We start from the raw sequence: 57,671 nt of genomic DNA on the forward strand, positions 1-57,671 counted from the left end.
CCTTCTGGTTCAAGTAAGATAGTACCTTGGCTTTGTGATAACTGCCTCACCTGCTCTGCAACTAAAAACCTATGCTCTTCATTGCAAATAAATACTGGCTCATTACAGTTATCGGGTAAACGCAATAACGTGTCTTGTAGCATACTAGTATCATTAACGAGTGGTAAAAATTGCTTAGGAAAAAGTGCGCGAGAAAGAGGCCAAAGTCGGGTGCCGCTACCACCACACATTACAGCAGGAAAGATCCTATGAGAGCTCATATTTATTCCATAAATAAGATGTAATTATCTTGTTATAATAAGCCATGGTGCTAACTATTGAAATAATTAATATTTAATGAAGCGCACGAGCGATTATAGAAGGTAACTTAACCTTTTAAATACTTATTTCGTAAGCGTGTAAGGCTATGCATTAACACAGGGAAGTATCTCCATGCTCATTGTGGGCTTGGAATATCAGTCGTTTTAGTAAATTTTAGTTTTGGGTGGGTTAAATTAAAAGCAATAGTGATTCGTTCGCCAATTCCCGCACGCCAGGAAGGAAACAAAAGAACTTCACCTAACTTAGGAATATTATCTATTTCACGGCTAAATAATATAGGTAAAAAGTGATAATGCTTAGGGTAATTATCTCTGTCGACGAAATATGTATTCCCTTGATAGCTAGTACTTTCAGGCTGACCTAGGCTAACTTAGTAAACCCCTGAAATACCCCCCCTTAGGTAACATGAGTGTACACTTTATTACTCGCCCCAGAAGGGCTAACGTTGGACCAAGCCTCTATCTGCCATTAGCTTGAATCTATATCACCTTCAAGTATCGTTGATTCCAAGATAAATTTTGATGCTTGTTGTTTAACAAATAACATTAAAGACTGAATTTCGCTATTGGATCAAGACTGCATATCTAGTTTAGAATACCACCCTTGCTTATTAGTGCGCACAATTCCAGGACAAACGGCCATGTTATCCCATATAGCTTGCTCTATAGCAATATTTATCTGCTCAGCCTCAAACATTTGACCGCGAATAATGGGGATCGGAAATAACAATTCTATTTGGCTAGCGTTATCTATAGACATAATACTTTATTGCTGATTAAGACCATTCAATTATAGCTATCTTATTACACAAACAATGTTTTTAAGGCAGAAGCTTTTAGACAATTTAGGGTAGTTAGGTAAGCCTAATTCCTTTCGACTTTGAAAATAGCTGTTACTTTCTACTTCATTTTCAATACCGCCATCACCAATAACAATATTTCTATTTTGAGTAACTGAAATACTTTTATGAAGTTCAGGTGCTATAGTTAAAAATTTATTTACACCAATACGCTCTAAATAGATAAGGTTATCAGATAACAGAATAGAATTTTTTTCATGAGTTACTCCTTCAAGACCTAGACCGATTACTTGACCATTTGATGAATTAGGTCCTTGAGCTAAAATAGAAGCTCTAACAACCATTTCCCCGCCGTTAGGCATATCAATCAAACGACTATCTACAGCAGAAAGTGACACGATAATACTCTTATCTATCGTTAATTTTTTTCCTCTGACCTTAATGGCATGTCCTTCACTCTTCGTAGCAATAAACAACGACTGATAAATGAAAAGTTCCGCTTTATTGGTATAAACACCGTGAGCTTGGCCGTTATGCCCTAAACGCTCAAAACGACTATTAAAGATTTTAATGAAACCGGCATTTTTCGATGTTTCTAAAATTCCTTCTTGGCTATTGTGGAAATATACATGATTTAAGGTAAGATCCTTGCCCTCTTGCCTAATACAAGCGCCATTACCGTCTCTAACGCGGATATAACGACACTCTATATTTTCTACCGTTAAATTATCCCCCTGACTTAAAATGTAACCTTTGCTATGGGCTGCTGACTTTTCAAAAATCACATAACCATTACCTTTAATAGTTATATTGTTTTTTTTTATCACTATTGGTATTTGATAAGTACCCTCTGCAATAAGCAGGGTATCACCGTGCTGTAAGCTCTTAACTGCCACTGATAAATCTGTAAATGGCGTTTGATTAACAAACGTTAACCCGGATGTGTCTTTGATTTTTTTTTGCGGTTGCCAAGGTAAAAAGGTTAGCTCTATCTCTTGGGTAACCGTCATAATCCGACCTTGAGTCAAAGCATCATAATCACGATTTTTTTGATATTGGTAATATTTGTTTCTTATTTTATCAACTAACTTATTCAGTAATATTGGTTGCCATAACAAGATAAAAATGAGTAAAACATGCGCCATGCCCCCAGAAAAAAACAAATATTTACCAAGTAACCCCCTCAACGTACGTTACCCCTATCTTTAGTAGGCAAGTTAAGCTTATCTAAACAAAAATCTAAACCGGCATAAGCACCAAGGTAACTGTAAAAGCCTTTATTACCACAAAAATCCTTAACCAAAGTAGCTATTATGTATTTATGTTCTTTAACGCGGCTAGCATCTCGCCAAGAAAAATCACCAATGTCTGGGGCAACAAAATAACCATCTAAATTATCGCTACCCGTGAAAAAATCTCGCGGCACAACAAGGTTATGCTCATCGATAAACCAACCTCCATCGCGTTTTTTAATGCGTCCAGAGATAATGTTATCCGCAATAACCGCAGAGCTTTCTTTAAATCTAACGTCTATTCCTAGGGTGTTATAAAGGATATTATGATGAATTTTACTCTGACTGGCCCTATTAAGATAGATACCAACATCATTAGCACAGTGCATTATGATATTGTTTCGAATAATACCCTTTTCATGCTCAACACTACTTTTATTACGTCTGTCTCCCTGGCTTGAACCACCACCACCAAGAGACAAACCAATGGCCGTATGAGTACCAGGTAAATTAGCTGCGCACATAACTAAATTACGCTCAAAAACCCCATGCTCTGAGCCTCCTTTAAAGAAAGCTGCATAACTCACTTTATTTCCTGCTGATTTTTGTATATCAAAAAAAAAGTTATTACTGACTTGCCAATAATTAGCATGCATTAAGTCAAAAGGGGTTACTGGGTTAATAGTTTTTCTAGCTGTCGTGTTAAAGAAAGTATTCTCTGTAACTTTGCCGTAGTCTGGATAATGTTTACCAATGCCATTGACTTTTATCATGGCATTGAAGTCTTGCATAATATTATTTTTGATAACTGTATGTTGACCTTTACCTACAACATGAAAAGCATGCTCGCACTTTGCATGTTGTTTACAGTTACCAATAATATGTAGATTACTAAACTGCCAGTAAGGTTTATTTACCACAAAGCCTTCACCTCGTAAATAAATCCGAACTTCTCCCAGCCCTGTTGCCATCACTTTAATAGGCCTTATTTTACTGCCACTATTTCCAAGTGAAATACTCGACGACTTTATATAGTAACTTCCCGGTAAGAGCACTACTGTTTCCCCTGCACTTACCACTTTTAACGCTTTAATGAGTTCAGCTGCATTGCTTACATATAAATCGGTAATGTTACTCTTATAAAAATTTTCGCCATTAGCCCCATGCCCAGACCAAGACGATAGATCAATCTGGCGAAAATAATGCTGCTGTATCTGAAAAATTTTCATAACATCTAAAAGAGGTGCAAGCACTTGGTATAGGCTTGGTTGTTTCACTCTTAAATTATCACTCACTTTTTCACTAAATAACGGTAAAGAAAGGCCTAAGGAGTGCACTTGGTAAGCCAGCACACCCACACTTAAGAATAAAATTAAATTCACCACCAGACCCGTTACAATAAAATATTTTGTTAAATAAGAAGGGATAGTTTTCACGTTTAATTTTTATTTCCTTATTAGATTTATTTTTATACTTTAAGTATTAGTTAATGCCAATAGCTTTAGCAGTAGAGAAGATATAATATAGCCACACAAGTAGTTTTTTGATCTAATTGATTATACTAGCATATTTAAAAATAACACCTCATGGAAAGACAATATTTTACGTTAATTAAAAATAAGCTCATGGCACAATTTTCAACACCTGACTATTGTTTATGTAGCCAAGATCATTTTGTAATGAGCTATCATTATCAAAGCAAAAAACTCTCTAGAATATGCAAAATCCCCCCTAATAATCCAAGTTTCCTAGGAAAGATTAAAGATAAAATCAGACGTGGTTCTCTAGCTCGACTTTTATCAAATTCACTTGGTTTAGGCCATGTAGTGCAACTAACTAGCGGCACTATTATCATCATTTATGACAAGATTTATCGTTATGGTTTAGAAGATAACACCGGCGTCGCGCAGGATGTTTTCCGCCTTAAAGAAGAAAATATATACTCGCCATTACGCAATGGTATAGCTATACATCCCTTAACTAATACCGCTTATTTTGGTGAATACATTAACGGTGTAAAAAAGGCGGTTCGCATTATTCGAATCAGTGATGATGGGAAAAAAATAAACGTTTGTTATACCTTCCCGCTTGGTGAAATAAAACATGTTCATGGCATTTTTTGGGATAAATATCGCCACAGATTGTGGATCACCACAGGTGATAACGATAACGAATCACACTTTTATTATACCAATGATGAATTCAATACCGTGCACAAGTATAAAGGCGGAGATCAAAGCTGGCGGGCTGTTTCACTGGTCATTACTGAAAATCATTTGGTTTGGGGCATGGATGCGGGGAAAGATGCCCCTAGTGATGCCATTAATCATATTTATCGTTTAGATTTGACCACAGGCGAGCGTCAGCAAGTAGCAACCATAGGTAACCCAGCTTACCACATGGTGCAGACAGAGTCTGGTGCTATGGTTATGGGTGTAACCTTCGAGCCAGGTAGAAAACAAGCTACCCGTGAAGAAGCCTGTATCTATTACAGTGAAACAGGCAAACACTGGCAGAAATTACTAACTTTGCCTTATCAAGCACAAAACCTAACTGGCCGAAGTCAGTATGCTTATGTATTCCCCCCATCAGGAGTAATTCCTGATAACGAGCTACTATTTACGCCGATTAATATTGAGTACTATGACGCCAAGGCAATGTTAATAAAATTACCAAATAATTTATCATAGTTTTATAAGTTATAGACTTATTTCAATTAAGTAACGATAAAGAGAAATATAGATATAGGTAGTAATAATGAGTGCTGGGTAAATTGAAGGCCATATACTTAAAAGAACAAGCAGGGTTAGCTCTCTTTCTGGCTATGATATTTAAGAGTATTTATTACTCTATCAAGTTGCTGAAAACTCAAGTTTTGCAAAGGTAATTCAAGCAAGCCTGAAGTAACAGAGCCATCAAAAGCCTTGGAGCCTGAGCCATAAACAAATTTAGTGATAATTCCACCTTGCTGTAATTGCGCAGCAAGTTTCTCTGGTACCATTTTTTTGGATTGAATAATCAGGCGAGTTAAATAAAGGTCATCTGTATCGCACTGTACCAATGAATAATCTTTCACATGTTTCATCTTTTTTTGGTAGTGCTTAATTAACCGCTTACTCAGCGCTATTCTGGTAGGCAAGCTTTCAAACTGCGCTAACGCGATATCGGCATCAAGGTTAGATATGCGTGTTACCGGAAAATAAAAGTTACCTATCGCTTTACCCGTAAACTTTACCCTGAGTCTTTGCCAATAATAATCTAACGCTTTAGCGAAGCCTTGCCATTTATAAGCCAATAAAAAATGCCCCAAAGCGGCAACTCTGCCAGCACTTTCCGGCAAATTTTTCTCCATTACAGAAAGTGCTGGCATTAACCTTTTATTATTAATAAAAAGCACACCACCTGATGCTCTAACCCCTGTGACAATGGTTTTGGCTTGAGCAAAACTTAATATACCAACATCTCCAAACGAGCCTAAAGCTTTGCCGTTAAGCTTAATACCAGCCACTTGTGCCGCATCATCAATAAGATACACGCCTTTAGCTTTGACAATAGCTTCTGCTTGAATAATATCGGCAGGTTTGGCGTACATGTGAGGTAAAATAACCGCTAAAGTATTATAATTGCAAAAATGGTCGAGCAATGCCACATCAAGATTTAAATCTGCTTTTACTGGCACATAAACAGGAATCAAACCGCAGTCTTTGATTGTGCTTGGCACACTATCGCAAATGAACTCAGGGATGAGTACTTCTCTTTTTTCTGGTTTATAGCGTTGAAATACCTGTAAAGATAAAACTAAACCCGCACGAGCCGAGTTTAATAAAATTACTTGCGAGTCAGGATATTCCTGTTCTAAACTTAGTTGCAACTTGGGTATTGCTTTACCTTGGCAGACCCTTGCACAGAGTATATTTTTCATTATCGAAAGCCATTCTTTATTGCCCCAGTACGCAACCTCAGGTTTGATGATTTTTCTCATGTCGCTAGCATTAACTTATTTTTAATACGCAGAAACAAGTTATGAAGATAAGGCATAGGATCTTGCCAACGCTTAATAGCAGTATAAGACTTAGCTGATGATGGCTCACTTGGATCGCCCCCATGAGCTAAAGCATTGCCATCAGCTATTTCATCTCGCCAGATAGTAGAACGCAGCTGTAAGGGAAACTCCGGTACTGTTTCTTGTCGGCAATGCCGGTAAACTTGCAATAACAAATTATGACCCGATAAGGTCGCTATTTCATGTTGATAGTCGGTGCGCGCTACGGTGGGTTCTATCATGTAAAAACCTTGCCTTTGACTATCAAATTTATACTCCATACCCAGTAAACCTTGGTAATTAATATGTTGAGCAAAGGTGGTAGTTATTTCACTTAATTCTTGATGCGCTTCAGGAGCGTTGGTACAACTTGCCGTACCACCAATGTTAATGGGCCAGGAACGTAACTTTCGGCCAGTAAAACTGGTCACTAACTGGCTATTTTCATCATAATAGGCCAAACAAAAATAAATATCACTGTCTTTACCGTGCAACCACTCTTGCGCTAGCATATCAGGCATTATTGGCTGAATTTTCTGATATAAGGCGCTGACTTCAGCGATATCGGCAACTTTATAAGCCTTTTTGAATTGTTTGGAATAAGCACGATCTTGATAAAGAGGTTTAAATACACAAGGAAAATTTAAAGCTTGGGCTTGTTCAATATCACTTAACTGCTTAATAACTACCGCTTGAGGAATGGGAGAATGATAATATTCGGCTAACTGCTGAAAAGCACTTTTAGATTGTAAATCAATTATTTGTTGGTGCGAAACCATGGAGAACAGATAATAAGGTTGTAGGCGATCACGGTGTAAACTGACTTGTTCTACTGTTTTTTCTTCACTCAAAAATAGCACAGGTGGTTGAGTAAATGTTTTGCCTAACTGTTCTAGCTCAACAATAATGGCAGGAGATATAGTGTCCGCTACTAAACGTTTCTTGCCGAAACGTGAATGAAATACTGGCAATTTATTATTATCTGCCAATACTAAGCAACATGCATAAGGTGCTAATGAGCGTAAAATCCCCAAAGCATTAGCCGAGCCCCCAACAATAACAACTTCAGTATTTTTCACCTACTCAGCTCCTACGCGATTAAACGGCCAACGGTTAAGTTTACCCGCTGAAACACCCAAATCACTTAAAACCGTGTTCAATAAAACAATGCCGTCTTTTTGAATATATACAATCCAAATAGTATAAGTTAACACACCTAATACGACCTTGATAACTAAGCTAATCAATATACTGACTGAGAATATTGGTAGTAAGAAATACTCTAAGCTAAGTAAGACAACGGCCATGGAAAAACTACCTAAAAGTGGCGTTATCAGTTGGCTCAAATACTCTTTAATGGGTAACTGGTAATGTTTTTTAGCTAATGAAAGTAATATGCTTAGCAAAAAAGGAGATACAAGAACTATACCCATAGCTGCACCGTTAATACCATTTAAATAAACACCAGCAAGTAGACTCAACGGAATTACAACAGCACACAAAGTGGTATATTTTGCAGTAACATTAGCTTTACCGATAGAGATAAAAGCTTGGGTAAGCAAAGGATCTATGGATTTAAAAAAGCCTCTCACACAAAGCAGCTTTAAAGGAATAACCGCGGCTAGCCATTGTTCTCCTAATAAAATAGGCACCAGCTCATCAGCAGTCAATACCATGCCCATTAATACCGGAAAACTGATTAATGAAATACCAGCACTCAACTTTAATAACGCATTATTTAAGGATTTAATATCATCTTGTAATTTAGAGAATAACGGTGAGGCAACTTGGATAATGAGGCTAGTAATGTGTGATATTGGTAAAGACGCAATTGTACCCGCCATACTATATATGCCTGTTTGTGCACCGCCGGCTATACGTCCTAAAATCAATGTTGATGCGTTGGTATATAAGTACCAGGTTAAACGAGAATAAGTGACTGTCAGGCCAAATTTCATCAAAGATAACGCTTCTTTAATACTACCATTTAGGGTCGGGTGCCATCGCGATAACCAGAGTATAGTCAATGTTTTGAATAATTCGCCGATTAAGAAACCGTACACCAAAGACCAGGTTTTATAACCTGACAGAGCAAAAGCAAGTGTCACAACGCAAACTAAAAGAATAGCGAAAAATTCAATACCCGCTATCACTTTAAATTTCATTTCCTTAACAAGTAAAGCATCTGGCACTGTTTTAATAGCGCCTAACATAAATGCTAAGGCAATAACTTGCAAAATAGGGGTAACTTGATCATTATCATAAAAAATAGCGACCGCTGGCGCTGCCAGATAAGTTAAGCCATATAACACCATACTCATAAATATTGCGATATAAAAAACACCAGATAACTGCGCCGTTGTAGTCTCTTTTCGTTGAATAATGGCGCTACCTAAACCAACCTCGTTAAAAAAGCCAACAAAACCTGATACCACCATGGCCATAGCCATTAAGCCATAATCTTCAGGTGATAATATGCGGGCAAGAATTAAGGTATTAGTAAAAGAAATTAGCCTAGCCAAACTTTTACCTGCACCTAAGATTGCTATTCCTTGTACTGTTTTACTCCGGAGACTTTCCATGTTTTTATTTACCGCTCTGTTTGTTATTCATTGTCTCGTTTATGGCCTTCCATCGTGACTCGATATTTTTTCCATTCTGTCTTTCTAAACTTATGTACTAATTTTTTTAGTCCATTACCGAATAGCGCTTTTACAAAACCTTCAAAGTGATATTTTAATAAATATTTGCGTATCATTACGCTAAAAACTTTGCTGAGTTCAGGTAGGTTCTTTTCACGGGCATGACAGCTGAGGTCTTGTATAAAAGGCAGTACTGCTTGACTGGTCAAGGTTAATGATTTTAGTTCGTTAATATCACTTAAATGTTGCAGGCTTTTACTGGTTAACTGGTATATATGCAAGGCCGCTCTTGTTCTTAAGCATTTAGAGCACGTATCACAATTATGCGCAATATTGTTCCAGCAGACTTGAATATTATCTAATACAAACTGATTACTACTAATAAATACAATTTTATCTGATCGTGATACTTCAGCTCCATCATGAACTAACCTTCTATTTTCGATACTCCACAGTGGATCAGTACATGGGTGGGATCCCCAAGGAAACATATCTGTATAAGTAAATGATGAGGGTATATATACTTTTTCAAAACCTAAACTTATTCCTATACCCGCTAGTGTTAAACCATGTTGAAATAGGAAGCTTATTTTACGGCTATTACTAAACTGACGTAAGTTATTATTAATGATGATTGAGTCAATATTAAATTCATTAGCGAACGTTTGTTTCTTTTCAACTAAATTAGACCACTGATCCTGTTTAGATATGGTATCAAAGCCAGCTAACGTAATTAAATGAGTAATTTCTTCTTGGTGTTTACAAAAAGTATAAGAGCTATCGACTCCACCAGAGTAAAAACTACCAACACCTTGGCTAAGGTTAATTGGCGCTTGAATATTACTAACCTGTACTTCCACCTTGCTTAGGTCGCTATTCCAACAGATATAAATATCTTGTAGCTCATCAAGCGATTGTAATAAAGTAGGTGATACCGGAATATTATCATCAAGTTTTATCGGTAAATTACTAATCATTGCCTCAAGTAAACTGGCGGCAATAAATAATTCACCTCTCGCTTCGACTTCAATGTGATTAGGAAAGTCAAACCATAATAGCTCGCCGTCGACTTCAGCTGAGATCCGTTGCTGACCTTCAACACTCGCTTTCATTAAATTACTAATTAATACGCTTGTTCTTTTCATATTATTTATACCTTAAATTTTCTCACGTTTTGACATAAGTCAAATTTCATCTTATAAAAATTTATTTACAGATTATCTTATTAAAAATATTAACCAACTCTTGTGTTTTTTCTTTTCGGCTGTATTGCTCAATATCAGCACTACAATCGATATTATTCTCAAGCATAAATTTTAAACCTGTTGCAATCTCATTAACGCCCCAAACGCTGGTGCCAAATAAAAGGTCCACGACTAAGTCAGCAGTCGCAGAGTTTCTAGGGGTTATTGCTAAAATAGGTCGTTTGGCACTGATGTAGTCATAAATTTTCCCCGGTATTTGTCGATGAAAAATGTCATCTTGAATCAATACTGTAGCGGAGGATTGTTGCATCTCGGCAACAGCACCATCAAATGAAGTAGAAGGTAAAAACTCAACTAACTCGGATATAGCTAACTCAGCAAGTAACGTTTGAAAAGCATCTTTTTTTCCTGGCCTAAAAGTTAAAATGAAATTATCTGGTGATATTACACCTTGTTTTTTCAATAGGGCTAATGCCAAGAATAATTGCTTAGGATCACGACCATTCGCATATAAAGAACCACTATATAATAATTGAAATTTTTCTCGTTTCAGTGGTGTCGACTGAGATAATTCCTCACTTAAATAATAACCATTTTCGATGGTAATAAATTTATTAGGATCTTGATTAGGATAAAGCTCACGATATAACGCTGCGGCTCTATTTGAGGTAAATACAACTTTATCCGCATGCTTGATGATACTTCTTTCCATCCATTTTTTAAGCCAAGCATAACGCTGTGCTGACTGGTCATAACGACACTGTAATGGATCTCTAAAGTCTGCAACCCAAGGTATATTATATTTTTTTTGTAGCTTTCTTGCTATCCAATGTGCGGTTAACACTGGATATGTAGACCAAAGAACATCTGGCTTTTCTTTGTCGATCACCTTGCTAGCTTGCTTAACGGCATCAAAATACCATGGCCAGTATCGGTCAGGTAATGTCATCCACTGAAAATAACGACCTTTAATTGCATATTTTTTTGCCGCATCAGCGCACTTAGCTTTAACAACATATTTTGCAACTTCAGGTAAAATGGTTAACGTATCATCACGGCGTTCATAAATATTGTCAGTGGCGCTGATGATATGTGGTTGCCAAGAGAAACGAGGTAAATACTCCGAAAACCTTAACGTTCTTTGCACCCCAGCACTGCGGCACGGAGGTAGCTCTAACGCCACCATTAAAACATTTTTCATTATGACTCTTTAGTATTTAGTATTTAGTAAAATTTCTACTAAAATTAAGCAGTAGTTACCTGTAGTAAACGACAATGCTCGTTAAAATATTTCTATAAACCTTAATTAATGTAGTCTTCAGAGTTTTAATTATACTGTTAAGGGTTATATTATTTTCTAAGTGAAACAGCACACCCCTAGCTTTTTCCAACATTAAATAAGTATCTAGAAGGTAATTTATTAATAGCCATAAAAACATAATCTGGCTTAGGATTAAGCTCTATAATAATAGGTCCATCAACACCAACAGCCACGTCAAAGCCGGCAAATGTGATATATGGAAAGGCATCTAAGGCTTTACATGCTAATGTTTTTACTTCTTTAAAATATGGTAATGAGGCACCTTCTAGCAATGCATTAGATGTTGGGTGATGTTTAAAGTAGGCTTGAGATGGCTCCATAAATACGCCGGCATCCATTAGCCCTGTATCAATATTAACATTAGCCATAATCCCCCCAGCAGTAGCATTATCTATAATCGCCCCTCCTTGACCCATTCTAAGCGTCATACCCAAACATTTGGTTATTCCGTCTGTTCCCCTGAAAACAAGTACTCGCACTGTATTCACACTCTCTTGGTGAAATTTAGCAAATGAAGGATGCTGCTCTATATAGGCTTCAACAACAACACCTTCTGAGCAAGAATTAATATGGTAGAATTCTTCAGTACGCAATTTCTCTTCAGTATCTATTCTGGTCAAGTATACCTCATCATTTTCCCTAGTAACTTTACAGGCTCTAAAACCAGCGCCGCCAAAACCTTCAACTGGTTTAAAACAAATGATTTTATTAACATGGTCTTTTAATAGTAATGCTAACTCTTGAGGGGTTTTTAATGACTTACCTGAAACATCCAGACCATGCAGAGAATTTAAATGCCCAAGTAAAGGGGATGTGGGTATGCCATAAGTACTTAGTACTGCTTTTTCAATAGCTTTATGCTGAGAAAGCTTTTGATAAGATGGATTGTTTACTTTAAGGATAGCGTTATGGTATTCATGTGCATTAGCAAAACTAAATACAAATGTCCATGAGCTGTTAAGTTTGCCCATTTCGGCCAAATGGTAATATCCAGGACCGATACGACGTACAATTAAAAGAATACATATTTCAAATAATTGCCTATAAAAACTTTTGAACTCTGGCAATCCAGAACGGTTTTTAACTAGCGCTAGCGCCTTACATAATTTTATTAACATTTTTATTCCATACTTATAGCTTTAAATTATTTAAAGCTAGCTAATTTTCTAATAGCTGAACTCAAACCACAAAGCTCTGCTTCAAATTCTATTTGATGTACATCTGCGCCATCTAAAAAACGCGGTATTTGTAATCTATCCGTATCAGAGGTTAGCATCCCAGAAGAAACGGTTGTTGCAGTAACAACACCACACTCTTTTAGCCACGGCAGTTGTGGTAAGTAATACTCGCCACTCGGATAACAGAAATGCTGCAAGGTGTTAATAAGCTCAAGCTGTTGTAAATAATCAATATTTTGACTAACCTCTAGTTTAAACTCTTGCTCGTTTTGTGGAGAACAGTGCCGATGTGTATGTAGTTGAATATCGACATTACTCTGTTGCAGAGCAGTTAACTCCTCAGTATTCAGCGAGCGAAACATTAACTGGCCATTAGAATGTAAATTCACTTGAAGTTGCTTAGCTATATCTAAGAGCACTCGTTGTCTAACTGAAAAGCTAGCTACTCCGTCTATAAGTTGGCAAAGCTCTGTAACTATGCTGACTGTATTTTCTGCGCTAATAACATACTCTTTAGTGATTGAGAGTATTGGCTCGTCAATCACTAATGTTTTACCTGCCGACTTCCAAAGAATATAAGCTAGAGCCACATTAATCACTGCACCTTGCTTTTGCACGTAATAGCTCGTTACATACAACATTAGTGGAAAATTATGTTCCGCTAAAGTATCGCCAACAAGCTCTTTAGTGCCAGCCCAGCCATCATCCATTGTTAGTACCACAAGATTGCCATTATGCTGGTTGTTAACAGCTTCAGATAAGCTAACAATCTTATATGGACTATCCTGCAACCATGCTAGCCTTTTTTTAAAAGATTCTGGGCGCATAAATAGTTTCGGACGAAATAGATACTCATCGTCATAAGCAAAACCGTGATAACACAAGACACAGGTATTACCTTTGTTCAACTTTCGAGCTAGCCAAAAACCACCTAAATACTTGATGATAAAAAGAGCTATTATTTTAATCGCTTTAAGCACGAGCTAGTAAACTCCTTAGTAAATCCCCATAAATTTATAAAGTATAACTTTCTGTCATTAGGATAGAGCAAGTCTGCTTTAATATTGGGATGCAAAAATAACAATAAGAATTCAGCTACAATAGCCATTTTTTTAGTTTTTGTGATGATCGGGTCTTTTAATGAGGACAGCATATAGCCAAAATCTGCTGGTAAGGCATTTCTTACTTGAATATGATTTTCCAATCGAATTGGTGTTTTAGGTGCTAACTTTTCAAAAAAGTAGTCTAGATGAATACAAGGAAAATGAACCCCAGCTAAAATGTCTAAATTTAATGCCGCCCAGTAGCGAGAATTAAGCTCGATAAAGTCAAAAGAATTAGTTGCCTCATGCCATTTATACTCAACCATGGCTGGCCCATTCCACTTGAGGAACTTCAAGCGTTGCACTGCATCCTCATACATTTTTTGCTGCCACCAACTATGTCGTAGAGAAGTTAAGCCACCTGTATGAGGATTTTCATGAGTTGCAACGGCCATAGACTCCGCTAACAATTGTCCATCTTGAAAAAGTAAGTTAACCGTTGCTTTAACGCCTTCACTGCAATCTTGGACAATGGCTTTATTATAAGATTTGAAAATATCTATCACTGCTTGTTTTGCATCAAGCTCAGTTTCAGCCTTAATAATTCTAGCGTCACCTCCTGAATGCGCATAAAAGCCATCACCTTTAATAAATAGTGGATAGTTCCAACTGGCTGTCACAGCCCAATCAACCTCAGCTTCACTAGCAACAACTTGGGTATTAGAAATATTATCGGTTAATGATTTATCGCCACTTGATAAGAATGCATCAAACACATCCACTTTGCATAAACACTGGTAGATAACTTCTTTGCTGCTGCTAATTGGTAACAGGTGTGCAAATTCATCAAAACAATCTTTTATAACTAAGTAAAAGGCTTCACTTGGAATAATCGCCTGTATTTCATGTTCTTTAATGAAAGCTCTTAGCCACTCAAGATAATTTTTATCGTATGGAGGACAAGTCACCGCCATTGTAGTGAAATTTGAACGACATCCAAGCGCACCTGCTTTAGATGATGCAGAAAACACATTATAGCCATGTGATCCTAATGAGCGAATAACAGCAATAGCCCCCATAGAATCTGCTTGAGGCACAAGTACATTGTATTGATTGCGCCAATTTCTTTCGATTATATGTTTATCCATTTACCTATCTCTTTATGAGTTAATCAAAGTTTTCTGCAGTGCCACTATCTATATTATTGGCAGTAGTTTAATGCTAAGCGTAATACGAATTTAAGTTCCGTTTCGTCCCACGGAGTAAAGCGCTTAATTTGAAAGCCATCTGTTTTTTGGTCTTTCAAGACCCCTTTATCTGTGGATAGCGCTGCTAAAAAACCGCATTTTTTAACCATTTCAATATGGGTAACATCAAAATCTTCGCCAAATTTTCCATTCGGATAAGCAAAGTAGTCTATTGGGCTATTAATTATGCCTTCAAGAATATGCTTACTCTGTTTAATTTCCTCTAAAGCAATACCAGCACTCTCTTTCAGAAGAATTGGATGTGTATGCGTATGTGAGCCAATACCCATACCAGCTTTATATAACTCTACAGTTTGCTCTTTTGTTAAAAACTGCTGTGGCATTTCTTTTTGTTGACTTTGTATGACTAATTGCTCAATTAAGGCATCACGCTCAGCAATAGTTTTATACTTTATTCTTGATAGGCAATCAGTTAAACAAGTAATTCTTTCGTTATCGCTTAATAAAGAATAATTTTTATTATCAAAGATGAGCTCTGTCAGCTTTGTTTTCATTATAATAAAAGCAACTTTTTCATCCCATAAATAGCCATTTTCAAAGCCAATAGTACTAATAAAAAACGTTGCTTTAAGGTTATGTTTTTTTAACAATGGAAAAATAATATTATAGCTATCAACGTAGCCATCATCGACCGTAATAGCGACTGAACCACGCGGTAGTATACCTTTAGCTTGCAAAGCCAAACCCTCAGCTAAGTTGATTGGCCTAAGGTAGCGTTTAATCCAGATTAAGTGCAGCTCAAATAGTCTTTCGTCCATAGCAAGTGCATCACCAGTACCTCCCACACGATGGTAAGTTAAAATACTGAGTTTATTTTTGCCAAAACACCAAAGGAAAGAGTCAACTAACGCTTTAATAAATAATGTAATCACTGAACCCTCCTCTGAACTTTATATTCAGTTACACTTGCTTCAAATTGCTCTTTGTTGTTTTTAGCTCGTTTAATTAATTCGCATAAAATATGGCTTAAATCAAAGTAAGGCAAGCTAAGTGTCACACCACCAACACAATAATCAACGAAATAAACTTTCAGCATTACCTAATGACCTAATTCGATGATGAGTGAATATACACAGCTTATTTTGCCCGCTAAAGTTGGTAACAACACTAATAGCAATGTTAAGAATAATATTAATCATTTGCTTTACTTCCTTTAGCATACACACAGGGGGGGGGGGGTATTACTAAACTAGCTATTTTCCTTCTCGCTGGAGTCTCTATCATTTTATAGGTAATGAAAGATAATATTAAAACCGTTAGTACGTAACTCAAGAGCCACCATGGCTCTGCTATATCTGTCTTTAATAGAAATAATTTAAATAAGTCTCTTACTAAAAAATGCACAAGGTAAATGGAATAAGAAATCTCTCCTAACAGCATTAAGGGCTTAGCTCTTAATACGGTGGCTAACTTAGATGAGTATAAATTTAAAAAACCAAACAAACTTAAAGCCATCACGAACGGGGCAAAAACAATTTCACTTATTACACTATAAATAATTAAGCCCATTAATGCAGTTGCTAACAAAAGTAAAAAATAAGAATGCCCTTTGTTCAATGAGTACTTCTGGCTATATTTACAGATTATCCCACCCATTAAAAACTCGATTAAACAACGGAACAACCCTAAGCCCTGAATATTTTCTCCCAAAGAGGTATAACCTAAAAAAGAAAAGCAACAGTAAATAACTACGCATAAAAAAAGAATGAAAAATGGTGCTAAAGAAACTTTCAATTTAGTTAAAATATAAACACAAAAAGGAAAAAGTAAGTAAGCGGCCCATTCTGTGCTAATCGACCATGCAGGGACATTCCATGAAAGAGTGTTACCTAACCCCCAGTTATTAACTAGCAGTAGTTGATATAAATAATTTATCAGTGAATATTTACCCCCGTCAGGCATAGCTTTATCTGTAATAAAGTAAGCTAGAGGAATGATTAAATATGCGACTAAGACAAAAAGATGTAAGGGATAAATTCTTGCTACCCGCTTTATTAGAAAGCTTAAATAGTTTGAGGCTTTAAAGCTGACAAACATCCGTTCATAGTTCAGGGTTATTATAAACCCACTCAAAAGAAAGAAAAAATCAACAGCTAAGTGACCTTTACTAATCCAGACTATAAGCCAACTGGCCATGTAATAATCTAAATATTGAGATATGTGATAAAACACTACCCATATAGCTGCAAGTCCTCTCAAGCTAGTTAAGTAATCGTATTTTATGGCATTATTCATTGGTATATCTTATATTTGAAAGAGAAACGACAAACGCTGTAAGGATATAAAAAATGGGCTGAAATGCAACGCCCACAAAGGCACCACAAACACAGAATAACAATAAAGATTGACTAAGGGCTTTACTAAGACCTAGCTCCCACTGGCAAGTTCTCGTTTTAGCTATTTTTTTTAGTTGTGATAATAATGTTAATATTATAGAAAGATAAATAGCCAAGCCGATAAAGCCATGCTCACCAAGAACTTCAAAATATATACTATGAAAAGCTTTTGCTTTAGCCGCAAAAGATATATTTTGATTATCATGGAACAAGTCTAGTAAGCCAAGATTTGCGAGGTAAGCGTTAAACCCTCCCCCAAAAATATGGCTACTAGCGAACTCAACAGTCCATTTCCATACAACTATTCGACCTAAGGCCGAGCTATCTGCTGAAGAATTTTCTATTGTCCCCATTCGGTTAAACCAAGCTTCTGGTGCAAAAGTGAAAACAATTCCAGCCCCTATAAGCAGTAACATTAAGCCACCGAATTTATGCTTAGATTTAATAAACATAAAATACCCAAAAAGAGCCAAACCAATTAAACCTGTTCTAGCATAGGAGCCAATCACTGTAAAAATTGCAGTACAAATAAGAGCGAAAATAAAAACCTGATAACTTTTTGTACGGCGTAATAATAAGGTATTATTAAAAAAGTGAACCAACAATGGCAAACAAACCACAGCAACCAAAGCAAGAGTACTGCTTTCGGATAAGCCATTGTTATCACCACCAGAAATTAAACGAGCGCCATAACCACCACCACCCAGGGCTGTTTTGGCCCCCGCTGAAATGGTATAGAAAGCAACTGAAAGTAAAAACACCCATATTAGTGCCTCTAAATCTTTATTATTTTTAATGGTAAAAGGGATTAGAGCCATAATAACAATAGTTTTAAAGGCCCAATCCCATTTAGCCCATGCTTGTTCTGGAAAAAGTGAGAATGATGTTGTTAAGGTAATCCAAATTGCAAAAGTGAATAATAAAACAATTACTTTTTTATTCTCAATTGAATTAAGTTTCTTTAAATGGATGATAAAACTTAAGATACATACGATTGCCATCACCATAGAAAGGGGCTTACCAGCCATAAAGCCATAAGCTATTTTTTGAGGCGTAACCAAGTCAATCCACAAATAACCCATTATGGCTATCTGTGGTTTTGCAAACCCCACAATAATGAAAACTAGTAAGGTAAAAAGAATTATCAGATCAGTCATTGTCGTTGTTCTTTCTTTTTTGATCACATAATAATGAGTACACTATATAAAGTATGCCAAAAGTGGATATTACAAATGCTATTTTATCAATCATATTGATTCCTTACGATGTTCCGTTATCACTTTATCCAGTAAGTGATATTGTTTATCACTAATTTTATGCCAACTAGAGTTCTGCGCTAACAGTCTTATACTATTGCTAGTCATGTTTTTACTAAGAACATTATCTAACGCCTGTGCAATACTTTTCGCTGTGCGCTTAATTATTAACTCCCCTACATCAGCGTTATTAATCACCTCAGGGCTACCACCAACATCTGTCGCAACAACAGGAGTACCACAGGCTAATGATTCAAGCAGTACATTCGGCATTCCCTCCCTACTTGATGCTAATACCAACAGATCAGCACAAACATAATACCCTGGCAGCTCACTTTGCTGGATGTTACCAGTAAAGTGAACCCTTGCTGTTAAACCAAGCTGCTGTACTTGTTGCTGTAACTTAGCTTTCATCACTCCATCGCCGACAATAACTAATTTAATTTTAGGTAAAGTGGATAATGCCTCAATAACAAGATGGTGCCCTTTTAACTCAATTAAGTTACCAACGCTGAGAATCAGTTTTTCATCTTGAGATAAAGTAAATGGTAATTGTGGCTTAGGCACCTTGGGGTGAAAAAAATCTAAGTCGACGCCATTTCTTAATACTACTGGCGGCTTAGCCAATGGTGCAAGCTTAACCATTTCATCAGCCAATGCTTGTGAAACAGAGGCACTGGCATCAATATTCATTAATGCCTTTATTATTCGTTTTCTGGCAATTTTATTTTCAGGGATAACATTAATATCACTACCACGTGCCGTGACCATTACGGGAATATTCAATTTTTTACCTATCCAACTAGCAACAACACCATCAGGATAGAAATAATGTGCATCTATTACATCAATAGAAAAACCTTCATCTTGAATTTCAGCAATGCTAGTTAAGCATGTTCTATATAAAAAATGAGGAGTCATATTCATACCTATTTTAGGTATAACTAAATATTTAGGATGGAAAACCTCTATATTGGCGCGAACTTCTTGCTCGATTACTGCACTATATTTCTTATATTCATTAATAGGTAACCAAGCAGGAAAATAAGGCACTGGCGCAAGTACCTTAACCTTGGCTGCGGGGTAACGTTTCACCAACTCTTTCACTCTGTTTTCAATAAAAATGCCATGCCTGTGCTGGATATTATTGGGATAGAGTGTCGTTAAAACGAGAATATTCATTAATTAATTGTTTCTGTTAATTTTTGATAAAGTGGCAAGTAATTGCTGACACTATTTCGCCAATTACGGACATTTTCAACATAATCACGCCCCTTTACTAAGACACTATTACGCTTATATTCATCGGCTAATAAATCAACCATACGCTCGGCAAGCTCGACACTATCACCGGCTTTAAATAAGAAACCTGTTTCATTATCGCTGATTAACTCTTTATGCCCACCAACATCCGATGCAAGTACTGGCTTACCTTGTGCCATAGCTTCAAGGGGTTTTAATGGTGTTACTAAATTGGTTAAGCGCATCGCTTTACGTGGGTATACTAATAGATCGACTAAACTATAATACTTACCAACTTCACTATGAGGTACTCGACCGGTAAATATCACCTTACCTTCTAAACCTAATAAAATAACTTGCTGTTTAAGGTTTTGCTCCTGCGGCCCGCCGCCAACAAGTAATAATCGCGCTTTCGGATTTTTAGCCAATACTGCCGGCATAGCAGCAATAGCTAGGTCTAGACCTTCATAAGCATAAAAAGAACCTAAAAAACCAAGTACATCACAATCCGTTAATTCTAATGCTTTAGCTAAATCGGTATTATTGGCTTTATCTTGTGGTCTAATAACATTGAATTGTTCGATATTTACCGCATTAGCTATAACAGTAAATTTACTTTCCTCGAAGCCTCTACTAATGAGGTCTGCACGTAACCCCTCACAGATAGTAGTCACAGCATTAGCATTCTTAACCACATGAGTTTCCATTTTTCGGGTTAAACGATAACGTAAGTCATCTTCTTTACAGGTGCCATGGTCAACAGCTGCATCTTCCCAGAAAGCACGAATTTCATAAACAACGGGTAAACCTGATTTCCTGCCAGATTTTAAGGCCGCTAAACCATTAAGTGCCGGAGAATGAGCATGAATAAGATCAGGCTTTTCAATTTCAATAACTTCTAGAATCCGCTTAACCATAGGGGCTATGTAAGCCATTTGGTTCAATAGCGGTAGTTTTGACATCAAGCCAGAAATGGGCGCACTACGATAAAACTTAAGCCCGTCAATCTCTTCAATTTCAATTTGGTCATTACCATGTTTGGGACTGGTGACATGGCAGGTTTCAATACCTAATTCATGCTGCTGCTTTAATATGGCGCGGCTTCTAAAGGTATAACCACTATGTAATGGGATTGAATGGTCAAACACGTGTAGTACTTTCATAAATACCCCACCGATGCAGCTTCAGCTTGTTTATAAAAAGATGCAAACATCAATAATGTCCACAGTGGAGCACTATATTCTTTGCGCCCTGACTGATGCTCATCTAACCATTTCTCAATGGTCTTCATATTAAATAAGCCACTACGACGCATTTGCTCACTTAATAATGAATCTCGTAGTTTTTGTCTTAATGGGCCTCTAAACCAATCAGATAATGGCACGCTAAAGCCCATTTTCTTTCGGTAAAGTACCTCGTGTGGCAGATGTGGTTCCATGGCTTTTTTCAAAATATATTTACCACAACCATTTTTAATTTTTAGCGCTGTTGGAATTTTCGCCGTCCACTCAACAAATTTATGATCAAGAAAGGGTACACGCACTTCTAAGCTATGCGCCATGCTCGCGCGGTCAACTTTCGTTAAAATGTCACCGACGAGGTAGGTTTTAATATCTAAGTATTGGATTAGAGATAAAGGGTCATTACCATCAAATTTCTCTTCATGCTGCCTAAAAATTTCTAGGGCTGTGTAGCCATTTAACTTTTGGTATAACTCTTCAGAGAATAAGGCTTTACGCTGTAGATCATTAAGAATCGACACTCCGTGGAAATAGCCCTCGGTGGTATCCATTGCTAAAGACTGAAACGTGGTCTTCGCCCGTAAAAACTGTGGTGCCCAATCAAGCTTAGGATAAAGTTTACCTAAAGTGCCAAATATTGGTTTACGCACTGAATAAGGTAAGATTGCACGTACTTTCTCTTCGTTCATCATTAAGCCGTAACGGCGGTAGCCCGCTAATAACTCATCAGCACCATCGCCCGACAAACACACGGTTACTTGCTCGCGCGCTAATTGGCATACTCGATAGGTTGGCATAGCTGAGCTGTCTGCATAAGGTTCGTCATATAAGCTAGCAAGAATATCAACTAATTCAAAATCATCACTGGAAATTACTTGTTCATGGTGATCGGTCTTATAATCGTTGGCAACCATACGAGCAAATTCAGTTTCGTTATAATCTTTGACATCAAAGCCAATTGAACAGGTTGTTACTGCTTTATTTGATACCAAGCCTGAGTGGTTATCACCTGATGTTTCTTTATATTTTTCATTAGAGAGTTGCGACATCATAGCTACCACCGCACTGGAATCTACGCCGCCGGATAAAAATGAGCCCAATGGCACATCGGCATTCATATGGCTAGCAACAGCGGTTTTAAATTGCTCGACCATTTCTTTGAGGTAGTCTTCTTCGTCCATTTCGACTTGCTGAGCATAACTTACATCCCAATACTGCTCTGTTTTAGGGGCCTTATCACCAACGCTAATACTTAAGGTATAGCCGGGCGGTAGTTTAGCCACTTGTTGATAAATAGTGTGTGGTTCAGCGGCATAGCCTAGCGAAAAATATTGTTCGATAGCTTTTACATCGATTTTTTTATTTAACCCTGGCACCAAAGTAATACTTTTCAGTTCAGAGGCAAAATATAAGGTTCCGGCAATCATTGCATAGAATAATGGTTTTATTCCCAACCGATCACGGGCAATAAATAAACGTTGTTTAGTGTGATGCCAAATAGCAAAGGTAAACATTCCTTGTAATTTTTCAACACACCCTTTACCCCATTGCATATAAGCATGCAAAATCACTTCAGTATCACTGTGGTTATGAAAAATATGACCTAGCGCTTCAAGTTCAATACGTATTTTCTTAAAGTTGTACACTTCACCATTAAAAATAAGCACAATATTGCCATCATCACTTGCCATTGGCTGCTGTCCTGACGACAAATCGATTATAGATAAGCGTCTATGCCCTAACGCCACATGCTCATCAAGGTATTCGCCGCCTTCATCTGGACCACGGTGGAATTGTGCTTGATTCATTTGCGCTAGGAGCCGTTGATCGACTACTGAGCCACTGGTTGAACTATTTGACCTGCCATAGCCTGCTTTAGCCGCTGAAAAATGTATAAAACCTGTGATACCGCACATATCAAATTTGTCCTTTAACGAGTGCTTGATATTGTTCTAGGTAAGCTTGCACCATTTTTTTTTCATTAAACTTTTCCAATATTTTTTTTCGAGCTTGTTCGCCGTGTTTAGCAATTAACTCTGGGTGTTCAATATAGTGTAGTAGTGTTTTAGCAAGCGCTATAGGATTACTTTTTTCCACTAAAAAACCTTCTTGACCATCGGTAATTACCTCTGGCACACCGCCAACACGTGTAGAAACCACAGCTGTTTTGGCCGACATAGCCTCTAAAATAGTCATGGGTATACCTTCTGCTATTGAAGATAAAACAAAAACATCGGTATTGGCTAATATCTGCGCGATATCATCACGAGACCCTAAGAACTCAACTGTATTTAACGCCTTTGCTTGGCAAAACTCAGTTAATTGTTCGCGCTGTTCACCGTCACCGACAATTGCAAGTTGCGGCATTTTGGCGCTACCTATTTGCTCTTGCAATAAGACAAAGGCGCTTAATAAATTTTGGTGATCCTTTACTGGCGTTATACGCGCGACAATAGCAAAGCGTAGCTGCTTGGTGTTTTCTTTGTTAAGCGTTTTTGGCAGGTTAAAACGATCGGTATTGATACCATTTTGAATAAGTAAGGCTTTACGCTGAGATATGCCGACAGTACTTATTAACCATTGATGTAAGTCTTCACTAACACTGACATATCTTTGAATAAAGCCAGACATTAACTTTCGTAAAAAATTATGTTTTTTATTTAAGCCTTGTGGATCGCCAAGGTCACGTCCATGTTCGGCATGGATATGACCTTTAACACCCGCTAACCAGGAAATTGGATGGTACTCAATGGTTGGGAGGTTATAAGTATGTAATATCGCGGGCTTTATTTTTCTTAAAAGCTTAAATAGTTTAAAGTGAATACCAAGGTCACTACCCTGCTTTTTACCTAAACAAAAAACTTCAATATGATTATGTTTAGCTTGGACAAAGTTATTAGCATCCGTTAAAGATATAATGACATGCTGAAATTTTTCACCCTGCATCTGATTAATACAATTAAGCATCACTCGCTCTAAACCGCCGATATCTAAACGATAGATAAGGTGCACTATAACTGGGGTTTTATCCTTATCTAGCATAGCTAACGGTTGCCTCTAGTAGATATTCAAGCGATAACTCAGCAAAAGTCGCCTGCATAAAAGCCTCAGTGAGTGTATCTTCAGCCACAGACACATCGATTTGTCCCGCGAAAGATACAGCTCTAACTTCACTAATATCTGACTGGCGAGTTAAGCTATTCCATGCTTGCATTAATTTGGCTTTATTTTTATTAACCGTATAGAAATCACCAACTTTATATTGATATAAATAACTTCTCGGTTGGCCATTGATATTACGTAGATGTACCAACATTACTGGTTTATTATCAATAAATAACTCTTCAGCGCTCACTACTGTCCACTTTTCATGGTCATGAGTCACATTTCCCCAGGAAATCATCTCGCCTTTAGTTTGTTTATTACCATAAACAGCATGAAAATATTCGACACCTTTGTTATCACTTATTTGAGTTTTATCTAATGCGCCTGCAAAAGAAATCCCCCAAGAAGAGATAAATACTTCATCGTTTTTAACACTGTTTGCTGTAATTGTAGGAATCGATTGTAATAGATAGAAAGTTAACGCAAACAACGGAAAGACTACTGCTGGCTTATACAAATACTCTAAGCTAGCTTTAGTGTTGTTCTTGCTTTTAACTTCACTTGGCTGCGTGAGGGCACTACTTTTCTCTTTATCCGCAAAAAAGCCACCAATCCAAAACATCAGCATAATTATCAAGCCAAAGAACAACCAACCATAAATCAAATGATCTGTGCCCGTGGCATATTCCATATCAGAATAATAGGCAATCGCCACTATGCCGTATGCTCGAAGGCCATTAGCTAAAATAGGTAAAGTTAAAGCAAAAAGAAAAAATATAATTTGTTTATGCGTTTTTTGATAGGTTAAATAACTGTATAAAGCCCCTACTGCCGCTGAAGCGATAAGGTAACGGATACCTGAACAAGCAACAGCAACCTCAAACATCCCAGTCGGTATTTGAATATATAAACCATCAACATAAACAGGTATACCATTTAACCTTAAGAAATAAACAGTAAACCATGCCGTTACATCTTGCAGCCATGGGATAAGGCTCTCACCCATAGGCACGGAAAATAATAAATAGGCTAATGGGAATTTATAATGCCATGCTAGTTTGTTACCAATAAGCAGCCAAAGTAGAAAAATCAGTGAAGTAACCGCAGATAACTGGCTCAAGACATTAATATCTGCAGCATAAGCGAATAAGCCTACAAACAAGGATACGGCCAGTAAAGGCAATGGCAACCAACTCGCTTGCACCTTGCTTTGTAGCAAGTTTTCTTTATCTCGCCATAACAGCCATAAACTAATGGGTAAAATAAAATAGCCATGAGCAAAAGTGTCTGATCTCGACCAAATGGCTTCCATGCCAACTAAAGCATCTTTATAAACAAGCCCCCAGGCAATAATTAATATGAATAATGTTAGTAAAAAACGCTTATCACTCAATTTTATTATTGCACTATCTGCTGCCACTATATTATTAACCCTCATAGGTTATCTTCCCTGTTCGAAAAATAATTTATTAGCGGAGCTAATGTTTGTTGCCAAGTAAAGTGCTCTACGATCCACTGTCTATTCATCAAAAGCCTAGGTTGATTTGTTAAGAGTTTTAAACAGGCTTGTGCGTAGGTATTTTTATCATCTGTGATGATTACCCCTTCAGATTCCTCTGCATTAATACCTTCCATGCCCATACTGGTAACTATAATGGTTTTATTAAGCGACATAGCTTCAAGTACTTTATTTTGAATGCCTCGGGCTATCTGTAATGGGGCAACAACGCCATGAGCCTTGGCAATAAAAGGTCTAATATCATGTACACGCCCGGTAACAACAATACCTTTATTTTTAGCTAAAGCACTAATATCACGACTTGGGCTACCACCAACAATACAAAAGATCGCATCCGGTTTTTGGGCTAAAACTAACGGCCAAACATGTTCTACAAACCACAAAACGGCATCAATATTTGCCCAGTAATCCATGGCCCCGGTAAAACTAATAAAGGGAACCTTAGGAACTAATTTTTCTTCTGAAAAAGACAACTGAGGGTTAAAAAAATTAATATCCACGCCATTAAGTACGCCATGAATTTTTGCTTGCTGTTCGGGGGCTTGCTTTGCTCTAAAGAGTTTTGCCTCATCGTGAGAGACAAACAGGCTATGAGTAAACTGTGCGCATATAGCGCTTTCTTCTTGTGCTAGCAATTTATATTCCCGGTTAAAAAACCACCTAGCTAATCCGGTTTTTTTATTTGCATATTGGCGCCACTTATCTGAGTCGACATCAACAAAATCAATGACTCGTTCTAGTGACTCATATTCATCTCGCTGACAACCCTTTCCTTGAACGTACTGCGCCATAGAAGAAGAGTACATAAAAACTTTTTTAATTTTATGCTGAGCAATACTGCGATTAGTCCATTGCTGCATTCGCTTATCAAAATAATAAGGCAGCGTGATTGGCTTATGGGTAAAAAAACCGCTAAGCGCTTTTATTTTGGCCAGTGTTTTATGCTGATTTAAATGAAGTATTGAGGCACAATATTTATCTAAGCTGGCTAGGTATTGCTTATCAAAAGCATCATCAATGAAACAACCTAAATGAATATCATAACGTTCACTGAGCTTTTTTAAGATATTAAAAGAGCGAATTTTATCGCCTTTATTAGGTGGAAAAGGAATACGGTGACACAGAAATAACAAAGGCTCTTTCGGCGCTGAGCTAGTATCCGGTAGACTGTTCAATGGTGTCACATCACGGCTCATCACTATTACCCTAAAAATTTAGATAAAAACGGCCCAATAAACTGGCTTACTTTAAGTGGTAACTTCCGCCACATTTGAATAAGTAGTTTATATTTAGGGTTGTTCGGGCTTAAGTTAGGTAGCTCTGTGGCATTAACTAAGTAGTAATAGTAATAAAGTAATTTAGGCTTCATACCCCAGTTTTTCTTGTATTTATAGGCACCACTGTCATTTTTACTACGGCCAAAGTCATACCAACGGTAGCCTTTATTGCTGGCATGACACATTAATTGATAATACATAAAGTCGGCACTCTTTAAAGAGCGAGCATTAACCACACCGCCATAATAAAAAGGTAATACTTGCTCATTAAAGTAATAGTTCATTACCGCACTTGATAACTGATTATCTTTATTTTTAATAATCGCAATATCAACTTTATCGCCAAAAACATCCACTAAGTTATTAAAATATTCCCGGCAAAATACAGGAGTGCCTAGGTTTCTATAACTGACTGAGAGTAAAAAATAAAAATCCTCTAGGTAAGCTCCACCGGACTCAATAGTGAAACTCAATTCGTTATTGAGAGAATGGCGAATAACGGCACGTTGCTTCTTCTTTATACTCGCTAATATTTTGTCACTATCCCCGGGAAGCTCACAACCAAACGTACTATGGCCTTGCTTTAATAAAAGCGACGAGTCTTGCTTGTATTGATATCTCAACTCTAAGTAATCAACGGATAATTTTTCAGCTAACTGGCAAGCTTGGTGCTCTAATTGACGCACAAGCTCAGGGGTATCCGCAATAGCACCACCATAGACACAAAAAGGCGTTGAAATCAGCGCGTGACCAAAAAACTTACTTTTCACTTCAACCAAAGGCAAAATACCGCAAATTTTTCCCGCTTGTTCAACATAGAAAAAGTAGCAACCATGATTAAAGCTTTTCGTGATTACTTGTTGCCAACCACTTAAATGAAAAAAACTGCCATATTGGTGATTTTTAACATAGTGATCCCATGATTCAAACTCTGATGGCGTTAATCGTTTAACAACACTGTTATTATTAGCCATTGTATTCAAGTATCCATGCTCTTTATTAGAGCTTATTGGTGGTGTCCCCAACACTGTAAAGCTTGGGTTTAATGCTTAGTTACCTGCCTAAATAGACACTTTTCATGGTGTCCCATTGGTAATCTTCTAACAAGCGTATAACCTTACCTTCCATTCGAGATAGGTTTAAATAATGACGAAGCCTAGACTTAACTGAAACTCCTGGAATACGAGGTTGTTCTGGGTCTATTTCCCATGGATGAAAATAGAAACAGTAAGGTTGTTTCTCGGTATTTATGTACTTATCAATTCTATTTTTTGATAACCAATATGGGTATAGTCGAAAGTATCCCCCCCCTCCGATGCCGATATTTTGCCCCAGAATACTTAAAGTAGGTACGGGGATTTCGATTATTCCTTCTATCCTTTGGTATTTAAACCTTGGCCAATTCGGCACTCCATATAAATCATGCTCGATTGGGTATGTGCTAGAGCTGTACTCAAACCCCAGGTCACTTAAAACCTGATAAGCCCAAGTATTGCTATCGTTAAATGAAAAACTGGGCGCACGATAACCAATGATAGCTTGCCCTGATGCATCTTCGAGCACCTGTTGACTTTTACTTACATCAGCGCGAAATTCATCCACTGTCATGATGGTAGCTCGTTGATGGGAAAAACCGTGGCTAGCTAACTCATGCCCCTGAGCCACTATTGCCTTAATTAAGTTTGGGCAGCGTTCAGCCACCCAACCTAAAGTAAAAAAGGTAGCTTTAGCCTGATGTTTATCAAAAAGCTCTAATAATCTATAAGTATTAGCTTCAACGCGAAGCTCTAAATTGTTCCAGTCATCTCTATTAATAGCTTTTTCAAAAGCCGATACATGAAAGTAATCTTCAACATCAACAGTTAACACCTGTTTCTCTGGTAAGCCATTATTTGCATTAACGCTTTGCATCTGATTAGCGCCCTTTACCAAAGAGTATTACTTCAACCGTTCTAATGAGAATTAATAAATCCAATAGGAAACTGCGATGTTTTATGTAGTAAAGATCATATTTTAATTTTTCGAGTGAGTCCTCTTCAGTTACACCATATGGGTATTTAAGTTGTGCCCAACCAGTTAAACCAGGCTTAACATTATGGCGCTCATTGTAATAAGGAATACTTTTAATTAGGCCTTGCACAAACTGTGGCCTTTCGGGCCTTGGACCGACAAAGCCCATATGGCCATGTAATATATTCCAAATTTGTGGCAATTCATCAATACGGTATTTACGTAAATAAAGACCCACAGTAGTAATACGGTTATCATTTTCACATGCCATTTGGGCACCGTCTTTTTCGGCGTCTAAGCGCATACTGCGAAATTTAAAAATATTAAAGGGTTCACCGTCAAGGCCAACCCGTTCTTGACTATAAAATATTGGTGCATTAAGACCTTCTGACAATTTTATACAAAACACTGTGCACACCATTACCGGCCAGGTTATCAATAATAGAACCAAAGCTAGCACTGCATTAAAAAACCAATCAAAGGTGTTTCGTAAATGATTATTGGAAGCAAAACCATTGGAATAGATAACCCAACTAGGATAAATAAGATTTACGGCTATTTGCCCCGTTTCTCGCTCAATAAAGTCTAATATTTCAGTGATCTCTACACCGCGAATTTTACAAGCAAATAGTTCATCTACCGGTAAATTATTACGGCGCTCATCATTGGCAACAACAATTTCATCAATTCCATGAGCCAAGGCATAGTCAACTAACGAGCCTTCAATACTCAACTGTGTTTCATGTTGAATACCACCGGGTGAATCCCCATTCATAATAATAAAACTGTGTACGGTAAAGTCCTGTCTATCGACATCACGTCTCATACGTTTTTCAATAATTGATGCTCGCTCGCCAGAGCCCATAATCAAAATCTTTCGTTTACCTAAACCAAAAAAATCTACTTTAAAGGTGAAATAGCGAAAGCAACTAATGACGGTAACACTGATAAAAGAAGCTATAACTAATAGCTCAATAGGAAGAAAATAAGGCCCAAATAAAAGGTTAATAATTGCGGCGGCAACAAAAGCTACCGATACACACACCAGCATACGACGGAAAATACCGCGGAAACTTTCTCTTAACTTGGAATTGTATAAGCCTAATGCCAAAGCACTGAGCTGATTTAGTAGCGCAAAAATAACCGCATAAATAAATAAATAAGAAAAAGGAATGGCTTTCAATTCAAATATTTTTAGTCGTTCATTTAGGTACACAGTTAGCAGTAATGCGCCAACAAAAATAATTTGTTCTATAACAATTAAAGATTTACTACCTGCGGATAAATCACGGAAAGCTGAACTATACATAATGAAATAAGCTTCCTTTAATTTAATAAGCTTGATTGAGTAAAAACACCTATTAATCTTTAATAAGTAATATCCTTAAAGTTAGCTAGTTATTTGCAGCTGTCAATTGACATTGTTAAAAGAAGATATAATACCTACACTTAAGCTTCATTCTTCAAATCAAACAGTATTCTTAATGGGTGTAAATTATGGATAACCACTTTGCCAACAAATTAAAGGTTGGATTACTGCTACTAACAGCCCTACTCTCAGCTTGTAGTTCGAATAATACTTTACCCAGTGCAACCCTACATCCATCCAATACAGCTAATATAAATTCGTACAAATATTTGATCGGCTCAGGTGATGTACTTAATATTTTTGTCTGGCGAAATCCAGAAGTGTCCGGCTCCTTTGTAGTTCGCCCTGATGGCATGATTACTACCTCTTTGGTTGAAGATATAAAAGTAAGTGGTAAAACTCCTACCGAGTTAGCCCGTTCAATTGAAGAAATTTTAGCTACTTATTTACGTGATCCTATCGTCACGGTTACTGTCGCTAACTTTGTTGGTCCTTTCAGCGAGCAAGTTCGTGTTATCGGAGAAGCTGCTCAGCCAAGAGCTATTAACTACACTCAACATATGACGTTATTGGATGTGATGATTCAAGTGGGTGGTTTAACGGAGTTCGCCGATGGTAATGATGCTGTGTTAGTACGAATTGAATACGGTAAACAACTGCAATATCAAATCATGATAGACCGACTACTCAAGGATGGAGAAATCAGCGCCAATGTTGATATATTACCCGGTGATATCATTATCATCCCCGAAGCGTGGTTTTAGCAATACATCTAATTGAACATCGTACTTTCAGACACAACCAAAGGTTCAGAATGCAAGATATATTCGAAGAGATAATTGACTATCTAAAAGGAATTTGGCTAAAGCGTCGTTATATCATTATAGCCACTTGGCTTATTTGCCCAATAGGATGGTATTTCGTTGCCGCTATGCCCAATGTGTATAAATCAGAGGCAAGAGTGTATGTTGATACCCAGTCATTATTACGGCCATTATTACGGGGCATCACGATTGAAACAAATCCAAACATACAAATACGCCTGATGATTAAAACCTTGTTAAGTAGGCCAAATGTAGAGCGCATTGCCCGTATGACTGATTTAGATGTGCAAGCCAATAATAGTGAAGAATATGAAGCAATACTTAAAGGTCTTAAAGAAAACCTCGCAATATCAGGTGTTGGTCGGGAAAACATTTACACGTTAAGCATTGAAAATAAAGATCCTGAAATGGCGAGAAGAATAGTCCGCTCGGCCCTTACAGTGTTTATCGAAAACACCTTAGGCGAAACCCGTAGCGATTCCGAGAGTGCACAAAAATTTTTAACCACTCAGATTAAAGATTATGAAGATCGATTAACCGCATCAGAAGCACGATTAACCCAGTTTAAACAAAAATACAGTGGCATTTTGCTGAACCAATACGGGGGTTATTATAATAAGCTCAACACCAATAAAGAATTACTTAAGACAATTGAATTAGAGATATTAGAGAATAAAACTCGACTTAATTCAGCCAAAAAACAACTTGCTCAATCAATAGTTGCCGATGATAATGGTGATAATAAAATTAAAAATGAACGTTCAATTCAAACGACTTATGATGGCAGAATTTTAGAACTAGAAGTACAACTTGATACATTAAAGCTTCGCTATACCGACAGACACCCAGATGTTATCGAAGTAAGTCGAAATTTAAAGCATTTAAACAAGTTGCGTAGTGAGGAAATTAAAAAGTATTTAGCACATGGCAGTCAAAATATAGGTAGCTTAAAACGCTTAAGTGCTAATCCTGTCATTCAAGAGATGCAAATTCAAGTTAACCAAATGGAAAACCTAAATGCCTCACTCAAGGTAAGAGCCGACGATTTTCGCCAACGTATTATAGAACTTGAAAACAGAGTGCACACTTTACCGGAGATAGAAGCCGAATTAGTCGCGCTCAATCGAGGTTATGAAATTACCAAAAATAAATACGAAGAGCTATTATCTAGAAAGGAAACCGCACTACTTGCTCAACAAGCCGATGAAACCACTGATAAAATTCAATTTCGCGTCATTGACCCACCACGAAAAGCAACTAAACCTTCAGGGCCAAAACGTTTTATTTTATTTGGCGCTGTGACCTTCCTTGGCTTTGGCGTCGGTATTGGCTTATCTTTATTAATGAGTCAATTATCCCCTATAGCAACCTCTACCATTCAATTATCTAAGATTACCGGTGTCCCCGTTTTTGGTGTCATATCCGCCAATGAAAATTTGGGTTTACAAAAGAGGGACCAAAAGAAAACGCTACTTTTTATTGGTTCAAACTTGTTACTGCTATGCCTATTAATGTTGTTTCTGAGTTATTTCTTATTTCCTGACATTATTCAAATACCATTGAAAAGGATTTTCTAGCCATGAATACCATTGAAAAGGCGCTAGCTAAACAAAAATTGGCCCAACAGAGTAAACCTATAAATACTATAGAACATAAAGCTATCAATGATGTTTCACCGCCAGTAGAGGTCCCTAGACCCGTGCAAACATTAATGACGGAGCCAGTAAAAGATAATAAAGATAAAATAATACTTAATGGTGACCGATTAAATGAACGTGGCTTCATTTATAGTCCGGACAGTGCACACCATATTCAAGAAGAGTTTCGACATATCAAACGTAAATTGTTAAATAACGCTTTTGGTTTAGCTGCAAAAACGCTAAATAATAGCAATTTGATCATGATAACTAGTTCTCATCCTAACGAAGGCAAGACTTATATTGCTATTAATTTAGCGCTAAGTATTGCCCTTGAACAGGATAAGACTGTGCTTTTAATTGATGCGGATGTATTAAGGCCAAGCCTACATAGAGAATTAGAGTTTGAAAGTAAAAAAGGCTTATTAGAATACTTACTCGCCGAAGTTTCGTCACTCTCCGATATCATTTACAGTACCAATATAGATAACTTAAAAATCCTTCCTGCCGGTAAACCTCATCACTTAACCAATGAGTTATTAGCCAGTGAGCGTATGGAGATGTTAGCAAGGGAGTTAGCGGAACGATACCCAGATCGCATTGTTATATTTGATTGCCCCCCCATAATAGGGGTAACGGAAACGCCAGTATTATCTGACCTTGTCGGTCAGGCGATTATCGTTGTTGAAGAATCTAAAACTAAAACAGATGACGTTAAAATGGCAGTGAGCCAGCTAAATAGTGATATTGCTATAGGCTTAGTCATGAATAAAACCATTAGATCAAAAAAGGATATCTATGGCTATTATGGGTATGGCTATGGTAGAAAAAATCAGTAGCCCTCGACTACGAGCATGCTACTGTATGATAGGTAGCCTCCTTTTATCTAACTCTGCATTAGCGGGAGAATGGCGCTTTGAGCCCAGTTTAGGACTTACTGAAACTTACACAAATAATATTGAGCTGACTCAACGTGATAAACAATCAAGCTTAGTAAGCCAATTTATTATCGGTGCTGATGCTAACTTCACATCCAAGAAGTTACAATTTTCGTTTTTGGGCACAGAAACTCTTGCGGGCTATAGTCATGACAGTGAACTCAATGATGACTACCAAACGCTATTAGCCAATGCTTCTTATGCATTATGGGGTGATAAGCTGAAAATTATTGGCAGCTCATCCATCACTAATGTCAGTAAAAATGAAGCAAGCAACAGCTTAGCTGATTTAGTTAGCGCCGATACGGTACAACAAATCAACCACTCAGCGGGGTTACAATTTAATAGTTCAAACAGTGATTATTCACTATTTTCCTCACTCATTGCTAGCTCCGTCAATACTGAAGATGATATAGGTGAAAGCCATGGCTACACAGCACTAATCAATAGTAAAAATGGTAATGCGGCTCGTTATGTTTTTTGGCAAATCGACGGTTCATTTGCTAACAGAGAAAGCGGAGGTTTCAGCGGAACGACTGATGGTTTTACTAGCGAGAACTATCAGCTAGACATCAAACTTGGTGCTATTACTCCTTATAAAATAAACCCTTTTATACATTTATATAATGAAAAAGTAACTGGTACCTTAGCGGGCAGTAACCCTGATGCCATTCCCTCTTGGGGGCCGGGTTTACGTTATCAGGCGGCTAAACACTTCATCCTCGATTTATCATATAATAATGTTATAAATGATACACATGACCACTATATTGGTGTTGATATTGATTGGCAACTATCGGCAAGAACATCACTTAAAGCTGGCTATTCAAACCGTTTTTTTGGCGACTCTTATAACTTAGACTTTATACACAAAAGCAAACGACTAACCAATAGTATTTCTTACCATGATACCATTGAAGTTTTTGACCGTAATAATTATCAACAAGTAGAGAGTGAAATATGGTGTCCAAATGATGCCACTGATCTCACTAGCTGTTTACCCCAAGGTGAAATCCCTAGTGACACCAATGACTATCAAAGCGTGCCTATCACTACACTCGAGCTTATTGAAGACAATGAGTTCAGTTTAAACAGGCGCTTAACATGGCAATCAACACTCGCCTTAGCGCGGACCACCTTTTCTTTAAACCTTTCGAATAGAGAGCGTGAGAGCTTAAGCACCGGGGTTATTGATGAATATCTTAAAGCACGCTTAAGTATATCTCGCCGGCTAAGTCCTAGAAGTAACGTTACCTTGTATGCTGATTACAGTAATAATATTTTTGATAAAGACAACCCTAACGGAGCTCGACAAGAAGATATCTATAAAACATTATCAGGTACTTATAATAGAAGCTTGGCCTCATCGCTCAATGCTTTTTTTACCTTACAATACCTTGATAGACAATCAAATTTTGAACGCTACACTTATACTGAAGCTCGTGCTTCCATTAACTTAACAAAAGATTTCTAATATGTATGAAAGTTACTACGGTTTTAGTGAGCGACCTTTCCAGTTAAGTCCCGATCCTCGATTTTTCTTTGCTACTAGTCATCATCAACGTGCTTTATCTTACTTACAATACGGGTTAGATCAAGGTGAAGGTTTTATTGTTATTACCGGCCCTATCGGTACAGGTAAAACGACTATTGCCCGGAACTTATTGGCTAATATTGCCGATGAAAACATTGTTGCTGCACAATTAGTTACCACCCGACTATCACCCAATGAGTTACTTGAACTCATTGCCGCTGAATTTAACATCACAGTAAATGGCAATAGCAAAGCTGATGTATTAAAAAGTATCGAACAGTTCTTAATTGCTTTAAATAAACAAGGAAAACGTGCCTTATTACTGGTTGATGAAGCACAAAACCTACCGGCTGAAACTATTGAAGAATTACGAATGCTTTCTAATTTTCAACTTGATAATAAGCCACTTATTCAAAGTTTTCTCTTAGGCCAAGAAGAATTAAGAAGTATTATTTCTGCTCCTGATATGGAACAATTCAGACAGCGAATTATCGCTTCAGCTCATTTAAAACCATTAAACCCAGAAGAAGTTAAAAACTATATAAATCATAGGTTAGCACAAGCAAACTGCAATAAAGAGGCCTTATTTTCTGATGAAGCTTTTCAGCTTATTTTTGAAAAAACCCTAGGTGTACCACGTAAGATAAATATTTTTGTTGATAGAATATTATTGTTTGCCTTTCTCGAAGAACTCAACAATATAGACTGCCAAGCCATCAATGATGTTGCCGATGAAATGTCGGTAGAGCTAACAGGTTCACTCAATGGTAATACATTAAAACACGATATTAATCAACAAAACTCAGTACCCCACTCAGCTGAAAAAGGTGAAAATATTAAAAACATTTTACGTGAAATAGAAGATATATTAGAGGTATCTATTCAGCAGAAAGTAAAAATGACTCGCTATATTGATAAACTTTTAAAACAAAAGAGTCGTGAATTCGCAGAGCTGCAAAGCAGAAGTACTGACAGCGAATAACGCTTGGCTGTCAGTATTATTTTGATTATACGTTTATAGCAATATTGTATTTTTCAATCAATGAGTAAAGTGTCGGCCTAGTTATACCTAATAATTCAGAGGTTTTAGACATATTCCCCTCAGCCAAGGCATAAGCTTTTTGAATAGCGATAGTTTCAGCTTGCTCACGAACAGCACGTAAATTAAGCGACAATTCATATTCAGTATTTTCTTTATCAAAAAAACCTAAATCAAAAGCCGTCACCTGACTTCCTGTACTCATAATAACCGATGATTTGACTTTATTTTGTAGTTCTCGAATATTACCCGGCCAAAGATGATGCTTTAAACCATATAACGCATCATCAGCAAAGGATTTAACTTTACGTTTATACTCGGTGGAATATTGCTGTAAAAAGAAGTTAGCTAAAATAAGTACATCTTCGTCACGCTCACGCAGTGGCGGGATATTCAAGGTAATTTCAGTGATTCGATAAAAGAGATCTTCCCGGAAAGTTTTTTGTGCAACCATTTCCTCAAGATTTTGATTAGTTGCACAAATAACACGAACATCGACTAAAATCTCTTTACGTCCACCCAAGCGCTCAATAACTTTCTCTTGTAAAAAACGCAATAGTTTTGCTTGTAAATGATAAGGCATATCGCCTATTTCATCTAAAAACAAAGTACCACCTTGAGCACACTCTATCTTTCCCAAGGTCGTTTTGTATGCGCCAGTAAAAGCGCCTTTTTCAAAACCGAATAACTCACTTTCCAATAAATTCTCAGGAATAGATGCACAGTTAATGGCTATAAATGGCTTATCACTACGATCACTCACTTTATGAATGGCTTTGGCAGTAACCTCTTTACCGGTACCACTTTCACCAAGTAAAAGCGCAGTAATTTCTGTTGGCGCTATACGTTGCACTATAAGACGTAATCTATCAATACTCTCACTACTACCAATGATTCCCGTATCACATCCCACTATTGACCTCATACTACGGTTATCTATTTCTATCGTAGCCAACCTGAAGGCTCGAGAAACAATGATATTAATAACCTCAGCATCTACTGGTTTTTGGTAAAAATCGTATGCGCCCATTTCAATAGCTTTAAGAGCATTAGTTCGATCATCATTGCCAGTAATAACAATGATTTTGGTGTGGGGGGATATTTCTAATATCTGTTTTAATGCTGCTAAACCTTCGCTAGCATTGGTCGCATCTGGTGGTAAACCTAAATCTAAAGTAATGACTTTAGGTTCATGACGCCTCACAGCGGCAATAGCACTTTCACGGGTATCTGCCAACACTACATCGTAGTCAGATAAACTCCATTTCAATTGCTTTTGTACACCTAAATCATCATCAATAATTAGTAATTTTTCCATAACAATATCATATCCTTTGTTTATTATTGTGCGGAATAATGATGCGAAAGTGACTACCTTCATTTTCGCAGCTCGTTACCTGCAAGGTACCGTCAATGCTTTCAATAAACTGTTTTGCTTCATAAACGCCAATGCCCATACCGGCATTTCCCTTAGTCGTATCAAAGGGTTTAAAAAGACGATTAGCTATAAAGTCGGCTGACATACCACAGCCATTATCAATGATAGATAGACACAAACTAGTGGTTGTTATTTCCGCTATGATCTTAACCCAACCACTTTCACTTGTCGCTTCCTGAGCATTTTGTAATAAATGGTTTAACACGGAAGAAAAAAACTCTTCGTCAATGGATATCAGACTTTCAAGTGCAAGCTCCGTACTAATATAGGGCTTTTGAACGTTACGTTGCTTCACTACTGCCAATATCAAAGCCTGTATATCGGTGTTTTTTTTGCTAGTCTCTGCTACGTGTTTATTACGCAATTGTATTAATACTTTATCAAGTCGCCAGGTGGCCGCTTCTATCGTTTCAAATACATCATCGACAAAATCCGGATTATCTTTATGCCGCTTTGCGTTACTGTTAATTAACGCCAGCTGTGCTTGAATATTTTTTAAGTCATGTACCAAAAAGGCAGACATACGATTAAAGGCATCAAACTGTTTAGACTCAGCTAAACTTTCATTGGCTTCATTCAGAGATAAGTAATTACTTAGCTGTTTTGAAATGGAAAATAGTAAATCTCTATCCTCCCAATTCAAAAGCCCTTGCTCTTCAGTCATAGCTAACAAGAAAAATCCGTAGACAGATTTATTCATAAATATAGGAATAATAATATCAATGTGCTTTTGTCGACAAAATTGAGTATCTAGTGTTAATCCAGGGTAGCTATGCTCTACTTTAGCAAACTCCCTAACATCAATTATCCAGCCGTGCTGTTGGCAAAATGTCTCCACTGAAGCCAAGAAATCCAAATCAGTTGCTTTAAGGTTAAAATTTTTCTGATAAAGCGCCTTATACCGATCCGATGGGTGTTTTTTTATTAAGGCTCCCTGATCAATATTTAAAGAAGCACAAATAATATGGGTAGCCGTGTGATAATAATCATCATTTTCACCAATTTCGAGTTGCTCAATAGATTTAAGCCACTCTACCCGGTAATCATATTTATTTGAAAAAAAGTGCTTAGTAATGAAAACTTTAACTTCTCTGCGAAATTTTTCAGTAATTAATAACGCCGCTAAAACACTACTACCCAAAATAAAAAAAGCGATGCTAATAACATCCCCCCAAGTGCCGCCAAAATAATTAATGGCGTAACCCGCAATGGCCAATAATAATAAATAAGCCCCTGAAATTAGTAACATTGAACTATAAAAAACCACGTCTCGAGAAACAAAAACATCAACAGACCAGTCCTTAATTCGTCGAGTACTGACTAATATTAACGGCATACCTACGGCAACGATAAAACCACGCGCATACCAATAAGAAAAATCGAGCTGATTAACCATAACAGCCTGAGCAAAAAGTACAAAATCAAATGCTGTTGCCATGCCCAAAGCTATTATGAGTGACCAAATAGCCCATTTAACTCTAACCTCGGCATTTCTATATAACTGTTCCAGTAAAACTAACAACCATAAATTTAATAATAATAATAAGGAAAATAAAAATTTAACGCTTTCAGGAATAAACAGAGCCATTCCCCAACATAATATGGATAATCCACTCCAAACCACTAGGTATTTCTTAATCTTTGGGTGAGTAACTAACGCCTTAACTGAGGTAATATTGACTTGTGTACAAATAATCAAGAGCGACCAAGTCGCTAATTTAAAGGTCTCTACCGCCAGAACGATAAGTAATGAAAAACCTTGTTTGGGTTGTAATGCGGCACTGAGGGATGAAGTAAATACCAGTAATGCAGCGACTAACACTAAGCAGCCGGCAAGGGTTTTATTGCGGGCTGCCAGCAATAATAAAATAAAAATAGCATAGGCACTCGCCGCTAAAAAATAACCTGATGTGCCAATGACTTCCATTTATATTTATCCTTGCTTTAATAGCCCTATATCTAAGCAGTACAGTGCATTATCAAAATCAATAACGCTGTATATAAGCCTTTACTTTTTATTAGGTATTCGCCCTTTTGGAGCACATGGACATAATGATAACGTCGCAAAACATGCTCGAAATATAATAACTATAACGATTCATATTTTAATGTAGCCCTTGCTGCTCTAAGTGAACACTCCTTTATTCGGAACGGTATTAATTATCTTTTTTCTAGCCTGCTTTAGGGGTAAATATATCTGTTAATATGGGTACCAATAAAAAGCTTGATATAGCGGATACACATAATCCTGAAATTAACACTACCCCCAGAGGCTGCCATAACCCACCGCCAAACAGGGTTAAAGGTATTAACCCTCCTATGGTAGTTAAGGTTGTTAATAATATTGGTGTGAAGCGTACAGCACTCGCCTGTAATATTGCCGAGTGCTTATCTAAACCTAATTTTAAATTAGCATTAGTACTATCAATCAAAATAATGGCATTGTTAACAACGATACCAAACAAACTGATTAGACCGACAAAGGCCATCATAGAAAAAGATAAGCCCGTTAAATATAAGCCAATAATAGAGCCGGCCATGGCAAAAGGTATTGAACTGAAAATAATCATCGGTTGTAATATTGATTTAAACTGTAGTACTAAAACGGCAAAAATTCCCATCGCTGTAATTAGCATGACTTGCGTTAAACCTGCAAAAGTTTTTTGTCTAGATTCCTCTTCACCACCTAAAGTAAAATACATACCGTTAGGTAAATCATACTGTTCAAGATAATTTACCAGTTCTTCGGTAATATCCCCTACCGAGTAACCCGTTTCAACATCTGCAGAGACTTTGGCCATGCGTAACTTTTGATAATGAAAAAAATCACTCCCACCCTTTTTTAACTCTAGTTTAGCTAGCTGTTGAAGCGGGATAGCCACACCTTGGCTATTACTAATCTCTATTGCAGATAAACTTTCAATGGTGGGTTTTTTCTGACGTATCACAATAGGATAATCCTCACCATTATTATCATTAAACTGCCCGACACTTGTCCCCGATAAAATGGTGCTTATGGTATTATCTAATTGTTCTATGCTAACACCGCTAAGTGCCGCTTGTTGATAGTTAATAGTAAGCGATAATTCGGTATTAGCCATACCGATGGGATTATCAATATTTACCACACCTGTCACCTGGCGCATTTTCGCCGCTAAGTCATTAGCAACTTGCTCTAAATCACTTAATGATTCACTTAATAAACGAATGGCTATAACCTGATCGGTCACTGGACCCTGAGTAAATTCTTTAACGGTTATTTCCGCCTGCGGCCATTGATTAAAATCATCACGTAGACTTTTCACCAGAGCGGTGACTTCATCCTCTTGATAGGCCTTTAGCACGATAAGTGCTTGACCAAATCGAATCATGCCACGCTTAGGTACTTCATTATAATAAATACGGGGATTAGCATTGCCTATATTAAGTGCTACTTTATCGACTAAATCATAGCCCTTAACATGTAACCTTACTTGCTGAAGAATTTTATCTGTATAGGCTAAGGAGGAGTTTGCCGGGGTATTAACATTAATTAATATCATGGGTTTTTCTGCTTTAGGAAACAAGCTAACGCCGACCAGGGGAAATAAAGAAAACATAGCCGCTAGCATCAGTAAACTAACAACAATAACGACTATTTTATAACGCATTAATACCTTTAATGTATTGGCATAACTTCTTTCCGCAAAAATATTTACGTAGTGCTGTAAGGTGTTCACTTTAAAAGCTTTTGGTTTAGTGTCCTTTTCAATTACAACGAGTAACTTACTGGCTAACAGGGGGGTTAACGTTAAAGCCACGAGTAACGAAGCAAATAACACTAAAACCACAGTGATCGGCATTGACCGAATAAAATCACCGGTATTACTTTGAATCATCAGCATAGGTAAAAAGGCGAGCATAGTCGTAATAGTGCCACTGGAGATAGCCCACGCTACTTTACTGGTACCACTTGCCGCCGCTTGTTTGATATCTTTACCAAGCTTCTTTTCTCTGTGAATGCTTTCGGTTACTACAATAGCGTTATCGACTAATAAACCTAACGCTATGATTAATCCAACGATCGACATTTGTTGTAAGCCATAACCACTAAAGTCTAGCCAACCTATTGCCATCAAAAAAGATATCGGAATTGCGAGTATCACCACGAGGGCTTCACGGATGCCCAAAAAGAGTACGGCCATCAAGCCCACAATTATTAGACCTTGGGTTAAGTTATCAAAGAAGCCATTAACACGAATGTTAACGCTATCCGCTTGCTGAAATAACTTAGCTAGCTTTATATCATTAGGTAAACTTTGTTGAAATAGTTCAAGCTCTCGATTAATTTTCTCCGTTAAAACAAATATATTGGTTTTCTCGCGCTGCTCTATGGTAATAAATATTGCAGGAATATCATCAAAATAAGCTAAGTAACTAGGCTCTGCATCAGAAAAACTAACACGAGCGACATCTTTAACTTTTAAAATGCCATTAGCACTGACCATATTGCCATTACTAATAATGGTATTTTCTATATCAACTAATTGAGTAAAGTTACCACTCGCCTTAACATTAAACCGTCTTGTGCTAGCATCAACAAAACCAGGGGTGATATTTAATGCTCGGCCTTGAAGCACTTGATTAATATCCCTAACAGCTAAGCCATAATGCTTCAACATTGCTAAATTTATATCAATAGCAACAATTTGCCTCGGATATCCCCATATACTCGCTTTACGGACACTAGCGATGGTTTCTAAGCGTTTTTCTAGTAACTTGGCATGCAACTCCATGATTTTGTAGTCGGTTGGTTCTGACCACAAGGCCAATTGCATAATCGCAACACTACTCGGTGTTGCTTTCAAAACAAGTAACTGGGCAATACCACTAGGTAGGCTTGGTCGTACTGTTGAAACGGCTTGCTTTACTTTATTAAATGCGGCTTCAGCATCAGTACCGTATAGAAAATCTATGGTAATTCTTACCGCACCATTATGAATTTTAGCTTCAATTTTTTTGATGTTTTCAATATCAGAAATTTCTTGTTCAAGAGGATCAACTACTAACGTTTCAATATCACTAGGTGAGGCCCCCGGGTAAACCACTTCAATCAAAGTAACAGGGAGATCAAACTGTGGGTCTTCTGAGCGCGGCATATTTAAATAAGACACTACACCAACCAAAACCATCAATAAAAAAATCGTTAAGGTAAATTGTGCATTATCTATCGCAAGCCTAGGGAGTTTCATTGGATACTTGCCTTTATTGACCGTTATCTAGTGGTTTATTTTTACTTAACGCTAGATGTTGCCAACCGCGAATAACCACCTTTAAGGGGAGGGAGGGTTGCTGAGCAGATAAATATATATAATCATTGGTGAGTTTTTTGATAACAAGCGCTTGTTGTATAAAACTATCAAGCTTTGTCGAGTTAACATCCTGTACCATAATTAAGGCTAGACCTTGCCTATCAATACTATTAAGTGCAGCTATGGGTACACGATAGGCTAGGGTATCAGTAATAATATCCGTCGATACCTGTGCTAATTGACCAACAACAACTTGATCAATTGCTAAATCTGATAATAAAACTTCAATGGTAAATAAGTGACTTTGTTGATCAGCAATCGCGGGGATTTTACTCAGGCTACCTTCAACTAAACCAAATTGAGTCAAATTAATGCTAAGTTTTTGCTGTAATTTAACGAGGTTAACTTCTTCAGCAGTTAACGCTACTCGAACTACTAGATTATTGTCTATTGCCGCTATTTTTAATGCACTTTGATTCGGGCTTTGCAGCTCTCCTAACTCAGTAAACCTTGTTAATACCACACCATCAAAAGGGGCGAATAATTGTGATTTAGATAAATTATATTCTGCCACTTTATGACTAGCACGCGTTGTTGCAACTAACGTTTTAGCTTCATCTAATGCTTGTTGAGAACTTAAGTTTTTACTGAGCAGAGTATTAACCCGCTTAATATCTCTTTTAGCCTGTAATAATCGAGCATAACTAGCATTTTTTTCTGCAACAAGCTCTGCACTATCAAGCTCTGCGAGTAACTGGCCTTTAGTGAAGCTTTCCCCTTCATCTATATTAAGTGCTTCGAGGTAACCACTACTTTTGAAAGATAGCTTTAACGTTCGCTTGAAGGCTAATTTACCAGTACGGTTTATTGTTTGAACAATAGGCTCTGCGTTAATGGTTACGGTTTCAAATTGTTGTGCTGAAAGTGGCATAACAATCAATGTACAAGCAATAAGTAAACTTGAAAAAAAAGTTTGTGGAAGTATTAATGAGAGTAATCCGAAGAAACATGCTTTCATTGTGAAAATATAACCAAAGATTTGATAGGGTATTCATAACTTTAGGAAGTTTTTTCACTAAAGTACATAAATAAAAAAAATAGGGTCAATATTCGGTTAAAAGAACCTATAAACCTAGCTAAAATGAGATATTTTGTTAACTACACTAGACAATTATATTGATAAATTATAGTATTTGCCGCGCATTCCTTGAAGCTATGTTTTTCTTAATATATCTCCTCAATAAACCACCCGTAGCTCAGCTGGATAGAGCGCGCCCCTCCGGAGGGCGAGGTCACAGGTTCGACTCCTGTCGGGTGGACCATTTACAGCATTAATAATAAACATTAATGCTCTAAATTCCACGAAAACCCTATAAAAACCTTGCTTTTAGCTATCAACAACGATTAATAGCGATTTATTAAAACCAATCTTTATAGTAACATTCATAGTAACACTGGCGAGTCCAGCTCCTAATTTACCCTATATTTTAAATACTGGTGTTACTATGGCTAAGATAATATCCCCTCTAACAAGCACAGAAGTTAAGCACGCTAAACCAAAAGTAAAAGAGTACAACTTATCTGACGGTAACGGTTTGATGCTTAGAATTAAGCCCAGTGGCTCTAAAATATGGCTATTCAATTACTATCGACCGTTCACCAAAAAACGAGCTAATTTAGGTTTTGGCCAATATCCCGATGTTACTTTAGCTAAAGCCAGAGAAAAACGAGCCGAAGCCAGAACCTTACTTGCTGATGATATAGACCCCAAAGATCATAAAAACCAGCACGCACAAGCTGAAAAAGAGCGGTTAACCAATACACTACAAACCCTATATATAACGTGGTTCAATGTAAAAAAAAGCGAAATAAAAGAAAATACAGCAAACGAAATTAAACGTATGCTCGATTTACACGTTATGCCAAAACTTGGCGGTATCGCTATTTCAAAGTTAACCGCTCCTATGGTTATTGATATTATTAAGCCTATTTCAGAAAAAGGTAAATTAGAAACTGTTAAAAGAATCTGTCAGCGACTTAATAACATTATGATCTTTGCGTTAAATACTGGCGTTATTAATAACAATCCCTTATCAGGTATAAACCACGCTTTTGAAGCGCCCAAAGTAAGAAATATGCCCACGTTAAAACCTGATGAACTACCTAAGTTTATGGAGGATTTAAAATACGCCAACATTAAGCTCACCACACTTTTATTAATCGAATGGCAGCTACATACCATAACAAGGGCAGGTGAGGCCGCAGGCGCAAAATGGGCTGAAATAGATTTTACTGAAAACGTTTGGGTTATTCCTGCCGAACGAATGAAGATGAAACGCGAACATGTTATACCGTTAACTGATAAAACATTAGACATATTAGCGCGTATGAAACCGTTAAGTGGGCATAAAGACTATATATTCCCTTCATACAACAACCCACTAACGCACATCAACCCTAGCACAGTGAATATGGCTATTAAGCGCATGGGTTATAAAGATAAGTTAGTCGGGCATGGTTTACGTTCTCTCGCCAGCACTACACTAAATGAACAAGGTTTTGATGCTGATGTTATCGAAGCCGCTTTAGCCCATGCTGATAAAAACGAAGTGAGGCGAATATATAACCGCGCTGATTATTTAGAGCGTAGACGAAAGTTAATGTATTGGTGGTCTGAGCATATTGAACAAGCTCAAATAGGGAAAACAACTCAAAAAAATAATATTATAAATTTAAAGGTTCAAGGATGAGTAATGTAAATGATAGAACACATGATGAAGATTTAGAGTGGGCGGAAAGTGAAAACCTAATTGAGGAATCAACAGTTCTCGAGTTGATAAGTAAAACCGGTATAGAACCTAATTTTTTCAATACTATGGATTGGATAAATAATTTTTACGAAAGAACTCAAGATCCAACAACAGAATTACTTTCTGAAACACTGGCTAATTTATCATATATTATCTCTGAATACAGAGGTAAAGATTTTACTACTGATATAGATAGTGTAGGTCTAGAGCAAATAGATAGACTTGAAAAACTTTACAAAAAAATAGCAGGGAGAATACCTGAACTTTTACCCTATAAGGAACATTTTAGGTTCAACAACCCTTTAGAGCTTTTTTTAAATGATATTAGTTGCGGTAGTTACCCCCCTCCAGAAATATTAATGATGTTAGCAAAATGCTTTAACCTATATTTTATTGCGGAGGGAAAATTATCTTTAGAAGAAGTGTTTTTTGGTCAGGTCGTGAAAAGATCCGGTAATTACTCAATGCGTAAAGTTAGTAGTACTAATTTTAAGGAATTTCATTACCACGTAATAAGAGAAAAGCAATGTGTCGTTAATACTAATATAAAATTTAATCTTGAAGAATTTACATTGTCATATTTGAAGAGTTGTGAAGAATCTGAAACAGACTGCCCAATAATTAATGTGACTGAAGATAATATAGAAAGTTTTATAGTTGCTTATTATAGGTGGAAAAAAAACTTTAATAAGCAAACATCTTTAATTGATAAAGCAGAAATAAAGGTCGATTCCATCAATGCCTTGCTTAGCCTTGGTTACCCTAAGCCATTGGTAGAACAAGTAATTTTAAAGGTTTTCAATAACAAGCTTACAGCAGAAGAAACCATCAAAAAAGCTCTCTTAGTTTTAATGAATAACAAATAAGTGGTTTATTTGTTTTAGTCGTAAAAAATCACATACCACATAATAGACATAATCAACCACAGAGGAACTGATATGACTATTAACACACCTTACAAACTGATCCGCCGCCCTGAAGTACTAGCATTAACAGCTAGATCAAAATCCGCATTACAACTTGACGAAAAAGCAGGTCTATTCTGTCCATCTATCTCGATCGGTGATCGTGCCGTTGCTTACATCAAATATGAAGTAGAAGCTGTTATTCAAGCTCGTATTGAAGAACAATATCCAGAACAAATCAAACAGCTTGTATCTGAGCTAATCCAACAACGCAAGAAAGCAGCATAGGGGGCAACATGGATAATTTATTATTTACCGCCCCTGATGGCGCTTTACCTGAGTTAAGCAGTACTGCTTATGAATTTTTATCAATTCTAAACGACCGCAATAAACACGCTAGAGATCATTTGTGTAATGAACTTGGTGGAGGTTTTCGTGCTTACCTACAGCAGCTAACAGGTGAGTATTATCAGCACTGGCTTATCCATACAGAACAAGGTGAGTTTAACGGTAAAAAGCAAACATTCTATTGGTTAGATGATCGTCACTTTTCTTGCGACTGGGAGCAAGACAAAGACGCAAGAACCATTGCCAGAAAACAATATAAAGACCGATCATATTATGGTACTAAAAACGCTGTAAAACGCCTTGAACAAGCGAAACAAGAAAAAGCCGAAGCTGACAAGGAATATGAACAGCGAATAGAAAGTAAAAAGCCCACTCAGGATTAACAAAGTAGGCTTTCGTTTAAACTGGCTAGTGGATGAAGTTTTGCGGCTAAACCACTAGCCAACAACCAGAGTATAACCAAGTTAACAGCTTTTAAAAAGTTAGCAGTTACAAACCTGTTACGAACCACCCTATATACATTGATTGTTATTAACCGCTATTTATAGGTTTCTTACCCCTATATTTTTAGTTACTTCAATAAAACAATTATATCCACTGGGTTTAAACAGGTAAGTAATAACTAACTTTGAACTAGGTAATTAATAATATCCTTTAGCGTTATCTTAGTTATTAAACTATCTAATGGCATACATAACCAAAGACATAGCAATAACTGTAAACGGTCAAACTTGGCGAGTAAACTCAAAAGGAAGCGGCTTAATTTCACACGCTATAAAATCAATGATTAACCAAGTTGATACCATGTTAAGCCACCACAGCAAAATACACATAATACGTTTTGACCTGAGAGTTTATGAATACACCGAAAATAACGGGTTAATAACGGCCTTTAATCGCAGATTACATAAATGGCTCAAACGTAAATACAATTTAAAGCGTATTGGCTTTGTTTGGTGTAGAGAGCTAGAAACAGCCAAACAACAACACTACCACTATGCGTTAATGATCGATGGTCACAAAGTTAATTATCCTCATGAAATAACAAACAAGGTTAAAGAGCTATGGCGACAATTAGACGGCTCTGAATTCTTTCCTGACAACTGCTATTACAATGTTAAAAGAGATGATTACGAGACGATACAGGCGGCTATTTGGCGTATATCCTACTTAGCTAAAGCACGTGGTAAAGGATACAAGCCAGAGCAAACGAAAAACTATGGAACAAGCAGAATAAAATACAGTTCTAGATTAATATAAATATAAAACAAGTTATTACAGATTATAATCTAAATATTTATGGTATTATTTAGTAAAGTTACCGCCTGTTTTTCGGACTATATAAACAAGGAAGTCAATTGAAGAAATTATCATTAAAGCAAAGGCGTAGTGATATTTTACGTTGTTTACGAGATAGGAAGAAGCATCTTAAGAATAATAATTCAAGTAAATATGATGATAAAAATAAAAGTAGTGAGTGGAAAGAAATTAATCGGTGGATTGATTCCTTAATAATAAAAAAAACAATAAAAATTGAGAAGTTGAAAAGAAGAAATTTTATACTTTTTCTACCTGAGTCTTTAAATTTTTGTGATGATTATGAAGAAACAGCTTTATACTTTCAAGTTATTAGAAAGTTAGGGCACGGTAATAAATTAAGTAATAAAGCCTACAAACTAAAATCTGTTAATTTTGACAGTTTGAAAAAAATATCAACGTCCGCATCTTTAGTATTAACTGCTGAAATTTCAAAATGGGAAGATATATTAAATGCTGATTTAGTGCCAAACATTGAGAATTGGCAACCTGAAATAATTGAGCAATTTTTGGAAGTTGGTTTCTTTGATTTATTTAATAACCAGCCTGAACTTCCCAAAGTAAGTAATACATCAGATTTAGCATTAGTTAAATATATTAAAGGGCAATGCGGAGACGCAAAAAAATCAAGGGTTTTAAGAAAAGCATTACAGCAATTAATTGGTGACGATATAAATAAGTGGACATTTTTACGAAGTGGCCTAGATGAAGCAATTACAAATGTATCTCATCACGCATACCCTGAACATAAGTACAAAAACAATGCTGAGAAAAACTGGTATCTAACTGGTTCATTAAACAAAAGTACTAAAGAATTGAAAATTGTTTTTTATGATCAAGGTATTGGTATTCCTAATACTCTTAAAGCCTCAGAGTTATGGGAAAAAATATATAAATCTTTAAGTTTTATTCCACAAGCTCAAAGAAAGCTTGATTCGATTTTAATCAAAGCAGCTGTTGAAGTCGAACGTACAAGTACTGGTGAAGAAGATAGAGGTAAAGGCTTACAAGATTTATTAGAATTTATTAAGCACCGTAGTGACGGATACTTGTCTATAATTAGTCAACGAGGCCTTTATAAATATTCAATTATTAATGGCAAAGTTAAAAACAAATCTGAATCATTTAAAGCTCCTATTCTTGGAACTTTATTAATTTGGAGTGTAACCCTCGAAGGGGAAATATAAATGAATATAGATTTCGATATTGGTGAACAATTTTCCAAAGATCCTACAGGTCGTTTTTATAACGAATACAAAGGGACTAAAATGAAAAACAATTTAAGTAGCGGCGAGGCATTTCGAGAAGAGAAATTACGTGGCCTATTAAATAATCTAAATGCCAACCAAAAAATCAACTTTATATTAGATAATGACGTAGAAGCTTATGGTTCTTCATTTTTAGTTGAAGGATTTGCAGGTATAGTTAAGTATGGCTATATGGAAGCGGACTCAATGTTAGGTAAAATTAAATTTACATATACTGATCAAGATTTTGAATTTTATGAAAATAAAATCAAACAATATATAAAGGAAGCCAAATTTAATTGTAAAGAATATGAATCAACCAAGGATGAATAAATGGATTTACTCAAAGCATTCTTTCTAGTTGTTATAGCATCGTTTTCAGCCTTCGTATTTAATTACTTTCATTGGAAATTACAAGAAAAAAGCAAATCTATATTTTCAACGGCCTCCGCTTTAAAAGAGTACTTGGAGTTATTAGAGGAAAAGTCGATTCTATACTGGGCTAATGATTATAAAGCCGATTGTAGCCCTACTTTAAAACAAGAAAAAAAGATTCTAGAAATTGAAATTACATCTTCACTTAAGGTTGTAAGAACGTTAACGAGAGAGCTTAACTCGATCATACAAGACAAAGTTTATAAATCAGAAATCGTCAAACTAAGTAACTTTTCATCTAATATTTATGACTTAGTAACTGGTGACGAATTTGAAGAAGAAGTAATACCTTCAGATTTCAAAAGATGCTCAAAAATATCTATACAAACCAATGGAATAAAAGTAATTGTTTTAAAAGTTATGAACGGAAATAGATAAAACGTTTCTCTTATGCCTAAAAGCCATCATTACGGCAGAACACAAAAAAAGGCTTACACTAGTGAATATCACCTTGTTAACGCCAATGTGTTTAAAATTATACTTACAAAGCCATTAGGTAATTACTCTCTTACCTCTGAACACCTTAATGATGAACATTCAAAAATATAATTATCTGAAAATAAAGATGGCGTTCGTTATATAACATTCACCATAAACGATAAGCCCCATGATATTGCCCTGAAGCTCGATAGCAGCAGCGCAAGCAATAAACTTTACATAACTGCCCATACTGCCAAAAACAACGCCAAAGCCTCTACGCGATCAATAATGCCTATGTGACGTCAATGTATCGGCTTACATTACGCAAGCCAAAGTAAACGACCACAAGACAGGTTAATGAGGCGCATTAGAAAGCTAAGAAAATAATTATGGGGTTTTGATTGGCCTGATATTAATAATATGTTTGAAAACATTTATTACTGGCCTAAGCCTAAGTGGCTGCGCTGGAAAACATTTGAACAGAAGCGGAACAATATTATCCTACTAGAAAAGAAGTATTGGCCTACGGCTATTACTCAAATGAAAACAACTTTTGGTGATAGTGTTATTTAAACTATCCAAATATGAGTTACCTGAATTTACATATACGGTCTTTCCCGCAGTCAACCACTCACCCTGAAATTAGATAGTTTAATGTTATCCCTATTCATAACTCAAACAATGTAACTTCAATCACAATCCCTTACTTAAAGATATAAATGACTTGGCATGGCTGCGGATGTTTTATGCCACCTTCCGCTGGGCGATTGTAAGTCCTTTATTTTAAACTCAATATATTTTCAAGTAAGCACTTAAACCCCTTTAATCCATCATTCATAGGGACTCTGTACTTAGCTCCTACCCGCTGTGTTGTCGCATTGTTTTGTGGAAATTTTTTATAATTAGAACTTAGACTCATACGCCCTAGCTTGCTTTTTCTAAGGCTACCTATCTTCACCTTGTTTGGATCAATAACAGAATCTAATTGTTCACAAAAGTCAGGGTGAATAGTGACATTTATAGTAGCTTCTGAAGTATTAGCATAACGACCAATATATATGAATTGTTTGTATCCTATTAATCCCACATCAATTTCAATTTCTTTTTTAGTATTACCTGACTCTTTTATCATTAACTCATTAATGACAGATTTCAATTTCGATTCAAACGGTAATGTTAATGTTGAATCCTGATTCCATAAATCGTTCATACAGTGCTTTCCTTTTATTTTTTAAATTATCAATTTCTCAATAACTTAGCACCTAAGTATTTACAAAGTAAGGCCTCTACAGCCCTCCGCCAGTTCCCGCCAGATAATCAAAAAAAACGCATACTAGACAATTAGTTACAAGAGCCATTCCTTAGGACCTCTACAACTTATTTTTATTTGATACCCAAATGATCATTTAAAAGGCGAAAACTCATTATTTAAACATATGGAATAGTTAGCTCCCCATGACTTAAATCGCAGAGATAGCTCAAAGGAAAGTTTGAAAGTAGATACTGGTATATTCTTGTTAGCTAAATAAAAATGAGCCTATAACTATCAAGTCAATTATGGCCTGTCATTGTTCCAAGATCATTTTGAATTAACCATTTATGACTATGAAGCGATTTTAACGGGGGGAGTTCATCAAGCTTTTCTAGCTCATAAATTTTCTGTTGCTGTTCAAATTCAATTATAGCCTTATCAACCGGACAAGTTGAATACGACTTACATTCCTGACAACTTTCGATTACTAAGGACCATTCTATAGGCCCTACGGATTTTTTATACTCTAACCATAGCAATCGTCTGTCATCCATACTCAAGCTATCTAAAAACACTAAAACTGAATTGCCATAATATTCTTTAAATTCTTGTTTATACGAACTGGCATCAATAATTAAATTAGCGTATTCATTGTGATCAATTTTGAAATGGCGGTAGTAAATCCCTTTCATTGTCTGACTCATAATAAATGGAGTCCCACAAATGCCGCGAGATTGCTTCGAAATGCTAGTAGAGCTTAATAGGTTTTGAATCATCGATTACTTACATTCAATATTGTTGGGCAATTAAGTATGAGTATAAGGTTTTACTGAGGATATTTTTATATCACAAAATAATTTATTCTTATACCTGTTGAGTAAACCAACTCGAAAGTAACACTCAAGGTAACACTGAACTCAATAAACCTAATAAAACCCTAAAACTAAAGGCCCACAGAACACAACTCGACTCCTGTCGGACCATAATCAACAGACTAAAGCATCCCTAAGACACTCTTTTGGTAATAATTATCATTATTTTCCACATGGATTATCGCTTGCTGAACAGAACCAAAATAATAGCAGAGTAACTTTTTACGTTTGTTGCTAATAGTGAGGGGCAGGTCGAGTTGTTGAACAACATCAAGCCAAGTTTTAACTAAGGTTAATGGCGGAAGTTCTTGCATAATTTCATCCTTGAAAGTAATAATTAATAGTACTTTACGTTAAATAGCTGTTGATTCAAAGGTTATGATACCAAGTACATTCATTAATTGACCACGTAGCGAAAATTAAAAAACTGAGAGGTAATGCATTGATTGAAGAGAATGGTAGTCCGGATAATAATCAGGATAATTTGCTCCTGCATTATCTAATAAGGTACTTCCTGTACCGTCTGTACTCTATAAGAACACCATGCATGTAGCGTCCTTATCGAAATCAATAACGACGCATGTAACCTGTGCATTTATTAGGTACTCGCTCTTAGGGAGTTTATTCGCGGATCAATTCATTAGTGTAATTGCTATTACGACCCCTTATTAATTTCTTATCACCTTTGATATAAAACACACTCACAGAGACGGCAAGGCAAACGAATTATATTAAAATGGAGGTAGAGTCACGCTATTCATATGAATATACTTAAACTTTCTGGTAGGGCGCTTAAGTAGCCCATTATAGGTAATGGCTAGCTACGTCCTCATTGTGATACTCGATCATCACCATAAATCATTCGCTTGACGTTTCATTTGAATCCATGGAATAACCCACAAGGTAAAATACAAAAAACCAGCATGTCGCTGGCTTTTATATAGAGTTATTAACAATAACGCTTAGTTAATTTTGGCTAATATCTCTTCAAGTTTGGCTAAGTTGTCGTATGAGATAACAAGCTTACCTTTACCATTTTTATTGTGGTTTATCACAACTTGAGCACCAATTTTATCTGCTAAGCTTTGTTCCAACGCAATTGTCTCAATAGCTTTTGCTACTTTTTCTTTTACTGCGACCGGATTTTGAATCTTTTTAATTAAAGCTTCTGTATCTCTTACCGTTAATTCTTTAGTGGCTACCGTTTGCGCCGCTGTCGTTTGTACATCACCTTCTAATGCCAATAAAGCACGGGCATGACCCATTTCAATATCACCATTTTCTAAAAAAGTTTTAACTTCTTCGTTTAAATTATTTAAACGTAATAGGTTACTCACGGTTGTACGTGATTTACCAATAGCGGTGGCAACTTCCTGATGGGTTAAATCAAATTCAGTTAATAAGCGATGTAAGGCGATAGCTTCTTCCATGGCATTAAGATCTTCACGCTGGATATTCTCAATAAGCGCGATAGCCACCGCTGATTCATCCGGTACGTTTTTAATTAAGCAGGGAATGACATCAAGCTGTGCTAATTTAGCTGCGCGCCAACGGCGTTCACCAGCAATTATTTCATATTGGCCATCAGCAACTAAACGAACAACTATCGGTTGAATAATACCTTGAGATTTAATTGATAATGATAACTCTTCAAGACCTGTATCTGACATTTCACGACGTGGTTGGTATTTACCCGGTACTAATTTAGTAATAGCCAATTTTTGTAATTCATTATCTGTGTTTTGCACACTATCGCTTGCTTCAGTGGTATTAGCTGCGATTGCTTCTGCAGGTGCGGCTGAGATTTGTGGCGATAATAAAGCATCAAGTCCGCGACCTAAGCGACTAACGCCTTTACGTTTTGCTGTACTCATAATTTTCCTTTGCGCTAATTTGCGACACTGGCGGTAGCTTTCTGGGCTTTTTTAGCGGCATCATTTTTACGTAACACTTCACCCGCTAGCGCTAAATAGGCTTTAGCACCTGTTGATGATTTATCATAATACATGGCTGGCGTACCAAAACTCGGCGCTTCAGCTAAACGAACATTTCGAGGGATAACACTACGATAAACTTTATCACCAAAATGGCGTTTTAATTGCTCAGATACATCATTTGCTAAACGATTACGAGGATCATACATAGTACGAAGTATGCCTTCAATATGTAATTTATCATTCACCACAGAAGTTAGCTTAGTAATAGTATCCATTAGTGCAGTTAAGCCCTCTAATGCATAGTATTCACATTGCATTGGCACTAAAACAGAGTCGGCTGCCGTCATAGCGTTAACGGTAAGCATATTCAATGATGGTGGACAATCTATGATAATAAAATCATAGTAGTCTTTCACTGGCGCTAAGGCATTTTTTAAACGTTGTTCTCGGGCAAAAACGCCCATCAATTTGATTTCTGCGGCAGTAACATCGGCATTGGCTGAAATTAAATGATAAAGACCTGAGGTTTCTTTAATGACAACCTGCTCAACACTCTGCTCTTCAACCAGTAATTCATAACAAGTAGCATGAACATTGTATTTATCAACACCACTGGCCATGGTGGCATTACCTTGCGGATCTAAATCAATTAATAAAACTTTGCGTTTTGTCGCCGCCAATGAGGCAGCCAAATTAACCGCGGTTGTAGTTTTACCCACACCACCTTTTTGGTTTGCAATTGCTATTATTTTTCCCACAAGCGCCTCTATTTTTATTTGTTGCTAGTGCAATTTCTTCAATACCAGTACATGGCGTTCACCAACCAAGTCAGGTACGATAATCTTATGACTGTCTACTAAAGTAATATTTTCAGGTAGTTGGTTAATTTCATCCTGAGGATACTGCCCTTTTAAAGCAAAAAATCGTCCTTGCTCAGTGGTTATTAAATGCTGACACCAGCTTACCATATCATTAAGGGAAGAGAAGGCACGACTAAGTACACCATCAAAAGCTTGTTCACCTTGATAGTCTTCAACTCTTGCCTTCACCGGTGTGACATTAGTGAGTTTTAGTTGAAAAACGGCTTGTCTAAGGAAAGTAATACGCTTACCTAAACTATCTAATAAGACGAAATTTCTTTCTGGATACAATATGGCTAATGGAATGCCTGGTAAACCAGGACCTGTACCAACATCGATAAAGTTTTCACCTATAAGTACTTCGCCGACCATTAAGCTATCCATAATGTGTTTAACTAACATTTCACTAGGATCACGAACAGCAGTGAGGTTATAGGCTTTATTCCATTTATTGAGTAACTCAACGTATTGAATAAGTAAATCGATTTGTTCTTGAGAGACGACTAGCTGCGTTTTACTGATCAGTGTCGTTAATTGCTGTGTTAAATTCATTTTATTTTTGACGAGCCTTACTGCTTAACCTTAAATTAAAAGTTAGTTAGCGGCTCGTACCTACCTATTGCTGCTACGCTAATTTGCGTAAAAGACCGTGTTTTTTTAAGTAGACTAATAATAACGAAATTGCTGCCGGAGTAATACCAGAAATTCGAGAAGCTTTACCAATAGTTTCAGGACGAGCGTCTTTTAGCTTGGCGACAACTTCATTAGACAAGCCTGAAATTTGTTGGTAATCAAAGTCTGTTGGGATCAAAGTACCTTCATTACGTTTTTTCTTGGCAATTTCGTCAAGCTGTCTGTCTATGTAGCCCGCATATTTAGTTTGAATCTCAATTTGTTGTGAAGCTTCTTTATCTTCTATTGCCGGACCTAAGCCTTCAATTTTCATTAGATCGGTATAGTTAACTTCCGGGCGACGAATTAAGTCTTCTAAATTAGCTTCTTTACTCATGGGTGATTTCAGTAAGGCATTAATTTGATCTATCTGTGTATGATCCTTTTGCACCCAAGTAGATCGTAAACGTTGACGTTCAAGTTCAATATTTTCCATCTTCTCATTAAATCGTTTCCAGCGGGCGTCATCAACTAAACCGACTTTACGACCTAGTTCTGTTAAGCGAATATCTGCGTTATCTTCACGGAGTAATAAACGGTATTCAGCGCGAGAAGTAAACATACGATAAGGTTCTTTAGTCCCTAATGTGGCTAAATCATCAATTAATACCCCCACGTAAGCTTGATCTCTACCAAGAATGAACTCATCACGCTCTTTCACTTTATTCGCTGCGTTAGTACCTGCTATGAGTCCTTGAGCCGCCGCTTCTTCATAACCGGTAGTACCATTAATTTGTCCGGCAAAATATAAGTTCTCCACAAATTTACTTTCTAAACTTTGTTTTAAATCTCGAGGATCAAAGTAATCATATTCAATGGCATAACCAGGGCGAGTAATAAAAGCGTTTTCAAAACCTTTGATTGAGCGTACTAAATTAATCTGTACATCAAAAGGTAAGCTGGTTGAAATACCATTAGGGTATACTTCATGCGTCGTTAAACCTTCAGGCTCAACAAATATTTGGTGAGAATTTTTATCTGCAAAACGGGTAATTTTGTCTTCAATTGATGGACAGTATCTTGGGCCTACACCGTCAATTACGCCCGTATACATAGGTGATCTATCTAAACCATCTCGTATATGCTGGTGGGTTTGTTCGTTAGTATGCGTGATATAACATGATATTTGCTCTGGATGATCATCGCGTGATCCCATAAAAGAAAACACCGGTCTAGGTGTATCACCTGCTTGTTCTTCCATCACAGAAAAATCTAACGATCTTGCATCAAGTCTTGGCGGTGTCCCTGTTTTTAAGCGACCCATTCTAAAGGGCATATCGCGCATTTTTGCAGCTAAATTTACACTGGCAGGATCACCGGCTCGACCACCTTGATAATTATTTAAACCAATGTGAATAAGTCCTGAAAGGAAAGTCCCGACGGTAAGCACTACCGTTTTAGCTTTAAACTTAAGCCCCATTTGGGTTGATACACCGACTACGCGATCGTTTTCAAGGATCAAGTCATCACAAGGCTGCTGAAAAATAGT

At 36.9% G+C, this 57,671-nt stretch carries 49 protein-coding genes and 1 tRNA gene (2 of these 50 only partly in view); 15 read left to right on the forward strand and 35 right to left on the reverse strand.

The features are described 5' to 3' along the window. From F580_RS0115835 to F580_RS25585, 4 genes are all read right to left on the reverse strand, one after another. A protein-coding gene (locus F580_RS0115835; protein WP_026301483.1) for a mannose-1-phosphate guanylyltransferase/mannose-6-phosphate isomerase crosses the window boundary here: on the reverse strand, positions 1 to 260 show its 5' portion. 1,162 nt of this gene lie to the left of the window's left edge; 260 of the gene's 1,422 nt are visible here — the first part of the coding sequence; it begins with the start codon at positions 258 to 260; its stop codon lies off the left edge, out of view. A 631-nt stretch (positions 261 to 891) separates the two neighbouring features. Continuing rightward, on the reverse strand, positions 892 to 1,080 hold the full coding sequence (locus F580_RS0115840; RefSeq protein ID WP_019028727.1) for a hypothetical protein: 189 nt from the start codon (positions 1,078 to 1,080) through the stop codon (positions 892 to 894). Positions 1,081 to 1,116: 36 nt separating this feature from the next. Then, complete coding sequence (locus F580_RS0115845; RefSeq protein ID WP_157443139.1) at positions 1,117 to 2,283, reverse strand: right-handed parallel beta-helix repeat-containing protein; 1,167 nt, start codon at positions 2,281 to 2,283, stop codon at positions 1,117 to 1,119. Positions 2,284 to 2,303: 20 nt separating this feature from the next. Continuing rightward, complete coding sequence (locus F580_RS25585) at positions 2,304 to 3,788, reverse strand: polysaccharide lyase domain-containing protein (RefSeq protein WP_019028729.1); 1,485 nt, start codon at positions 3,786 to 3,788, stop codon at positions 2,304 to 2,306. Between the two features lie 189 nt (positions 3,789 to 3,977). Between F580_RS25585 and F580_RS25590 the strand changes: the two genes are divergently transcribed. Further along, the gene (locus F580_RS25590; protein WP_157443140.1) at positions 3,978 to 5,042 is read left to right on the forward strand and encodes a hypothetical protein; all 1,065 of its coding nucleotides are present in this window, start codon (positions 3,978 to 3,980) and stop codon (positions 5,040 to 5,042) included. A gap of 116 nt (positions 5,043 to 5,158) precedes the next feature. On the opposite strand, the gene F580_RS0115860 is transcribed toward F580_RS25590, so the two are convergent. The 20 genes from F580_RS0115860 to F580_RS0115965 form a co-directional block, all read right to left on the reverse strand. Further along, on the reverse strand, positions 5,159 to 6,334 hold the full coding sequence (locus tag F580_RS0115860) for a DegT/DnrJ/EryC1/StrS family aminotransferase (protein ID WP_019028731.1): 1,176 nt from the start codon (positions 6,332 to 6,334) through the stop codon (positions 5,159 to 5,161). Then, positions 6,331 to 7,473: a carboxylate--amine ligase gene (locus tag F580_RS24705; RefSeq protein WP_019028732.1), complete on the reverse strand. Its 1,143-nt coding sequence runs from the start codon at positions 7,471 to 7,473 to the stop codon at positions 6,331 to 6,333. Before F580_RS24705 ends, F580_RS0115860 begins: the two co-directional genes overlap by 4 nt. Continuing rightward, entirely contained in the window at positions 7,474 to 8,976 is a 1,503-nt protein-coding gene (locus F580_RS0115870) for a lipopolysaccharide biosynthesis protein (protein ID WP_019028733.1), read from the reverse strand. It lies immediately after the preceding gene. Between the two features lie 23 nt (positions 8,977 to 8,999). After that, positions 9,000 to 10,181, reverse strand: coding sequence for a hypothetical protein (locus F580_RS0115875; protein ID WP_019028734.1), 1,182 nt, complete (start codon positions 10,179 to 10,181; stop codon positions 9,000 to 9,002). Between the two features lie 61 nt (positions 10,182 to 10,242). Further along, complete coding sequence (locus F580_RS24710; protein ID WP_019028735.1) at positions 10,243 to 11,442, reverse strand: glycosyltransferase; 1,200 nt, start codon at positions 11,440 to 11,442, stop codon at positions 10,243 to 10,245. A gap of 176 nt (positions 11,443 to 11,618) precedes the next feature. After that, the gene (locus tag F580_RS0115885) at positions 11,619 to 12,680 is read right to left on the reverse strand and encodes a sugar-transfer associated ATP-grasp domain-containing protein (protein WP_019028736.1); all 1,062 of its coding nucleotides are present in this window, start codon (positions 12,678 to 12,680) and stop codon (positions 11,619 to 11,621) included. 26 nt (positions 12,681 to 12,706) lie between these two features. Continuing rightward, entirely contained in the window at positions 12,707 to 13,720 is a 1,014-nt protein-coding gene (locus F580_RS0115890; RefSeq protein WP_019028737.1) for a polysaccharide deacetylase family protein, read from the reverse strand. Then, positions 13,699 to 14,931: a hypothetical protein gene (locus F580_RS0115895; RefSeq protein WP_019028738.1), complete on the reverse strand. Its 1,233-nt coding sequence runs from the start codon at positions 14,929 to 14,931 to the stop codon at positions 13,699 to 13,701. The genes F580_RS0115890 and F580_RS0115895 overlap by 22 nt, the downstream gene beginning before the upstream one ends. A 53-nt stretch (positions 14,932 to 14,984) precedes the next feature. Further along, positions 14,985 to 15,923: a polysaccharide deacetylase family protein gene (locus F580_RS0115900; RefSeq protein WP_019028739.1), complete on the reverse strand. Its 939-nt coding sequence runs from the start codon at positions 15,921 to 15,923 to the stop codon at positions 14,985 to 14,987. Positions 15,924 to 16,182: 259 nt separating this feature from the next. Next, positions 16,183 to 17,286 (reverse strand): acyltransferase family protein, encoded by a 1,104-nt coding sequence (locus F580_RS0115910; protein WP_019028741.1) that lies wholly within the window; start codon positions 17,284 to 17,286, stop codon positions 16,183 to 16,185. After that, positions 17,279 to 18,544 (reverse strand): putative O-glycosylation ligase, exosortase A system-associated, encoded by a 1,266-nt coding sequence (locus tag F580_RS0115915; RefSeq protein ID WP_019028742.1) that lies wholly within the window; start codon positions 18,542 to 18,544, stop codon positions 17,279 to 17,281. Before F580_RS0115915 ends, F580_RS0115910 begins: the two co-directional genes overlap by 8 nt. A gap of 90 nt (positions 18,545 to 18,634) precedes the next feature. Further along, positions 18,635 to 19,825, reverse strand: a complete 1,191-nt coding sequence (locus tag F580_RS0115925) for a glycosyltransferase family 4 protein (protein WP_019028744.1) — start codon at positions 19,823 to 19,825, stop codon at positions 18,635 to 18,637. Then, positions 19,825 to 21,048: a TIGR04063 family PEP-CTERM/XrtA system glycosyltransferase gene (locus tag F580_RS0115930; RefSeq protein WP_019028745.1), complete on the reverse strand. Its 1,224-nt coding sequence runs from the start codon at positions 21,046 to 21,048 to the stop codon at positions 19,825 to 19,827. The genes F580_RS0115925 and F580_RS0115930 overlap by 1 nt, the downstream gene beginning before the upstream one ends. Then, positions 21,045 to 23,042: an XrtA/PEP-CTERM system amidotransferase gene (locus F580_RS0115935; protein ID WP_019028746.1), complete on the reverse strand. Its 1,998-nt coding sequence runs from the start codon at positions 23,040 to 23,042 to the stop codon at positions 21,045 to 21,047. The genes F580_RS0115930 and F580_RS0115935 overlap by 4 nt, the downstream gene beginning before the upstream one ends. A gap of 1 nt (position 23,043) precedes the next feature. Further along, the gene (locus F580_RS0115940; RefSeq protein WP_019028747.1) at positions 23,044 to 24,168 is read right to left on the reverse strand and encodes a TIGR03088 family PEP-CTERM/XrtA system glycosyltransferase; all 1,125 of its coding nucleotides are present in this window, start codon (positions 24,166 to 24,168) and stop codon (positions 23,044 to 23,046) included. Continuing rightward, positions 24,158 to 25,669: an exosortase A gene (gene xrtA / locus F580_RS25595; protein WP_019028748.1), complete on the reverse strand. Its 1,512-nt coding sequence runs from the start codon at positions 25,667 to 25,669 to the stop codon at positions 24,158 to 24,160. Before xrtA ends, F580_RS0115940 begins: the two co-directional genes overlap by 11 nt. After that, positions 25,666 to 26,946 carry a TIGR03087 family PEP-CTERM/XrtA system glycosyltransferase gene (locus F580_RS0115950; protein ID WP_019028749.1) on the reverse strand — a complete coding sequence of 427 codons (1,281 nt, stop codon included), beginning with the start codon at positions 26,944 to 26,946 and terminating at the stop codon, positions 25,666 to 25,668. The genes xrtA and F580_RS0115950 overlap by 4 nt, the downstream gene beginning before the upstream one ends. Positions 26,947 to 26,951: 5 nt before the next feature. Beyond that, entirely contained in the window at positions 26,952 to 28,001 is a 1,050-nt protein-coding gene (locus F580_RS0115955; protein WP_019028750.1) for a FemAB family XrtA/PEP-CTERM system-associated protein, read from the reverse strand. Positions 28,002 to 28,080: 79 nt separating this feature from the next. Then, on the reverse strand, positions 28,081 to 28,938 hold the full coding sequence (locus tag F580_RS0115960) for an XrtA system polysaccharide deacetylase (protein WP_019028751.1): 858 nt from the start codon (positions 28,936 to 28,938) through the stop codon (positions 28,081 to 28,083). A gap of 4 nt (positions 28,939 to 28,942) precedes the next feature. Then, entirely contained in the window at positions 28,943 to 30,346 is a 1,404-nt protein-coding gene (locus F580_RS0115965) for a TIGR03013 family XrtA/PEP-CTERM system glycosyltransferase (protein ID WP_019028752.1), read from the reverse strand. 188 nt (positions 30,347 to 30,534) lie between these two features. Between F580_RS0115965 and F580_RS0115970 the strand changes: the two genes are divergently transcribed. From F580_RS0115970 to F580_RS0115990, 5 genes are read left to right on the forward strand one after another with little or no spacing between them, the layout of a single operon-like run. Further along, positions 30,535 to 31,170 (forward strand): XrtA/PEP-CTERM system exopolysaccharide export protein, encoded by a 636-nt coding sequence (locus tag F580_RS0115970; RefSeq protein WP_019028753.1) that lies wholly within the window; start codon positions 30,535 to 30,537, stop codon positions 31,168 to 31,170. Positions 31,171 to 31,220: 50 nt separating this feature from the next. Next, positions 31,221 to 32,807 (forward strand): XrtA system polysaccharide chain length determinant, encoded by a 1,587-nt coding sequence (locus tag F580_RS0115975; RefSeq protein WP_019028754.1) that lies wholly within the window; start codon positions 31,221 to 31,223, stop codon positions 32,805 to 32,807. Between the two features lie 2 nt (positions 32,808 to 32,809). Continuing rightward, positions 32,810 to 33,706, forward strand: a complete 897-nt coding sequence (locus F580_RS0115980) for an XrtA-associated tyrosine autokinase (protein ID WP_019028755.1) — start codon at positions 32,810 to 32,812, stop codon at positions 33,704 to 33,706. Continuing rightward, positions 33,666 to 35,279: a TIGR03016 family PEP-CTERM system-associated outer membrane protein gene (locus tag F580_RS0115985; RefSeq protein WP_019028756.1), complete on the forward strand. Its 1,614-nt coding sequence runs from the start codon at positions 33,666 to 33,668 to the stop codon at positions 35,277 to 35,279. Before F580_RS0115980 ends, F580_RS0115985 begins: the two co-directional genes overlap by 41 nt. A 1-nt stretch (position 35,280) precedes the next feature. Next, positions 35,281 to 36,321 (forward strand): XrtA/PEP-CTERM system-associated ATPase, encoded by a 1,041-nt coding sequence (locus F580_RS0115990; protein WP_019028757.1) that lies wholly within the window; start codon positions 35,281 to 35,283, stop codon positions 36,319 to 36,321. A 25-nt stretch (positions 36,322 to 36,346) separates the two neighbouring features. Here F580_RS0115990 and prsR read toward each other — a convergent pair whose 3' ends face one another. From prsR to F580_RS0116010, 4 genes are all read right to left on the reverse strand, one after another. Then, on the reverse strand, positions 36,347 to 37,696 hold the full coding sequence (gene prsR, locus F580_RS0115995) for a PEP-CTERM-box response regulator transcription factor (protein ID WP_019028758.1): 1,350 nt from the start codon (positions 37,694 to 37,696) through the stop codon (positions 36,347 to 36,349). Between the two features lie 7 nt (positions 37,697 to 37,703). Next, positions 37,704 to 39,743, reverse strand: coding sequence for an XrtA/PEP-CTERM system histidine kinase PrsK (gene prsK, locus F580_RS0116000; protein WP_019028759.1), 2,040 nt, complete (start codon positions 39,741 to 39,743; stop codon positions 37,704 to 37,706). Between the two features lie 244 nt (positions 39,744 to 39,987). Next, positions 39,988 to 43,047 carry an efflux RND transporter permease subunit gene (locus tag F580_RS0116005; RefSeq protein ID WP_019028760.1) on the reverse strand — a complete coding sequence of 1,020 codons (3,060 nt, stop codon included), beginning with the start codon at positions 43,045 to 43,047 and terminating at the stop codon, positions 39,988 to 39,990. A 13-nt stretch (positions 43,048 to 43,060) separates the two neighbouring features. Further along, on the reverse strand, positions 43,061 to 44,038 hold the full coding sequence (locus F580_RS0116010) for an efflux RND transporter periplasmic adaptor subunit (protein WP_245560635.1): 978 nt from the start codon (positions 44,036 to 44,038) through the stop codon (positions 43,061 to 43,063). A gap of 314 nt (positions 44,039 to 44,352) precedes the next feature. On the opposite strand from F580_RS0116010, the gene F580_RS0116015 reads away from it, so the two are divergent. The 9 genes from F580_RS0116015 to F580_RS0116060 all read left to right on the forward strand — a co-directional run bounded on the left by F580_RS0116015 (position 44,353) and on the right by F580_RS0116060 (position 50,547). Next, a tRNA-Arg gene (locus F580_RS0116015) sits at positions 44,353 to 44,429 on the forward strand. Positions 44,430 to 44,612: 183 nt separating this feature from the next. Then, positions 44,613 to 45,857: an integrase domain-containing protein gene (locus F580_RS0116020; RefSeq protein ID WP_019028762.1), complete on the forward strand. Its 1,245-nt coding sequence runs from the start codon at positions 44,613 to 44,615 to the stop codon at positions 45,855 to 45,857. Further along, positions 45,854 to 46,783, forward strand: a complete 930-nt coding sequence (locus F580_RS0116025; protein WP_019028763.1) for a RuvA C-terminal domain-containing protein — start codon at positions 45,854 to 45,856, stop codon at positions 46,781 to 46,783. The genes F580_RS0116020 and F580_RS0116025 overlap by 4 nt, the downstream gene beginning before the upstream one ends. A gap of 72 nt (positions 46,784 to 46,855) precedes the next feature. After that, a complete protein-coding gene (locus tag F580_RS0116030; RefSeq protein ID WP_019028764.1) occupies positions 46,856 to 47,110 on the forward strand; it encodes a helix-turn-helix transcriptional regulator in 255 nt (84 codons plus the stop codon). Between the two features lie 8 nt (positions 47,111 to 47,118). Beyond that, positions 47,119 to 47,553 (forward strand): hypothetical protein, encoded by a 435-nt coding sequence (locus F580_RS24720; protein WP_019028765.1) that lies wholly within the window; start codon positions 47,119 to 47,121, stop codon positions 47,551 to 47,553. A 301-nt stretch (positions 47,554 to 47,854) separates the two neighbouring features. Continuing rightward, the gene (locus F580_RS0116045; protein WP_019028767.1) at positions 47,855 to 48,430 is read left to right on the forward strand and encodes a YagK/YfjJ domain-containing protein; all 576 of its coding nucleotides are present in this window, start codon (positions 47,855 to 47,857) and stop codon (positions 48,428 to 48,430) included. 98 nt (positions 48,431 to 48,528) lie between these two features. Then, positions 48,529 to 49,674 carry a hypothetical protein gene (locus F580_RS0116050; protein WP_019028768.1) on the forward strand — a complete coding sequence of 382 codons (1,146 nt, stop codon included), beginning with the start codon at positions 48,529 to 48,531 and terminating at the stop codon, positions 49,672 to 49,674. Then, positions 49,675 to 50,067, forward strand: a complete 393-nt coding sequence (locus tag F580_RS0116055) for a DUF4325 domain-containing protein (protein ID WP_019028769.1) — start codon at positions 49,675 to 49,677, stop codon at positions 50,065 to 50,067. It begins immediately after the preceding gene. Further along, the gene (locus tag F580_RS0116060) at positions 50,068 to 50,547 is read left to right on the forward strand and encodes a hypothetical protein (protein WP_019028770.1); all 480 of its coding nucleotides are present in this window, start codon (positions 50,068 to 50,070) and stop codon (positions 50,545 to 50,547) included. An 820-nt stretch (positions 50,548 to 51,367) separates the two neighbouring features. On the opposite strand, the gene F580_RS0116070 is transcribed toward F580_RS0116060, so the two are convergent. The 7 genes from F580_RS0116070 to mnmG form a co-directional block, all read right to left on the reverse strand. Next, positions 51,368 to 51,799: a hypothetical protein gene (locus F580_RS0116070; RefSeq protein WP_019028772.1), complete on the reverse strand. Its 432-nt coding sequence runs from the start codon at positions 51,797 to 51,799 to the stop codon at positions 51,368 to 51,370. Positions 51,800 to 52,140: 341 nt separating this feature from the next. Then, positions 52,141 to 52,545, reverse strand: a complete 405-nt coding sequence (locus F580_RS0116075) for a hypothetical protein (RefSeq protein ID WP_157443141.1) — start codon at positions 52,543 to 52,545, stop codon at positions 52,141 to 52,143. A gap of 290 nt (positions 52,546 to 52,835) precedes the next feature. Next, entirely contained in the window at positions 52,836 to 53,027 is a 192-nt protein-coding gene (locus tag F580_RS0116080; RefSeq protein ID WP_019028774.1) for a hypothetical protein, read from the reverse strand. A 648-nt stretch (positions 53,028 to 53,675) separates the two neighbouring features. Beyond that, positions 53,676 to 54,587: a ParB/RepB/Spo0J family partition protein gene (locus F580_RS0116085; protein WP_019028775.1), complete on the reverse strand. Its 912-nt coding sequence runs from the start codon at positions 54,585 to 54,587 to the stop codon at positions 53,676 to 53,678. Between the two features lie 14 nt (positions 54,588 to 54,601). Beyond that, on the reverse strand, positions 54,602 to 55,408 hold the full coding sequence (locus tag F580_RS0116090; RefSeq protein WP_019028776.1) for a ParA family protein: 807 nt from the start codon (positions 55,406 to 55,408) through the stop codon (positions 54,602 to 54,604). A 24-nt stretch (positions 55,409 to 55,432) separates the two neighbouring features. Next, on the reverse strand, positions 55,433 to 56,062 hold the full coding sequence (gene rsmG / locus F580_RS0116095) for a 16S rRNA (guanine(527)-N(7))-methyltransferase RsmG (RefSeq protein WP_019028777.1): 630 nt from the start codon (positions 56,060 to 56,062) through the stop codon (positions 55,433 to 55,435). A 73-nt stretch (positions 56,063 to 56,135) separates the two neighbouring features. Then, on the reverse strand, positions 56,136 to 57,671 hold the 3' portion of the coding sequence (mnmG, locus tag F580_RS0116100; RefSeq protein ID WP_019028778.1) for a tRNA uridine-5-carboxymethylaminomethyl(34) synthesis enzyme MnmG. 354 nt of this gene lie beyond the right edge of the window; the window shows 1,536 of its 1,890 coding nt (coding positions 355-1,890); the start codon falls outside the window, past its right edge; it ends in the stop codon at positions 56,136 to 56,138.

It is taken from the genome of Colwellia piezophila ATCC BAA-637, from assembly GCF_000378625.1.
Lineage (GTDB): Bacteria > Pseudomonadota > Gammaproteobacteria > Enterobacterales > Alteromonadaceae > Colwellia > Colwellia piezophila.

Excerpts from the sequence above, each read along its gene's own strand:
- F580_RS0115960 (WP_019028751.1), bottom strand. The coding sequence starts at position 28,938 with ATGCAAAGCGTTAATGCAAATAATGGCTTACCAGAGAAACAGGTGTTA.
- F580_RS0116080 (WP_019028774.1), bottom strand. The coding sequence starts at position 53,027 with ATGCAAGAACTTCCGCCATTAACCTTAGTTAAAACTTGGCTTGATGTT.
- F580_RS0116005 (WP_019028760.1), bottom strand. The coding sequence starts at position 43,047 with ATGAAACTCCCTAGGCTTGCGATAGATAATGCACAATTTACCTTAACG.
- F580_RS0115970 (WP_019028753.1), top strand. The coding sequence starts at position 30,535 with ATGGATAACCACTTTGCCAACAAATTAAAGGTTGGATTACTGCTACTA.
- rsmG (WP_019028777.1), bottom strand. The coding sequence starts at position 56,062 with ATGAATTTAACACAGCAATTAACGACACTGATCAGTAAAACGCAGCTA.
- F580_RS0115965 (WP_019028752.1), bottom strand. The coding sequence starts at position 30,346 with ATGTATAGTTCAGCTTTCCGTGATTTATCCGCAGGTAGTAAATCTTTA.
- F580_RS0115895 (WP_019028738.1), bottom strand. The coding sequence starts at position 14,931 with ATGGATAAACATATAATCGAAAGAAATTGGCGCAATCAATACAATGTA.
- F580_RS0115975 (WP_019028754.1), top strand. The coding sequence starts at position 31,221 with ATGCAAGATATATTCGAAGAGATAATTGACTATCTAAAAGGAATTTGG.
- F580_RS0116075 (WP_157443141.1), bottom strand. The coding sequence starts at position 52,545 with ATGAGTCAGACAATGAAAGGGATTTACTACCGCCATTTCAAAATTGAT.
- F580_RS0116055 (WP_019028769.1), top strand. The coding sequence starts at position 49,675 with ATGAATATAGATTTCGATATTGGTGAACAATTTTCCAAAGATCCTACA.
- F580_RS24720 (WP_019028765.1), top strand. The coding sequence starts at position 47,119 with ATGGATAATTTATTATTTACCGCCCCTGATGGCGCTTTACCTGAGTTA.
- F580_RS0116070 (WP_019028772.1), bottom strand. The coding sequence starts at position 51,799 with ATGAACGATTTATGGAATCAGGATTCAACATTAACATTACCGTTTGAA.
- F580_RS0115940 (WP_019028747.1), bottom strand. The coding sequence starts at position 24,168 with ATGCTAGATAAGGATAAAACCCCAGTTATAGTGCACCTTATCTATCGT.
- F580_RS0115990 (WP_019028757.1), top strand. The coding sequence starts at position 35,281 with ATGTATGAAAGTTACTACGGTTTTAGTGAGCGACCTTTCCAGTTAAGT.
- F580_RS0116085 (WP_019028775.1), bottom strand. The coding sequence starts at position 54,587 with ATGAGTACAGCAAAACGTAAAGGCGTTAGTCGCTTAGGTCGCGGACTT.
- F580_RS0115915 (WP_019028742.1), bottom strand. The coding sequence starts at position 18,544 with ATGACTGATCTGATAATTCTTTTTACCTTACTAGTTTTCATTATTGTG.
- F580_RS0116030 (WP_019028764.1), top strand. The coding sequence starts at position 46,856 with ATGACTATTAACACACCTTACAAACTGATCCGCCGCCCTGAAGTACTA.
- F580_RS0115950 (WP_019028749.1), bottom strand. The coding sequence starts at position 26,946 with ATGAGCCGTGATGTGACACCATTGAACAGTCTACCGGATACTAGCTCA.
- F580_RS0115910 (WP_019028741.1), bottom strand. The coding sequence starts at position 17,286 with ATGAATAATGCCATAAAATACGATTACTTAACTAGCTTGAGAGGACTT.
- F580_RS24710 (WP_019028735.1), bottom strand. The coding sequence starts at position 11,442 with ATGAAAAATGTTTTAATGGTGGCGTTAGAGCTACCTCCGTGCCGCAGT.
- F580_RS0115840 (WP_019028727.1), bottom strand. The coding sequence starts at position 1,080 with ATGTCTATAGATAACGCTAGCCAAATAGAATTGTTATTTCCGATCCCC.
- prsK (WP_019028759.1), bottom strand. The coding sequence starts at position 39,743 with ATGGAAGTCATTGGCACATCAGGTTATTTTTTAGCGGCGAGTGCCTAT.
- F580_RS0115870 (WP_019028733.1), bottom strand. The coding sequence starts at position 8,976 with ATGGAAAGTCTCCGGAGTAAAACAGTACAAGGAATAGCAATCTTAGGT.
- F580_RS0116010 (WP_245560635.1), bottom strand. The coding sequence starts at position 44,038 with ATGCCACTTTCAGCACAACAATTTGAAACCGTAACCATTAACGCAGAG.
- xrtA (WP_019028748.1), bottom strand. The coding sequence starts at position 25,669 with ATGAGGGTTAATAATATAGTGGCAGCAGATAGTGCAATAATAAAATTG.
- prsR (WP_019028758.1), bottom strand. The coding sequence starts at position 37,696 with ATGGAAAAATTACTAATTATTGATGATGATTTAGGTGTACAAAAGCAA.
- F580_RS0115860 (WP_019028731.1), bottom strand. The coding sequence starts at position 6,334 with ATGAGAAAAATCATCAAACCTGAGGTTGCGTACTGGGGCAATAAAGAA.
- F580_RS0116060 (WP_019028770.1), top strand. The coding sequence starts at position 50,068 with ATGGATTTACTCAAAGCATTCTTTCTAGTTGTTATAGCATCGTTTTCA.
- F580_RS0115935 (WP_019028746.1), bottom strand. The coding sequence starts at position 23,042 with ATGTGCGGTATCACAGGTTTTATACATTTTTCAGCGGCTAAAGCAGGC.
- F580_RS0116045 (WP_019028767.1), top strand. The coding sequence starts at position 47,855 with ATGGCATACATAACCAAAGACATAGCAATAACTGTAAACGGTCAAACT.
- F580_RS0116025 (WP_019028763.1), top strand. The coding sequence starts at position 45,854 with ATGAGTAATGTAAATGATAGAACACATGATGAAGATTTAGAGTGGGCG.
- F580_RS0115955 (WP_019028750.1), bottom strand. The coding sequence starts at position 28,001 with ATGGCTAATAATAACAGTGTTGTTAAACGATTAACGCCATCAGAGTTT.
- F580_RS0115980 (WP_019028755.1), top strand. The coding sequence starts at position 32,810 with ATGAATACCATTGAAAAGGCGCTAGCTAAACAAAAATTGGCCCAACAG.
- F580_RS0115985 (WP_019028756.1), top strand. The coding sequence starts at position 33,666 with ATGGCTATTATGGGTATGGCTATGGTAGAAAAAATCAGTAGCCCTCGA.
- F580_RS0115875 (WP_019028734.1), bottom strand. The coding sequence starts at position 10,181 with ATGAAAAGAACAAGCGTATTAATTAGTAATTTAATGAAAGCGAGTGTT.
- F580_RS25590 (WP_157443140.1), top strand. The coding sequence starts at position 3,978 with ATGGCACAATTTTCAACACCTGACTATTGTTTATGTAGCCAAGATCAT.
- F580_RS0116020 (WP_019028762.1), top strand. The coding sequence starts at position 44,613 with ATGGCTAAGATAATATCCCCTCTAACAAGCACAGAAGTTAAGCACGCT.
- F580_RS0115885 (WP_019028736.1), bottom strand. The coding sequence starts at position 12,680 with ATGTTAATAAAATTATGTAAGGCGCTAGCGCTAGTTAAAAACCGTTCT.
- F580_RS0115925 (WP_019028744.1), bottom strand. The coding sequence starts at position 19,825 with ATGAATATTCTCGTTTTAACGACACTCTATCCCAATAATATCCAGCAC.
- F580_RS0115930 (WP_019028745.1), bottom strand. The coding sequence starts at position 21,048 with ATGAAAGTACTACACGTGTTTGACCATTCAATCCCATTACATAGTGGT.